Source organism: Micrococcus sp. PSi08, assembly GCF_054960655.1.
In genome coordinates this window covers 1-56,643 of record NZ_JBHNYP010000009.1, presented here as the reverse complement: position 1 = coordinate 56,643, position 56,643 = coordinate 1, and the positions used below count along the sequence as shown (strand labels likewise).

Below are 56,643 nucleotides of genomic sequence, written 5' to 3'. Positions count from 1 at the left end.
TCGGTCTCGGCCGGGGCGCCCTTCAGGGGGACGTAGCCGGCCATTCGCTGCTTGGGCATGCTTCTCCTCGTCCGAGGGGCGCGGTCCGCAGCGGACCGCGCCCGCACCGGTTCAGCCGCGGCGGGTGCGCAGCTGCTCGATGACCTGCGGGACCACCTGGAAGATGTCCCCGACCACGCCGAAGTCGGCGTGCTCGAAGATCTCGGCGTCCTCGTTCTTGTCGATCGCCACGATGGTCTTGGCGGTCTTCATGCCGGCCAGGTGCTGGATGGCGCCGGAGATGCCGAGGGCGATGTACAGGTTCGGGGACACGATCACGCCGGTCTGGCCCACCTGGCGCTCGGCCGCGGTGTAGCCGGAGTCGACGGCGGCACGCGAGGCGCCCACGGCGGCGCCGAGCTCGTCGGCGAGCTGCTCGACGATCGCGAAGCCCTCCTCGGAGCCCACGCCGCGTCCGCCGGCGACGACGGTCTTGGCGCCGCGCAACGGCGGACGGGCGGAGTTCTGCGTGCGGGCGTTCACCTCGAGCACCCGGGCGCCGGCGGTCACCGGGCCCAGCTCGGCGGCGGCCAGCTCCACGACCTCGGGCGCCTCGACGGCCGGGGCCCGGTCCGCGACGGCGCCGGGGCGCATGGTGATGATCCGGGGGCCGCCCTCGCCGGTGGACTCGCTGAGGTAGTCGCCGCCGAACACGGAGTGGCGGGCGATGACCTCGTCGTCGGCCCAGCGCAGCCCCACGGCATCCGCGCAGACGGGGCCGCGGGCGCGGACGGACAGGCGGCCGGCCACCGCGCGGGACTCAGGACTGCCGGAGAGCAGCACGGCCACGGGCGCGGAGCGGGCGGCCGCGGCGGCGAGGGCCTGCACGGCGGCGTCGCCGAGGGTGGTGGCGGCGTCGTCGGCCACGAGGACGTGGACGCGCGTGGCGCCGTACTCCCCCAGCCGGGCGACGGCGGCGTCCCTGCCCTCCGCATCGGTCACGAGGACGGCCTCGGGCACGCCCACGGTGGCGGCCGCGCCGAGCAGCTCGGCCACGACCGGGCGGAGCGCGCCGTCCGCGCCGATCTCGGCGTGCACCAGCACGGTCTGACCGCTGTTCGCGGCGTCGGTCTGCGTCGTCATCTCGGTCTCCTCCACGTTCGCGCTCACACGAGCCCCCGACCCGCGAGGAACTCCACCAGCCGCTCGGCGGCGGTGCCGTCGTCGGTGATCTTCTCGCCCGCGGCGCGCTCGGGACGCGTGTCCGCCGAGACCATCACGGAGCGGTAGGCGGCCTCGGCCGGGCCCGCGGCGATGCCGAGGTCGGCCAGGGACAGCACGGTGAGCGGCTTCTTCTTGGCCGCCATGATGTTCTTGAAGTTCGGGAACCGCGGCTCGGCGGTCTTCTCCGTCAGGCTCGCCACGGCGGGCAGGGCGACGGCGGCGCGCACGTCCGCGTCCGAGGTCGCCACGGTGCCGATCAGCTCGCCGTCGGCCAGCTCGGGGGCCTCGGCGTGCGGCAGGTAGGGCCGCTCCAGGAGCTCGGCGACCATGGCGGGCACCACGCCGGTGCCGCCGTCCGTGGACACCGTGCCGGCGAGCACGAGGTCGGCGCCCTCCTTCTCGACGGCCGCGGCGATCACGCGAGCCGTCTGCACGGCGTCCGAGCCGACGAGTGCGTCGTCGGTGATCTGCACGGCGGAGTCCGCGCCCATGGCCAGCATCTTGCGCAGGGTCTTCGAGGAGTCCTCGGGGCCCACCGTCAGGGCCACGACCTCGATGTCCGCGCCGGCGTCCCGCCAGCCCAGGGCGACCTCCATGACGCGCTCGCTGATCTCGTCCGGCACGGGCTCGGCCGCGCCGTCGCGCACCACCCAGCCGGTCTCCAGGCTCAGCTCACGCTCCTGCCACGTGTCCGGCACCTGCTTGGCCAGCACCAGGATCTTCACGGCCTCTCCTCCTTGGGTCGCGGTCTCGCCCCGGGGCCTCCGCCCCGAGCACAGTGACTTACGCTACAGACTACGGGTCCGCGCACGTCCGGGCCGCATGACCCGCGCGCGGGAGCGGCCGGGGCCGCCGTCGTCGGCCCGTGCGTCCGGACCATGATCGCCCGAACCGAGGAGGCACCGTGAGCCCCGCCGCCCCGCCCACCGCCCCGCCGGTCGCCGAGGACCGGCCCCGGGTCCCGGCGGTGCCCGCCTCCTCCCTCGTGCTGGTCCGGCCCGGGGCCGGCGGCGAGACCTCGGTGTTCACCGTCCGCCGCGCCGGGACCATGGCCTTCAGCGCCCACGCCACGGCCTTCCCCGGCGGCCGCGTGGACCCCGCGGACGACCTGTCGGACCGATTGTGGGAGGGCACGGACCTGGCCGACTGGGGCCGGCGCCTGGGGCTGCCGCACGAGCCCGTGGGCGCCCAGGGCACCCTCGCGGAGCTCGACCCTGCCGAGGGCGCCGGCCGCGTGCTCGCCGCCGCCGTCCGCGAGACGTTCGAGGAGACCGGGGTGCTCCTGGCCCGCGACGCGGCCACCGGCACCCCCGTGGACCCGGCCCGGGTGGCCGCGTTCCCCGACGAGCTGCGTGACGCCGTCGAGCGCCACGAGGTGGACTTCGGGGAGCTGCTCGACCGCGAGGGGCTGCGCCCCGACGTCGGCGCGCTCGTGCCGTGGTCCCGGTGGATCACCCCGCACGGGGGCCCGCGCCGCTACGACACGTTCTTCTTCGCCGTCCACCTGCCCCAGGGCCAGTCCCCCGAGCGGATGTCCTCCGAGGCGGCCAGCCACGGCTGGGCGTCCCCCGCCGAGCTGCTGCGCCGCTTCCGGGCCGGCGAGGTCAACCTGATGGCCCCCACGTGGTGGCAGCTGCGCACCCTGGTCGACGCCGGTGAGGACGTCCACGCGGGCCGCTCCCGGTTCGAGCCCCTCGAGGGGGTCATGCTCGTGGCCGGGCAGGGGCCCGTGTTCCCCCACGCGGACGAGTATCTGCGTGACCTGACGGCGTTCCGCGCGGCCGCGCAGGTGGAGGAGTCCAAGGACAACATCCTCTGAGCGCTCCCGGCTCCGGACCGTGCGGCGGGCGACGGGCCGGAGAGCACCGCGGACCACGACCCGCGACCCCATGGCCTGCCGGGCCCCGTGCCCCTAGTCTGGTCTGCACCGGATCACCCGGCTCCGCGCGTCCGGCCCCCACCCCCGGCCACCGCGCGTCCCGCTCGCACCCTAGGAGCACTGCATGGCGCTCAGCGTCCTCGACCTGTTCTCGATCGGCATCGGCCCGTCCTCGTCCCACACCGTGGGGCCCATGCGCGCTGCCCGCCGCTTCACGGACAGCATGGGCCAGCACGGCGTCCTCGAGCGCACGGCCCGCGTGCACGCCGAGCTGTTCGGCTCGCTGGCGGCCACCGGCGTGGGCCACGGCTCGGACACCGCGGTGCTGCTCGGCCTGGCCGGCCAGGACCCCGAGACCATCGACCCGGACGCCTGCACCGGGCTCGTGGAGGAGATCGTCACGGGCGGTCGGCTGCCCCTGGACGGGCGCCACGAGATCGCCTTCGACCGGCAGGCGGACCTGACGCTGCACATGCGCGAGTCCCTGCCCGGGCATCCGAACGGCATGCGCCTGACCGCCTACGACGACGCCGGCGAACAGCTTCACACCCGCGACTACTACTCCGTGGGCGGCGGCTTCGTGGTCACCTCGGACGAGCTCGAGGCCGAGTTGGACGCCACCAAGGACGTCAACCGCACCGACGACGGCGACACCGGCGAACCGTACCCCTTCTCCACGGGCGCCGAGCTCGCCGCCCGCTGTCACGAGGCGGGCCTGAGCATCGCGGAGCTCATGCTCGCCAACGAGGCCACCCGCCACGACCTCGACGAGCTGCGCACCCAGCTGCTGGCCATCTGGGCCGTCATGGAGGAATGCGTCCACAACGGCGTGTCCCGCACCGAGCCGATCCTGCCCGGCGGACTGAAGGTCCGCCGTCGGGCCCCCGCGCTGCGGGAGCACCTGCTCCAGACCACCGACCGCACCGACCCTATGTGGGCCATGGAGTGGGTCAACCTCTTCGCGCTCGCGGTGAACGAGGAGAACGCCTCGGGCGGGCGCATCGTCACCGCGCCCACGAACGGCGCCGCGGGCATCATCCCGGCCGTCATGCTCTACTACATGCGCTTCGTGCTCCCCGAGGGCGCCACGCAGCAGGAGCGGGACGACAAGGTGGTCGAGTTCCTGCTCACCGCGGCGGCGATCGGCATCCTGTACAAGCGCAACGCCTCCATCTCCGGCGCCGAGGTCGGCTGCCAGGGCGAGGTCGGCTCGGCCTGCTCCATGGCGGCGGGCGCCCTGTGCGCCGTGCTCGGCGGCACCGTGGACCAGGTGGAGAACGCGGCCGAGATCGGGATCGAGCACAACCTCGGGCTGACGTGCGACCCCGTGGGCGGCCTCGTCCAGGTGCCGTGCATCGAACGCAACGCGATCGCGTCGGTGAAGGCCATCAACGCGGCCCGGCTGGCGCTGCTGGGGGACGGCTCGCACCGGGTGACCCTGGACCAGGCCATCACGACCATGCGCGACACCGGCGCGGACATGAAGTCCAAGTACAAGGAGACCTCGCGCGGCGGCCTGGCCGTGAACGTCATCGAGTGCTGATCGCCCGGGTCCGCGGCCCAGCGCCGCTCCGGTCGGGACGGACGGGGCACCCGTCCGCTACCGTGGGGCCCGACCCGCACCCTGCCCCCGAGCGCGAGAGGACCGACGTGGCCATTCATCCTGTGGACGCGACCCTGGAGGCCGCGAAGATCGATCCCGACCAGCGTGCCGAGAGGCTCAAGGGCGTGAAGCTCGACGGCGCCGGCTGGAAGTACGCGCTCACACGCGCGCTCAAGGAGTTCGGCAACGACGGCGGCACCGACCTGGCCGCGAAGCTCACCTACTACCTGGTGCTCTCGCTGGCTCCTTCCCTGCTGGCCGTGTTCTCCATCCTGTCCCTCGTGCTCGCCTCCAACCGCGGGGCCATCGACGATCTGCTGGGGGAGCTGACCGGCCTGGTCCCGAGCGACTACCAGCCGCTCGTCACGAACCTGGTGACCACCATGAGCGACTCGGCCGGCTCAGGCGGCGGGATCATCGCCCTCATCATCGGCATCGCGACCGCCCTGTGGTCCGCCTCCGCGTACGTGAAGGCGTTCAACCGCTCGGCCAACACGGTGTACGGCTACGAGGAGGGCCGCGGCCTGGTGAAGCTGACGCTGACCAACCTGCTCACCACGCTCATCCTGATCGTGGGCATCGTGGTCGTGCTGCTCTCGCTGGCGCTGAACCGCTCGCTCGTGGACGGCTTCCTCCAGCCGATCGCCGGGCCGCTCGGCATGACCGGCGTGGTGAACTTCCTCTCGGACACGTTCCTGCCGGTGTGGGCGTGGGCGAAGTGGCCTGTCGTCGTCGTGATCCTGCTGGTGCTGATCGCGACCCTGTACTACACCACCCCGAACGTCCAGAAGCCGCGCTTCCACCTCTTCGGCCCCGGCAACATCGTGGCGCTGGTGGGCATGGTGCTGGCCGCGGTGGCCCTGTCCGTGTACTTCACGCAGTTCGCCGGCTACTCGGCGTACGGTGCGATCGGCACGGTCATGGCGCTGCTGTTCGCCCTGTGGATCTTCAACATCGTGCTGCTGCTCGGCCTGGAGGTCGACGCCGAGGTGGAGCGTGCCCGCCAGCTCGAGGCCGGCCTGCCCGCCGAGGCTCGGGTGCAGCTGCCCCCGAAGGACGTGGCCGGGGTGGAGAAGCGCGCCGAGAAGCAGACGGCCGTGGAGGAGCGCGGCTACGAACTGCGGGCGGTCCACGAGGGCCGCTGACCGCGCCCGGCGCGGCGCCGAGCGCACGTTCCGCACCGACAACGACGGCCGCTCACCTGGCGAGGTGGGCGGCCGTCGTCGTGCGCGGGGCCCTCAGCGCCGGGCCGCGCGGTAGCCGCCCGCCTGCGCCGCGGAGGCGGAGGCGTAGCAGTGGCGCGCGTTGGTCTTGCCGTAGTGCTGCTGACCGGGCATGTGGTAGATGCCCGAGTTGTCGTTGGCCTTGACCGGGTGGGAGTCCGGGCACACGGAGTCGGCTCCGCTCACCGGCCCCGCGTCGCCGGCCGCGGGGGCCGCCTCCGGGGCGGGGGCCGGGGCCGCCTCCGGGATGGGCTCGGCCGCGGTGCCGCACTCCCCGGAGAACCTGCCGACGCCGTTCGCCCGGGCCTCCTCCCACGCCGCCTCGACCTCGGGCAGGAAACGGTCGTTGCCGTCGAAGACCGCCGGCTCGCCGTAGCCCAGGCGGGCCATCTCGGCGTTGAGCAGGACGCCGTCGGCGTACACGCCGGCGAGGAGGCGGCCGTAGCGGTCGTAGAGCCGGCGATCGTACCGCAGCACCACCGTGTCGCCGGGGCTGATCATCGACGTCAGCGCCGCCGTCGCCTCCGGTCCCATGCACTCCACCGGCTTCGAGGGGTGACGGGTCTCGGGGGTGTCGATGTTGAGCAGGCGCACCCGCGTGGACACCTCGCCGAGGGTCACGCGGATCGTGTCGCCGTCCGAGATCGACTCGACCGTGACCACGTCTCCCTCGACGTCGGCCGGGGCGGCGGGCGCCGCCGGTCCAGCACTGCGGGAGCCCTCAGCGGCACGCGACTCGGCAGCCCCGCTCGAGGACGACGCCGCGGCGCGCGAGCTCTGCGCGGCGGAGGAGGCGGCCAGCGACGACGCAGCGGCACGGCTCGTCGCAGCCGCGTCGACGGAGGGGGTGGGCGTCGTCGGCATCGTGCTGACCGACGCGGAGGTGTCGGCATCGCTCGCCGGGGTGACGCCGTCGTCGGTGGCGGTGCAGCCGGTGAGCAGGAGCAGGGACAGTGCGGCCGCGGGGAGCGCCGCGCGCAGACGGGCAAGGGGCACGAGGATCCTGGAAGGGAAGGGACGGGGACATGACGAAGGCCCCGCCGTGAGGCGGGGCCTTCGGATCACCACATCATCGCATGTGGGAGGCACAGGTGTTGCCGCACGTCACGACAGCATCGGTCCCCGTTCCGTCAATGACGACGGGGGTCAGCGACGGCCGTCGATGGGGTCGCCGCCGCCGTCGAGTGCGTCGAGGACGAGGTCGCGGGCCTCGCCCGTCGCGGACCGGCGGGAGAGCAGCAGCGCGGCCAGCCAGCACAGCAGGACGATCGCCGCGCCGCCCCACGCCAGGAGGGCGAGGCTGCCCGAGAGCAGCCCCGTGCCGTCCGCGCGGCCGACGCCGATCCACACCAGACCCCACGCGAGCGCGAGGGCCGGAGCCGGGCGGCCGCCGTTGTACACGGCCGTGAACGCGCCCATCAGCACCGCCACCACGAGCATCACCTTCGCCCAGAGGGAGGACTGCCCCGGATCGCCGACGACGCCGGTCGAGGCCAGCCACGCGGCCAGGTTCGCCACGGCGGCGATCGAGACCCAGCCCAGATGCAGGCCCTGCACCCCGTCCAGGAGGATCCGCTCACCCCAGCTGTGCGCGCGGACGGATTCGAGGAGCACCAGGATCCACGCCAGGCATGCCAGCAGCAACGCGATCACCACGACGCTCAGCCCCAGCAGCCCGGCCTGCACCGTCCAGATCCACGCGGCGTTGAGCAGCACCGAGACCAGGATCCACGGTCGCAGGCGGTCGTGACGGGCCGACTGGGCCGAGGGGAGGAACTGCCACACGGCGTACGCCAGCAGGCCCGCGTAGATCACGGACCAGATGCCGAACGCGGGGGTCGCCGGGGACACCCAGGTGGCGTCCGGGCCGAGCCAGCCGCCCGCGGCCTCGGCCACCGGGGTCAGGCCGCCGACGACGCCGGAGCCCAGGAACGCGGCCACGACCGCGAGGATCACGACCACGAGCATGGCCACCCGACCGCCCGTCGAGGACAGCCCCGTCCCCGAGCTGGGGACGCGCGCCGCGGCGTCGGGGCCGAAGGGGCTGCGGGACGGGCCGAGGTCGGTGGCGGTGCTCATGGGTGCTCCCGTGGGGTGATCGTCGGGGGTGTGCCCCGGGCGGGGCGGGTCTCAGGGTCAGCGTAGCCGCCGGGCCCATCGCGGGCATGGGCCACCGCGGCCTAGGGTGGGGGCATGCGCACTTCCTCCCCGATAGGACTCCTGCTGGACGTGGACGCCCCCGTGGCCTCCACCGAGACCCGGACCGTGCCGGAGGGGATCATCGACGTGCTCGTCCGCCTCGCGAGGCGCGGGGTGCCGGTCGGCTTCAACACGGGCCGCTCCACGGACTTCCTCCTGCACAACCTGATCGCCCCGCTGCGCTACGCGGGCCTCCCGGACGACGCTCCCTTCCACGCGATCTGCGAGAAGGGCGCCGTGTGGTTCCCGTTCTCCGCGGTGCCCTCCGGGGACCTGCCCGACGTCACCGTGGACGGCACCGCCCCGGACTGGCTCCGCACCGACCCGGACATGGCCATCGACGCGGACACCCGTGACGCGATCTGGGCCCTCAACGATGAGCGCGCCGGGGACCTGCAGTTCACCGACCGCACCAAGCTGGCCATGGTCTCCCTCGAGAAGACGGTCGGCGCGGACCAGACGGAGTACGAGCGGGTGCGCGACGACGTCGCCGCGCGCGTCGAGGATCTGCTCGCCGAGCGCGGACTCGCCGAGGAGGTGCGCGTGGCCCCCTCGGTGATCTCGGTGGACGTCGAGCACCGCTCCTCCGGCAAGGACCTGGGCGTCGAGCGCTGCTTCGACCTGCTGGCGGAGGCGGGCACCCCGGTGCCCGAACGCTGGCTCACCGCGGGCGACTCGCGCAGCGACTACGCCATGGCCGACCGGCTGCACGAGCGCGGACTCGCCGTGGAGCACATGGACGTGCGGCCCGCCGACGGCGTCCCCGAGAAGCCCTACGGCGTGGTGACGGCGGCGATCCTCGCCGAACGCGGCATCGGCGACGCCGAGGACGTCCACGAGCGGGCGGGCGAGTCCCTGCTGCGCTGGGTGGAGCGCGACCTGCTGCGCTGATCAGGCCGGACGCCCCCTCTGCGGGCGGCCGACCCTCCCCGGGCCTGGACCTCGACCCCTAGCGTGGAAGGCAATGCCGCGCCCCTGCCGAACCGGCCCGGGCGCCTCCCGACCAGAGAGGTTCCACCGTGGCCACCGTCGCCCAGAACATCGTCGAGACCCTCCACGCCTCGGGCGTGCGCCGCATGTACGGCGTGCCCGGGGACTCCCTCAACGGGCTGACCGAGGCCCTGCGCTCCCACGGCGGCATCCAGTGGGTGCACACCCGGCACGAGGAGACCGCGGCCTTCGCCGCCTCCGCCGAGTCCCAGCTCACGGATGAGCTCGCGGTCTGCGTGGGCTCGTGCGGTCCGGGCAACCTCCACCTGATCAACGGCCTGTTCGACGCACAGCGCTCCCGCACCCCGGTGCTCGCGATCGCCGCGCACATCCCGTCGGAGGAGATCGGTTCGGGCTACTTCCAGGAGACCCATCCGCAGGACCTGTTCCGCGAGTGCTCCGTCTACGTGGAGCACGTCTCCTCGGCGGACCAGATGCCCCGCATGCTGCGCACCGCGATGCGGGCCGCCGTCGAGCAGCGGGGCGTGGCCGTGCTCGTGATCCCGGGCGACGTGGCCCTCACCGAGCTCTCCGCGAAGCCCGAGGTGATCCGTCACACGCCGTCCCGCGTCATCCCGGCCGACTCCGTGCTGCGCGAGGCCGCCGAGGCCCTGGACTCGTCCAAGCGGATCACCATCCTGGCCGGCGCGGGTGCGGCCGGCGCCCACGACGAGGTCGTGGCCCTGGCGGAGCGCCTGCAGGCCCCGATCGTCCACGCGCTGCGCGGCAAGGACCGGATCGAGTACGACAACCCGTATGACGTCGGTTTGACCGGCCTGCTCGGCTTCGCCTCCGGCTACCACGCGCTCAAGGAGGCCGAGACTCTGCTGATCCTCGGCTCCTCCCTGCCGTACCGGCAGTTCTACCCCGAGGACGCCACGGTCATCCAGGTGGACGTGCGCGGCGAGCAGATCGGCCGACGGGTGGCCGTGGACGTGCCGCTCGTGGGCGGCGTGAAGGAGACGGCCCAGGCCCTGCTGCCGCTGCTGCGCGGGAACTCGTCGTCGGCGTTCCTGGACAAGGCGCTCAAGCACTACGCCAAGACCCGCAAGGACCTCGACCAGCTGGCCTCCCCGGGACGCGGACGCGTGCATCCGCAGTACGTGGCCCGCCTCCTCGACGAGCTGGCCGACGACGACGTGGTGTTCCTGCCCGACGTCGGCTCCCCGGTGGTCTGGGCCTCCCGGTACCTGACGATGAACGGGCGCCGCCGGATCATCGGCTCCCTGTCCCACGGCTCCATGGCCAACGCGGTCACGCAGGCGGTCGGCGCCCAGGCGGTCGACCCTGCCCGCCAGGTGGTGGCGATGGCCGGCGACGGCGGGTTGGCCATGATGCTCGGCGAGCTGCTGTCGTTCGTGCAGAACGACCTGCCCGTGAAGACGCTCGTGTTCGACAACGACTCGCTGAACTTCGTGGAGCTCGAGATGATGGCCGCCGGGTTCGTCCCCTTCGGGACGGACCTGCAGAACCCGGACTTCGCGGCGATCGCGGAGGCAGCCGGCATCGAGGGCTTCCGCGCGGACCACACGACGGACCTGCCTGCGGTGATGCGCGAGTTCCTCGCCCACGACGGGCCTGCGCTGCTGGTGGTCAAGACCGAGCGTCAGGAGCTGACGATCCCGCCGAGCATCGAGTTCGAGCAGGCCAAGGGCTTCGCGCTCTACGCCATGCGCACCGTCCTCGACGGCAAGGGCACCAAGCTGCTCGACCTCGCGAAGGCGAACCTGCGCCAGCTGTTCTGACCTGCCGCGCACGACGACGCCCCGGACGCTGGCGGCGTCCGGGCCGTCGTCGTGGTGGGGCAGGGAGAGCCCAGCCCCGCCGGTAGGTCAGGCGCGGTGGGCGCCGCCCTCGGCGACGATCGGGTGCTCGGCCGTGCCGGCGACGCCCTGGGTGATCAGGCCGTCGGCGCGGTGCTCCCAGAAGTCCGCGTTGCGGATGCCGAGCGGGCGCGGGTCGAACTGCGGGTCGAGACCCTGGCGCTTCTGTGCGCGGTAGTCCTTGAGGGCCTTGAGGGCCGGGCCCTGCAGCACCAGGATGCCGAGGATGTTCAGCCAGGCCATGGAGCCCACGCCGATGTCGCCGAGGCCCCAGGCCGCACCCGTGGTGGCGACGGCGCCGTAGGCCACCGACACGAGGATCAGGGCCTGCAGGAAGCGCAGCGCGACGCGGCGGACCATGCCGTTGCGCAGGTTGCGCGTGAGGAACACGATGTTGACCTCGGCCATGTAGTAGTACGCCACGATCGTGGTGAAGGCGAAGAACGCCAGCGCCACGGCCACGAACGTGGGGCCGAAGCCGGAGAACATGGCGTCGAAGCCGGTCTGGACGAAGGCCGGGCCCTCGGAGGCCGTCGGCGAGACGATGCCCTCGAACAGCAGGCCGGAGCCGGACCCGTCCGAGTACACCCGGTAGGCGCCCGTGGAGATGATGATGAACGCGGTGGCCGAGCAGACGAAGAGCGTGTCGATGTACACGGCGAACGCCTGCACGAAGCCCTGCTTTGCCGGGTGCGAGACCTCGGCGGCCGCGGCGGCGTGCGGGCCCGTGCCCTGGCCGGCCTCGTTGGAGTAGACGCCGCGCTTCACGCCCCACTGGATGGCGAGGCCGAGGATCGCGCCGAACACGGCGTGCACGCCGAACGCGCTGGCGAAGATGGAGCCGAAGACCTCGGGGATCTGGTCGAAGTTCAGGAACAGCACGATCAGCGCGAGGATGATGTACAGCACGGCCATCACGGGCACCACGTAGACGGCGAACGTCGCGATGCGCTTCACGCCGCCCAGGACGATGAAGGCCAGCAGGATGACCATGGCCAGGGCCACGACCCAGGCGGGCACGGCCCACGCCTCGCCCACGGCCGCGGCCACGCCGTTGGCCTGCACGCCCGGCAGGAAGTAGCTGGTGGCGAAGACGGTGACGACGGCGAACAGGATGGCGTACACCTTGAACGCGGGGGCGGCGGCCGTGTGCTTGTAGGCCTTCTCGAAGTAGTACGCCGGGCCGCCGCGGTACTCGCCGGTGTCCGGGTCGCGCTCCTTGTAGATCTGGCCGAGCGTGGACTCGATGAAGGACGTGGCGGCGCCGAGCAGGGCCATGACCCACATCCAGAACACGGCACCGGGGCCGCCGAACGCGATGGCTGTGGCGACGCCGCCGATGTTGCCCATGCCGACGCGGCCGGCGAGCGACATCATGAGGGACTGGAGGGACGAGGTGCCGTCCGCGGAGTCCTGGCCCTCGCGGAGCTGCTTCACCATGTCCGGGATGTTCACGAACTGCAGGAACATGGTCCGGATGGTGAAGTAGAGGCCGACGATCAGGCAGAGCCAGATCAGGGCCGGGGACCAGATGACGTCGTTCACGGTGGTGATGAGATCTGCGAAGGACATGGGGTCTCCAGATCGGGGTGGGGATGGCCGGTGCGGTGCGAGTTCCGAGCGGCGGCCGCCGGCGGTCCCGGGCGACTGGGGAGAAGGATACGCGCAAATGTGACCCGCGTCTCGCATCCAGCGGGGCGGGCCGCTGACGTCGGGCGCGCGTCCCGCGACGACAGCGGCCCCGGACATGCGAAAAGCCCCGGAACCACTGGGGTCCCGGGGCTTATCTGCGGAGGATGGGGGATTTGAACCCCCGAGGGCTGTTAACCCAACACGCGTTCCAGGCGTGCGCCATAGGCCGCTAGGCGAATCCTCCTTGGTGCGCCCTCATGCGGCGGACCGCGCGAGGGCAGGCTCCATAATAACCAGATCGTCCTGGGCCGCGCCAATCCCCCGCGGGAGGCGCGGGCCCGGCCCGGGGCTCGCCGCGGCCCGAATCGCCGCGCCCGCCGCCACCCTGGTAGAGTCGTCGGCGGCCCCTCACGTGGTGTCATCTCGCTGAACTCCCCCAGGACCGGAAGGTAGCAAGGGTAGGTGGGCTCTGGCAGGTGCGTGAGGGGTCTTCACTTTCCCCAGGAGATCCCATGCCCGCCGGACGCTACGCCCCCTCCCCCACGGGAAGCCTGCACCTGGGCAACCTGCGCACCGCGCTCGTCGCGTGGCTCGCCGCGCGCGCCACGGACCGCGCCTTCCTGCTGCGGATCGAGGACCTGGACCGCGTCCGCTCCGGGGCCGAGGCCGGCCAGCGGGCGGACCTGGCCGCCGTCGGGTTGGACTGGGACGCCGAGCCGGTGCGCCAGTCCGAGCGCACCGCCCTGTACGACGCCGCCGTGGCCGCCCTGCGCGCCGTGCACGGCGCGGACGCGGTCTACGAGTGCTTCTGCTCGCGCAAGGACATCGCCGAGGCGACGTCGGCCCCGCACCCGAGGCCCGACGACGGCGCCCCCGCCTCCGGCGGCGCCGTGCCGCTGCGTCCGCCCGGCTTCTATCCGGGCACCTGCCGCGGCCTGACCGAGGCCGAGCGGGCCGAGCGACGGCGGGTGCGTCCCGCCGCCCTGCGGATCGACGCGGCGAAGGTCGCGGGCCTGCCGGACGGTGAGATCCCGCGCGCGACCGCCGTGGACGTGCTGCACGGCGACGTCACGGGCCTGGTCGACGACCTGGTGCTGCGCCGGAACGACGGGGCGTACGCGTACAACCTGGCCGTCGTCGTGGACGACCTGGCGCAGGACGTGGACCAGGTGGTCCGCGGCGACGACCTGCTCGACTCGGCCCCGCGCCAGCGCTGGCTGGCCGAGGCGCTGTGCGCCGCACGCGGGGAGCCGACGCCCGCGGTGGAGTACCTGCACGTGCCGCTCGTGCTGAACACGGAGGGGCGGCGGCTGGCCAAGCGGGACGGCGCCGTGACCCTCGAGGACCTCTCCGCGCAGGACCCGGCGTGGACCCCCGAGCGGGTGCGGGACCGGCTGCTGGAGTCCCTCGGCCTGCCCGCGGGACCGCTGGCGGCCGCCGTGCCCGCGTTCGACCCGGCCGCCCTGCCGCGCGATCCGTGGGTGTTCACCGGGCTCTGAACGGGCCGGCGCCCTGGCCCGCCGCAGGCCCGGCCCCGGTCAGAGGACCTGGGCGGCCTGGTCGAAGTCGAGGCGGCCCTGGCGGGGCTGCTGCGCCTTCTCGTCGTCCGCGGCGGCGTGGCCCACGTTGATCACCAGGAGGGACTTCCAGGCACGGTCCGCATGGAACTCGGCGTCCACGGCGGCGGCGTCGAACCCGGCCATGGGGCCGACCTCGAGCCCGTGGGCGCGCAGGGCCACGAGCAGGTAGCCCACCTGGATGAGCGCGTTCGTGCGGCCCATCCCCTCGCGCATGCCCGGCTTGCCCTCGGCATCCTCCTCGAAGCCCTCCCGGAACGGGGCGAGGTGGCCCATGTGGCGGTGCCAGTCGAGGTCGTAGGAGGCGATCAGCGTGAGCGGGGCGCGCTCCGTCTTCTCCCGGTTGAACTCGATCATCAGCGGAGCCAGGCGGGCGCGGGCCTCGGGACTGTCCACGACGTCGAGCCGCAGCGGCTGGTTGTTCATGGCGGTCGGCGCCCAGCGGAGGTCCGCGTAGGCCCGCTCGATCAGCGCGAGGTCGACGGGCTCGTCCGAGAAGAGCTGCGTCGTGTGGCGGTCCGCGAAGAGGCGGTCGATCTCGGCCTGACTCAGCGGTCCCGCGTCCGGGGCCGGCTGCGTGGGGTGGATCGTGTCCTCGGCGTCGGTGTGCATGTGCGTGGTGGTCATGGGCCAGGGAACGGGCCGGTGGGTGGGCGCATTCCCCGGCTCCCTTAGCCCGTCCGCCCGCCGGATAGGCTTTCGAGGGTGAGCACCGCCCTGTACCGCCGCTACCGCCCGGACCGTTTCGAGGACGTGATCGGGCAGGACCATGTCACGGTCCCGCTGCGCACCGCACTGGCGAAGGACCGCGTGAACCACGCCTACCTCTTCTCCGGCCCGCGCGGCTGCGGCAAGACCACGTCCGCCCGCATCCTCGCGCGCTGCCTGAACTGCGCCCAAGGCCCCACGCCCACGCCGTGCGGCGAGTGCGACTCGTGCCGGGACCTGGCCACCGGCGGGCCGGGCTCGCTGGACGTGCTGGAGATCGACGCGGCCTCGCACGGCGGTGTGGAGGACGCCCGCGGCCTGCGCGAGCGGGCCACGTTCGCCCCGGTCCGGGACCGCTACAAGATCCTCATCATCGACGAGGCGCACATGGTCACCGCGGCGGGCTTCAACGCGCTGCTCAAGATCGTGGAGGAGCCGCCGGAGCACCTGAAGTTCATCTTCGCCACCACGGAGCCGGAGAAGGTCATCGGGACCATCCGCTCCCGCACCCACCACTACCCGTTCCGGCTCGTGCCGCCGGAGCCGCTCATCGTCTACCTCGAGCAGCTGTGCGCGGAGGAGGGCGTGTCCGTGGAGAAGGGCGTGCTGCCGCTCGTGGTGCGCGCCGGCACGGGCTCGGTGCGTGACACGCTCTCCGTGCTGGACCAGCTGATCGCGGGTGCCCAGGAGGGCCAGGTCTCCTACGAGCTCGCGGTGAGCCTGCTCGGCTTCACCCCGGAAGCCCTGCTGGACGACGTGATCGACGCCGTCGCCGCGGACGACACCCCCACCGTGTTCCGCGTGGTGGACCGCGTGGTGCAGTCCGGCCAGGACCCGCGCCGCTTCGTCGAGGACCTGCTGGACCGCTTCCGCGACCTCGTGATCGCCCGTGCCCTGCCGGAGGAGGCCGGGGCGATCCTGCACGGCATGCCGGAGGACCAGGTGCGGCGTCTGTCGGCGCAGGCCGCGCAGCTCTCCCGCGCGGAGCTCTCCCGCCTCGCGGACATCACCAACCTCGCGCTGACGGACATGGTGGGGGCCACCAGTCCCCGCCTGCACCTCGAGCTGCTCATGGCGCGCCTGCTGCTGCCCGCCTCGGACGAGACGCACCGCGGCCTGGCCGCCCGCCTCGAGGCCCTCGAACGGCGCCTGGAGCTCGGTGGCGCCGCGCCCGTCGAGGACGGCGCCCCGGAGGGCACGACGACGCCGGCCCGGTCCGGCACGCCCGCCAAGGACGGCGGCGGATCGGCCGGGGACGCGGACGGCTCCGGCCCTCTGACCGGTGCCGCGCTCGCCCGGGCCGCCATGCGGCGGCCGGAGGAGCCCGCGCCGACGGCGCCCACCGCCCCGCCGGAGCGCTGGACGCCGCCTGCCCCGCAGTCCGTGGCAGAGGCGCCGGAGGGGGACGCGGCCGCCGGGGCAACGGGGTCCGAACGTCCGCAGCAGCCGCCGCAGCCCAAGCGGCCTGAACCGGCTGAGGTCGGGGCCCGTTCCGGGGACACGCGCCGCCCGGAGGCCGGGAGCCGCGCCGAGCCTGAGGGCCGCCCCGAGGGCCGGCCCCAGGCTCAGGACCGCACCGGTGCCGCGCCGTCGAGCCCCACGCCCGCCCCGGCAGCGAGCCAGGTGGAGATGATCCGCCGGGCCTGGCCGGACATCCTCGCGGCCCTCGAGGACGCCTCACGCCTGGTGTGGATGCTGGTGAAGGACAACGCGAGCGTCGCGGGCTACGACGGCTCGTTGCTGACGATCGGCTTCCAGCAGGACGGACCCCGCCAGTCGCTGCTCGGCCGGGGCGGCGACCGCGTGCTCGGCGAGGCCGTCCACCAGGTGCTCGGCATCCGCCCGCGGCTCGACCTGATCCTCGGTGGGGACGCGCCGACCGGGGAGGCCCGCGCACAGTCCGGCGCCCGCCCGGCCGGCCCGGCGCGGACGGACCGGCCTGAACGTCCGGCCCCGCAGCAGAGCCGGCCCGACCGACCGGCGGCGGCGCAGCCGAACCGACCCGCTCCGGCACCGGGGCAGGCCCCGCGCGAGCCGGAGTCCTCCCGCCCCGCCCCGCCGCGCTCCGCCGCACCCTCCACCGCGGAGGACGACCCGGCGCCGCCGGCGGCTCCGCCCCGGGCCACACAGCAGCGTCAGACGCCGGAGCCGTCCCCCGCCTGGACGCCCGCGGCTCCCGCCACCTCCTGGGGGCCGACGCCGACGTCGTCGACGACGCCCGCCCCCGCCCCGCCGGCGGACGGCTGGGGCGGCCCGGATGAGGAGCCGCCCGCCTGGGACGACGCTCCCCCGTTCGAGGAGGACCCGTGGGACTCGCTGCCCGCGTTCGACCCGGACGCGGAGCAGGACGACTCGGACGGCCCCGAGGGCTGGACCCCGCCGGCCCGGGACGCCGAGGAGCGGCCCGTCGGCGCCGCCGGCTGGGACGGCCCCGTGCCGTCGGTCGAGGACTGGGGCGCGCCGCCGCAGGCCGCACCGGCCCCCGGCGGCGCCGCGCCGGACGCCGGCCAGGACTCCCCGGTCCAGCCCGACGCCCCGACCCCCGGCGAGAGCGAGCCGAGCGCCGAGGAGGTCCGTCGGGCCTACGACCCGGGGCCGCTGGTCCGCGAGGAGGAGCACTCGATCCCCGTGTTCGCCCGTCCGGAGGCGGAGCTGCGCGCCGAGTTCGCGAAGCGCTTCGGCGCGACCCGTCCCGCCGGCTTCGACGACGGCGCGGGCGCGGCCGCGGACGGTGACTCCGCCCGGCCTGCCACGCCGTCGCCCGCCCCGGACGACGACGCAGCGGCCACGGAGCGACGCGATCTCCACCCGGCCGCCTCGGGCGCCGGCCCGTCCTCGGACGAGGAGCGGCGCCCCACGGGCTCGCCCACGGCCGACGCGACCCCTGACCCGGGCGTGCCCGCCGACGACGCGGACGCCGCGCCGCGCGCGGCTGCCGGCCCGACCGGTTCGGACTTCCCGGGTTCGGGCCATCCGGCGAGCATGTACCCGCGGCTCATGGAGCGGCTGCGGGCCGGTGGGCCCCTCGAGCCTCCGGTGAACGCGGGCTCGAGCGGCGGCGGCGGGACGGGCGGCGGCCCCGGCGCTCCCGGTGGCCCCGACCCGGACGCCACGCCGGGCTCCCCCGCCGGGGGCCGGCCGAGCGCGGCCTCGCTCGGGGCGCGCCCCGCCGACGTCGAGCCCGCCGGGGGAGCCTCGGCGCTGCCGTCGTTGGACGCGCGGGCCGCGGCCATCCGCGCCGCCCGCGAGGCCGCCCAGGGCCGCGGCCCGACCCGGCCCGCCGACACCGGCCCCGCCGCCCCGGCGACGTCCGGTGTGGGGTGGGAGGACGAGGTCGCCAGCGACGACGACGTCCCGCTCGAGGACTCGGGCCTCGTGGGCCGGGCCGTCGTCGAACGGGTGCTCGGCGGCCGTCTGCTCGAGGAACGCCCCAACGACGCCTGAGGCGAACGCGCCCGTACGCCGTCCGGGGCCGCGGGCATGATGGACGCGGCGCCGGACCACGGCGCCGCGTCGGGGCGCACGCCCCACGAGACGCACCATCGGACGAGGGGGACGGATGTACCAGGGCGCGGTGCAGGACCTGATCGACGAGCTCGGCCGCCTGCCGGGCATCGGGCCGAAGTCCGCCCAGCGCATCGCCTTCCACATGCTGGAGGCGGACCGGGAGGACATGCTGCGGCTCGCGGACGCCATCCGCACGGTCAAGGACAGGGTGCGGCTGTGCTCGGTCTGCTTCAACGTCTCCGAGGACGAGGTGTGCTCGCTCTGCCGGGATGAACGCCGGGACCGCTCCCAGATCTGCGTCGTCGAGGAGTCGCAGGACGTCATGGCCATGGAGCGCACCCGCGCCTTCCAGGGCCGCTACCACGTGCTCGGCGGGGCCATCAACCCGATCGCCGGCATCGGCCCCGAGCAGCTGCACGTCCGCGAGCTGCTCACCCGGCTGCAGGACGAGGCCGTGCAGGAGGTCATCCTCGCCACGGATCCCAACCTCGAGGGCGAGGCCACGGCCACCTACCTCGGCCGGCTCCTCGGCGCCACGGGCATCCGCGTCACGCGTCTGGCCTCCGGTCTGCCCGTCGGCGGGGATCTCGAGTACGCGGACGAGGTCACCCTCGGCCGCGCCTTCGAGGGCCGCCGCCTGATCAGCGGCTGACACGGGCCGGCGTCGAGCGGGTCCTGCCCGACGCCGGCCCGGCTCAGGCCACGCGCGTGCCGGCGGGCAGCCGCCCGGCCGGGGTGTCCAGGCGACGGTGGCCCCACCAGACCAGCCCGGCCACCAGCACACCCTGCATCGCCAGGCCGAGCGGCCACACCGGCCAGGTGCCCTGCCGGTCCGGCACACCGCTCTGGTCGAGACCGCGCAGCTCGCCATCGAGGCACTCGACGTCCCGGACGGGGTCACGCTGGGTCCAGCGCAGCCCCACGGACAGCAGGTTGAGCGGCCCGGGATCCACCCGGGTACCGTCCGCGAGGAGCCCTGCCTCCCAGGGGGAAGCATCCGCGAGGACGGCGTAGGGGTTCGCCGCGAGCAGCCATCCGCTGCGCCGCGGGTCGGGGATCGTCCGGGTGGTCACCGGGCCGACGCACCGGTCGGCGATCCCGTCGTACAGCTCCGGGTGCGCCGCCTCCCACTCGGCCCAGGCCTGCTCCGCCTCCTCCGGGGTCATCTTCTCGAGCTCCGCCTCGGTGAACGGCTCCGCCGTCATGGGGCCGAACTCGGCGTCGTTGGCCCGCACCTCGGTCTGCAGGAACTGCAGGGACAGCCCGAAGGCCACCAGGGTGCCGATCGTCAGCGCCGCCACGATCAGGTACGTCACCACGACGGCGAACAGCGTGCGCCCGGCGATGGCCGAGACGGCCACGCCGATCCCCGCGATCATGCCGAACTCCACGAGGATCATCACGAGCCCCACCAGCACGGCCCACGGGGACACGCGCCCCACCACGGCCGCGACCGCGAGCCACGGCAGCGCGGCCGCGAGGAACGCGGCGGAGGCGATCCACGCGGCCAGCCACTTGCCCGCCATCAGGTGCCCGGTCCGCAGCAGGGTGACCTGGGTGATGGCCAGGGTGCCGCCGGCACGGTCGCCCGAGATCGCGTTGGCCGCCAGGGCGGGCGAGACCAGCAGCGAGAGGGTGAGGACGAAGAGCAGGACGCCGTCGAAGAGCGTCCGCCCCAGGGCGCGCATCTGCTGCTCCGCCAGCTCCGGCTCCAGGCCGGACGCCTCCATCTCCGCCACGCCCAGGCTTCGCAGTCCGAGGGCGCCGAGGGTCACCGCCCCCACCACCGCGAAGAAGACGCCCAACAGCACGTACCAGCCGCGCGAGCGCAGCCGCTGACGCAGTTCCATCCCCACCACGGTGGCCACGGCCTGGGCCGCGCCGAGGCGTCCCCCCGGCTGCGGCTGCGGCGGGCGGCGGTCATGGATCGAGGTCGCGACGGCGGTGCTCACGGCCGGTCTCCTTCGGTGCGGGGGTCCTCCAGATGGAGGCCCAGGTAGGCGTTCTCGAGGCGGGAGCCCTCCGGGGCGAAGTGGCTCACGAGCACACCCTCGCGCACGAGGTCCGCGAGCAGCGCGGCCGCGGCGGCCTCACCCCGCAGCTGCACCACGACGCCGTCCCGGCGCTGGCCCGCGCCGGCGCCGGTGGCCGCGGTGACGGCGAGGCCGCGGGCCTCGAGGGCGCGGACGAGGGTGTCCCGGGCCGTCGGGTCGGGTCCGGCGATCCGGTAGGGGCGGGCGAGGTCGTCGGCGGCGCGGAACTCCTGGGTGGCCACCGTGGCGCCCTCACGGAGGAACACGGCGCGGTCGGACATCTCCTCGAGCTCGGCGAGCACGTGGGAGGAGACGAGCACGGCGGTGCCGGCTGCGGCCATGGCGCGCAAGTCGTCCCGCAGCCGGATGCGGGCGGCCGGGTCGAGGCCGTTGGCGGGTTCGTCCAGGAGCAGGACGGAGGGCCGGTGCACGGTGGCCCGAGCCAGGGACAGGCGCTGCTGCTGGCCGCGGGAGAGCACGCGGGCGGGCCGGTGGGCGAACTCCGTGAGCTCGACCCACGCGAGCTGCTCGTCCGCGCGCGCCGACGCCTCCGCCTTCCCCATGCCGTAGAGACGGCCCAGGCTGGCGAGGATGTCGTGGCAGGTCAGCTCCTCCCACACGCCCAGGGTGTCGGGCATCCAGCCGAGCCGCCGCCGGGCCTCGACGGGCTCGCGCACCGCGTCCACCCCGGCCACGGACACGGCGCCGGCGTCCGGGCGCAGCAGGGTGGCCAGGATCAGCAGGAGCGTGGTCTTGCCCGAGCCGTTCGGGCCGACGAGGGCCGTCACGGAGCCGGCGGGCACGGTGAGGGAGACGTCCCGCACCGCATGGACGGCGCCGAACGAGCGGGCGAGGCCGTGGGCCACGATCCCGTCGTGGGCGGCCACCCCCAGGACGGGTGAGGCGGGCGGGGGTGCTGGAGCGGTCATGGCCCCATCCTTGCCGCGCCGAGCACGGACGCGGATCCACCCGGGGGATGATCCCGGCGCCGATCCCAGCCCGACCGGGGTCGCAGGCGGGGCCGCGGGCGCCGTCGTCCTGGCCTGCCGCGGGCGCCGGGTCCAGCATCCGGAACAGGGGTTCACCTGGCGGACCTGCGCGGGTGCGCGCCCCTAGACTTGGCCCGAACCGACCCTCGACCCTGTCCGGAGCGACCCATGAGTCTCATCGTCCAGAAGTTCGGCGGCTCCTCCGTGGCCGACGCCGCCGGCATCCAGCGTGTGGCCCGCCGCGTCGCGGACACGGTACGGGCCGGGAACCGCGTGTGCGTCGTGGTCTCGGCCATGGGCGACACCACGGACGAGCTGCTCGACCTCGCCGCCGAACTCACGCAGGACGCGCCCGCACGCGAGATGGACATCCTGCTCTCGGCGGGCGAGCGCATCTCCATGTCCCTGCTCGCGATGGCGATCCATGCCGAGGGCTTCGAGGCCCGCTCCTACACCGGCTCCCAGGCCGGCATGCTGACGGACACCTCGTACGGCCGGGCCCGGATCGTCAAGGTCAACCCCCACCGCGTGCAGGAGGCCCTCGACGCCGGCCGCGTGGCCATCGTGGCCGGGTTCCAGGGCGTGAGCCCCGAGTCCAAGGACATCACCACCATGGGCCGCGGCGGCTCGGACACCACCGCCGTCGCCCTCGCCGCCGCGCTCGGCGCGGACGTGTGCGAGATCTACACGGACGTGGACGGCGTCTACTCGGCCGACCCGCGCGTCGTGCCGACCGCCCGCAAGCTCACCGAGCTCTCCTCCGAGGAGACCCTCGAGATGGCGGCCTCCGGATCCAAGGTGCTGCACCTGCGCTCCGTGGAGTACGCGCGCCGCTTCGGCGTGCCGCTGCACGTGCGCTCCTCCTTCTCCGACCACGAGGGCACCTGGATCATGCCCGACCCGAACGACACCATCACCCTTCAGGAAGGCGCTCCCATGGAACAGCCCATCGTCTCCGGCGTCGCCCACGACCGCTCCGAGGGCAAGGTCACGATCGTCGGCGTCCCCGACGTGCCCGGCAAGGCCGCCGAGATCTTCCGCGTGATCGCCGTGTCCAACGTGAACATCGACATGATCGTGCAGAACATCTCCCGCGAGGGCTCGGGACGCACGGACATCTCCTTCACCCTGCCGATCGTGGAGGGCAAGGACGCCATGGCCGCCCTGCGCGCCGCCCAGGACCGGATCGGCTTCCAGGACATCGTCTCGGACCCGGAGATCGGCAAGCTCTCGCTGATCGGCGCGGGCATGCGCTCCAACCCGGGCGTCTCCGCCACCTTCTTCAAGGCCCTCGCCGACGCCGGCGTGAACGTGGACCTCATCTCCACCTCGGAGATCCGCATCTCCGTGGTCACCGCCGAGAGCAAGCTCGACGACGCCGTCCGCGCCGTGCACGCCGCCTTCGGCCTCGACGCCGAGGAGGAGGCCACGGTCTACGGCGGCACCGGCCGCTGACGCCGCACCCTCCCCCACCCACCGCCCGGGCGACTTTCGAACGTGAAATGGGGCGAATGGGCGCTGTCGAACGTGAGGTAGGGCCTATCCCACGTTCGAAAGCGAGGGGGCCGGGGTGCTTCCACCCTCCCCCACCCACCACGACGCCGGCCCCGCACCTTCAGCGTGAAGGTGCGGGGCCGGCGTCGTGCGGGGTCCCTCCCGTTCCGTCAGCGAGGACGGAGGGGGTCGGCGGTCACGGGACCTGGACGGTCACGTCGGTCGTGATGCCCGCGTCCCAGGTGACGAGGCCCTTCCAGGTGCCCGAGGTCAGGCCGGACCAGGAGAGGGTCGCCTCGGTGGCCTTGCCCGAGGTCACGGGGACCGGGTTCGGGGAGACGGTCAGGTTGCCCGCGTCCTCGCGCAGCTTGAGCGTCTCGAGGGTGCCGGTGTCCTTGCCGCCGTTGGCCGCGTACAGGTGGCCGACCACGGTGTAGGCGCCCGGGGTGGGGTTCGCGATCGTCAGCGTCTCGGACTCGTCCGCAGTCGCCCGGGAGAGCTGCTTGCCCTCGGGGGTGATCACGTACAGGTCCCAGTCGGCGCCGGCAGCCCCCGCGTTGATCGAGGCCACCAGGGACTTGGTGCCCTCCTCCACGGTCACCGTGGACACGGCCAGTGCGCTGGACACGAGCGAGTTGCTCGCGGTGGCGGCGGCCACGGTGGAGTCCACCTTGCCCAGGCCCAGGACCTGCGGGGTCAGCTCACCGGTCACGCCGGGGGTGATCTCCACGTCGGCGGAGCCGGTGGCGCCGGAGCCCTCGACGGCGGAGGTGACGGTCGCGGACTTCGCCTTCACGGTGACCGGGGAGGTCACCTCCGGGACGGCCTTGCCCTTGGCGGTGGTCCAGGACATGGAGCCGTGGGTCCAGGTGTTCACGGCGGCGTCGGTGCGGGTGACGGTCAGCTCGACGTCGGCGGACTGGCCGGCCTTCAGGTCCAGCACGGCCGGGGAGGCGGTCACCTCGAAGCCGGGCACGTTCGCAGAGAACCGCCAGCGGCCGTTCTCCAGGGCGGTCACGGTGCGGGTCACGGTGGCCGAGCCGACGACGTCGGGGATCGCCAGGGACGGGACGTTCACGTCACGGCCGGCGATGTCGCCGCGCAGCAGCGCGTCCCACTGCTCCTTGCCGGACTCGTAGACCAGGCCCGGGCGGGCGGCGGCGGCCGGATCGGCGGAGCCGGCGCCCGTGGCGAAGTTGTCCGTGTTCACGGTGCCGTCGGCGTTGTACACGTCGCCGGCGGTGGTCATGAGGGCGGACTTCACGGCCATCGGGGACCAGCCCGGGTACTTGCCGATCAGCAGCGTGGCCATGCCGGCCAGGTTCGGCGAGGCCATGGACGTGCCGGACATCAGGCCGAACGTGTTGCCGTGGTAGTCGGGGTCCAGCGGGGAGACGCCGGCGATCACGTTCACACCGGGGGCGGCGAGGTCGGGCTTCAGGAGCTCCTGGTTCACGGCGTTGGCCGGGCCGCGGGAGGAGAAGCCGGCGATCTGGGGCAGCGGGTCCTCCGGCAGGCCGGTGGTGTCGCCCGGGACGATCGTGGCGGTGAGGTCGGAGGACTTCACCTTCTCGATCACGCCGTTGTCGTTCATGTGCACGGTCGGCACCGCGTGGATGTCCGCGTCCAGCGAGCCGGACGGGGTGTTCACGAGGATCATGCCGACGCCGCCGGCCTCCTCCACCACCTGCGACTTCTCGGTGCGGGCGTTCCCGCCGCGCTCGCAGAGCACGATCTTGCCGGCGGCCTCCTCGGTGAGCCCGCCGGGCAGGCAGAGACGCGCGGCCTCGGCGTCGCCGGCGGCGACCTCGGACGCGTGGATGACCTCGGCCGGGCCCACGCCGGTGCGGGCCGAGGAGGCGCCCCGGAGCTGCGTGCCGTCGGAGAACTGCACGGTGGCGGTGAGCTCGTTGGAGAACGTCTCCGCGGCCACGGTGGTCAGCCACGGGGAGCCGTGGTTCACGGTGTTCGGGCCGGGGCCGGAGTTGCCGCCGGAGGCGGCCACGAAGATGCCGGCCTCGGCGGCGGACTTGAAGGCCATGGCCACCGGGTCCACGATCGAGGTGTTGGAGCCGGAGATCGAGTAGTTCAGCACGTCCACGTTGTTCTCGATGGCCTGCTCGATGGCGGCCACGGAGGCGGAGGTGTAGCAGCCGCCGGTGTTCGGGTCGGTGTCCTCCCAGCAGATCTTGTAGGAGATCAGGTGGGCGGCCGGGGCCACGCCCGCGCCCTCGCCGAAGGAGTCGTCGTCGATGGTCTGCTCCACCCCGGTGTTGCCGAGGATGGTGGTGGCCACGTGGGTGCCGTGGGAGAACACGCCCAGCGGGGAGATGCGCTCCTCCGGGGCCCGCTCGTCCACCGGGACGAAGCGCTCGAAGTCGTCGGAGAAGGCGTAGGCGCCGATCAGCTTGGAGTCGCACGACGACGCCGGGAAGTCCGGGCCGGTCTCGCACTCGGCCGTGGCGGTGGTGCCGTCCGCCTTGAGCACGGCGATCTGGCCGTCCGCGGTGCGGTACGGCACGCCGACCTTGGCCTTGCCCTTGAGCGGCTGGACGGGCTGACCGTCGATGAACGGGTTGTCCGGGTGGATGCCGGAGTCGATGACGCCGACCACCACGCCCTTGCCCGCGTTCTCGGCCTTGCCGTACACGGACTTCCAGGTGCCCTTCTTGCCGGGCAGGCCGAGGAATTCGGTGGAGCTGTAGTCCGGGGCCACCTGCTCGTCCGGTGCGACGCCGAGCACGGCCGGGTCCTTCGCGATCGCCTGGGCCTCCTCGGCGGTCAGCTCGGCGACGAACGCGTTCACGGCGCGCTGGAAGGAGATCTCGGCCTTGGCGCCGTGGGTCTTCGCGACCTTCGCCTGCTGGCGCTGGAGCTTGGCCTCGTAGTTCTTCACGCGCGGGTGCGAGGGGTCGAACTTCGCCTTCGGGGCGGCGCCCGGAACGGCGCCGGCCTCGGGGGCGGTCACCGACGGCTGGTCCTTCAGGACCACGAAGTAGCGGCCGTCCTCGAACTGCTGCTGCACCTGCACCTCGCCCTGCGGGCTGGAGACGGTGCTGCCGTCGGGCAGGTCGACGGCGGTGGCCGACACCGCGAGCGCGGGAGCGGCCACGAGGCTCGCGCCGGCGACGGCCGCGGCCAGGGCCCGACGGCGCCGGGCAGGGGTGGGGTTCTGAGGCATTGCCTCCGCCTTTCTCATCAAGGTCCGCCCAGCTCTCACCCGTGGCACGCCGGCGGGGATGACGCCGGGGGACGGGGAGATCGGCGCCCATGTGATGGGCACCACAGCGAGACATGTGCAATCTACCGTCCGGTAGGGCGTTTGACCAGATCTTTGCCAGGCAACGTCCAGGACCGTCGAATTGGGGCCGCCGGAGTGCGCTCCCCGCGTCGGCATCACGTGGGCCCGCTCGCTCATGAGGGGCGCCACGGGGGAGGATGGTGGGGTCATGCCCGAGCCACACACCGCCCCCGCGCCCTCCGAGACCCTGCCGCCCGCCGTCGTCGCCCTGCCCGCCGACGCGTGGCGGGCCCACGCGCGGGCGCACCGCGCGCGCATCGCCCGACGCACGGACCCGCTGGTGGCCCTGCGGATGCGCGGCGAGAAGCACCCGGTGCAGGACTTCCTCTTCGGCTACTACACGCACTCCCCCGCCGCGCTGCAGCGCTGGCACCCCGGGCCGGGGGTCCTCCTCGCGGACGACGACGGTGCCGCGGCCCGCGCCGAGGCGGCCGAGCTGGGCACGACCCCACGGGGCGAGTGGAAGCACTACCGGCGCGTCGAGGCCGGCGAGGTGGCGGGCGCCGTCGTCGACGGCCGCGCGGTGGGCGGCTGGCTGGTGGACGTGGCGGCGGTGCTGGCCGACCGCGCGTCGGGGGTGGCGTTCACGCGGGAGCTGCTCGCGCGCACGGCGGAGCGGGCGCCGCGCCTGGGCTGCTTCGGGCTGCACGAGTGGGCGATGGCGTACCGCTCGGACGTGCACGGGGTGCGGCACTCCCAGCTGCCGCTGCGGCTCGGGGCCGAGGGGACGGACGCGGTGGTGGAGGGCTCGCGGATCCGGTGCACGCACTTCGACGCGTTCCGGTTCTTCGCGCCCGAGGCCCGCGACCGCAACGAGGGCGACGACGGCGTCCTGCCCACGCGCGCCGGGATGCGGGAGATGGAGCAGCCCGGCTGCCTGCACGCGGGGATGGACCTGTACAAGTGGGCGTACAAGCTGGTGCCGGTGGTCGACTCGGACCTGCTCGCGGACTGCTTCGACCTCGCGTGGGACATCCGCCGGCTGGACATGGAGGCCTCGCCGTACGACCTGACCAGGGTGGACGACCTCTCCGACGGGCGCGGCGGCTACGCGGCCGTGCGGATCGAGGAGCCGGCCGGGCGTGCCGAGTACGCGCGGCGACAGCGCGAGTTCGCCGAGCGGGGGCAGGCGCTGCGGGCGCGGCTGTTGGCAATGTTGGACGCGGCCGTGGGGGCGGCCCCCGGGACCCGGCCGGACACCGAGTGGACTTCCAGCGCGCGTCCATGATTACGATGGCTTCCACACAGGCTGTGAGGCGCATCACTCGCGTCATCCGGTGACCGCCCCGGCCCTCTCCGCACCGAACGACTCGAGGACCTGACGTGACCAGAACCGTTCCAGCTCGCCGCCGCACCACGCTCGCCGCCGCCGTCGCGGCCGTCTCACTCGCCATCACGGCCGCCGCCCCCGCGCTCTCCGCACCCGGCAACGGCAACGGCAACGGCAAGGGGTCCGTATCGCAGGGCCAGGCCCGCTCCAACGACCTCTCCGCCACGCGCGGCAACAAGGTCAACGACGCCGCCGCGCTTGCGCCGCACCTCGTGGGCCAGACGCTGGACTGGGAGGCCTGCGACTTCGGCAGCGAGAGCCTCAACGCCCGGTTCAACGCGATCCCCGGCACCGCGTGCGCCGACGTCACGGTGCCCCGCGACTGGAAGAACCCCGAGGACGGCCACACCATCACCCTGCGCGCGGCCAAGACCGAGACCTCGAAGGGCAACCCGGAGCGCCAGGGCATCGCGCTGGTCAACCCCGGCGGCCCGGGCGGCTCGGGCCTGCCCTGGGGTCCCGCCATGGCCGAGCGCGCCCCGGAGCTCGCCGAGCAGTACGACTTCATCGGCTTCGACCCCCGCGGCGTGGGCCAGTCCACCGCCCTGGAGTGCACCTACACGCCAAACCCCGAGCACGACGTGTGGCAGGACACGAAGGCCCAGGTCGACGCGTGCCTCGAGAACGAGCTCACCCCGTACATCACCACCGAGCAGACCGTGTACGACATGGACTTCATCCGCGCCGTCCTGGGCGAGGAGAAGACCTCCTACATCGGCTACTCGTACGGCACCTGGCTGGGCAGCTGGTACCAGCGCGTCTTCCCCCAGCACACGCACCGGTTCCTGCTGGACTCCGCCGTGGACATCTCCCGCGACGGCCTCCAGACCACCTGGGACCTGCAGCCGCGCTCCCGCGACCGCCAGTTCCAGGACGCGATGCTCCCCTACGTGGCCCGGCACGATGAGCTCTACTTCCTGGGCGACGACCCGATGCAGATCCGGGAGCGCTGGGAGGACGGCGGCGGCACCCGCACGCAGCTCGGCATGATCGTCGCCGGCTCGTTCCTGCTGCTGGCCATGTACGACACCTCCCAGTACATGAGCGCCGGGGCGGTCATCGCCGCCTACATCCGCATCATGGAGTCCGAGGCCGCGGCCACGGACCCCGCGGGGCAGCGCACCCAGATCGAGCGCATCCTGGCCGAGGCCCGTGCGTCGCTGCCGACCGAGGAGCGCGACTCCTTCGACCGCTTCGCCGACCGCGGCCTGGAGACCGTGGGCGAGCGCGAGCAGCTCGTCGCCGCCACCCAGGCCGGAGACGCCGTCACCTTCGAGGGCGCGTTCTCGGCGATCCGGTGCCAGGACGGCCAGTGGAACACCTCGCAGGGCTACTGGACCTCGTGGGTGGACGACCTCGGCCGCAAGGCCCCGTGGATCGGTGTGCTGATGGGCCCGTCGGAGTGCATGTACTGGCCCGCCCAGACCTCCATGCCCTCCCAGCCCGGCGGCAAGGGCGCCCCGAGCACCGTGATCGTGCAGTCCGAGCTGGACGCGGCGACCCCGTACGAAGGCGGCCACCGCGCCGCCGGCGTGCTGCGCAACACGTCCCTCATCTCCGTGGACAACGAGGGCACTCACGGCCTGTTCCCGTACGGCACCGAGTGCGTGGACGCGCCCATCCGTGACTACTTCCTGACCGGCGCCCAGCCGGCCGAGAAGTCACTGTGCGACGCCGTCCCGCTGCCGCTCGAGACCCAGCCGGTCCAGGTGGCTGGGACCCCGACCCACAAGGGCGACATCAAGATCTCGATGCGCACCGACGCCGTGCGCGAGGCCAACCGCATCACCCACGACGCGATCGAGCGTCAGCTGATCGACTCCCGCGCGGTGACCCCGGACGTCGAGGCCTTCCTGGAGGACTGACGGCCCGGGCACCCGGAACCCGGTCCGCCCCCGACGGCCCGGCGGCTCCCCCGCGGAGACGCCGGGCCGTCGTCGCGCCCGGGGCGGCCCTACAACGCTGGTTGAGTTGTCGCGGGTGCTCCCGCCCCACACCCCCGACAACTCAACCCGCGATGGGCATCCGGAGGGGTGGCGTCGACGCCGAGGCCGATAGCCTCGCGCCATGATCCTGCACATCACCCTCCCGGAGGACTGGGCCGCCGCGCGTCGCACCGGCCGCTACACGGCGTCGACGCGCGGCGCCTCGATCGACGACGTCGGCTTCCTCCACGCCTCCGACGACGCCGCCCAGGTGGGAGTGGTCGGCGCGGCGATCTACCCGGACCGGCCGGACGCGTTCGTCTGCAGCCTGGACGAGGACGAACTGGCGGGGGCCGGCCTGTGGGTGCGGCGCGAGCCGGGAGACCCCTCCGATCCCCACTCGGCCGAGTTCCCGCACGTCTATCCGGGCGAGGCCGTCTCCGGGCACATCCCGTGGTCGATGCTCGCCCCCGTGACCGACCCACGGGCGGAAGCCCGCGTGCACCGCGAAGACTCGGCCGAGGCCGCTGCGCTGCTCGACGCCGGGTGGAGCGTGCGCTCCCGCTCCTGGGGCGCGCGCCTCCACCTCGACGACGACGCCGACCTGGCGCCCTACCGTGGCCACGTCGCGGCGGCCGAAGCGCGGGGAATCGAGGTCCGGAGACTGACCGCCGTCGACCTGCCTGCCCTGCGCGCCCTCGACGAGGAAGCGGCTCCCCGATTCCCGCACACCGACGGCTCCCGTCACGAGCCGCTGCCGGACGACCTCGAGGCCCGACTGTCCACCCCAGAGGGGCTCACCGTGGGGGCCTTCGAGGGAGGCGTGCTCATCGGATTCACCCTGACGTTCCGCTCCCCTGACCGGTGGGAAGTCGACCGCACCGCGGTCGCGGCCGAGCACGAGAACCGCGGCGTGGCGAAGGCCGTCAAGGCGGCGACCGTCCTGGCGACCCATGCCCGCGGTGGGCGCGAGTGGGGCACCGGCGGCGCCGAGGCCAACGCGGCGTCCCTGCGGACGAACACGGCCCTCGGGTTCCGTCTCGAACCTGCCTGGCTCGGGCTGACCCCGCCCATGACGTGGGAGGAGTTTGTGCGGGCCCCGGCGTCAAGTTCCCTTGACGACAAGGTCACTTGACTGTCAAGCTTGCTTCACAACGTCCGGTCGGACGCCCCCCAGGGCCTCCGAGGCGGGCCGGGCCACCGGCCCAGGGCATCGACCACAGGAGGGCCCCATGACCGCGAACCACTCCCGCCATACCGCCGCCGCAGCGGACGGGCAGGGCGCCGCGGCGGAGCACGCCGGCACCGCCACCACCGATCCGCGCCGGGACACCCGCCCCCGCTGGGGCCGCTCCTCCCGTCTGGGCGGCGGATCCGGGCGACTGATCCTCGTCAGCCTCGTGGCCGGCGTCGTCATCGCCCTGCTGATCGGGGCCGCGGCCTACGGTCTGGCCTCGAGCCAGGGCGACGCCGATCCCCGCTTCCCGGCGGTCATGGGCGCGGTCATGGCGGCGTCGGCGCTCCCGGCCGGCGCAGCCCTTGCCTGGCTGTTCCTCGTGGACCGCACCACCCTGCGCGGCGCCGTCCGGGACACCGAGGAGACCATCGAGGGCCGGTGGCTCGAGAGGGCGCAGTCCGGCGCGTTCGGCGACCTGCTCGTGGTGCTGGGGCTGGGCACGTTCGTCGTCGCCCTGGCGGGGTGGCAGCTCAGCCTCCCCCTCGTGGGCGCCGGGCTGCTCCTCTTCGCGGGCGCCTCGGTGGCCGTCCGCTACGCGCTCCAGAAGCGCCGGGGCTGAGCCGTGGAGAACACCATCCCCGACGAGCGTGCCCGCCTCGGCTGGTCGCAGCAGCGGCTCGCCGACGAGCTCGGCGTCTCCCGGCAGACCGTCATCTCTCTCGAGAAGGGCCGCTACGACCCCTCGCTCCCCCTCGCCTTCCGCCTCGCGGCCGTGTTCGGGCGGCGGATCGAGGACCTGTTCACCCCAGACGGCAACGCGGGTTGAGCTGTCGCGGGTCCGGGCGCCCAGCACCCGTGACAAGTCAACCCGCGTTGAGCCCGGGTCGGCGCGGGGCATGAGAGGCTGGGGCCATGGATCGAGAGCTGCGCACCCCTCCGGAGCTGGAGGGCGTGGACTGGCACGACGACGCCCCGCGTCGCCCCCGTCCGATCGTCACCCTGGTGGCGTGGATCGCCATCCTGGGCCTGGTCCTCAGCGTGGGCGCCGGGATCTTCTCGGCCTTCTGACGCGTCACCGCCGGCCGCCGCCCGACCCGCCCCGGCCTCAGCGCACGTCGCCGTCCACGTAGCGCCAGATCCCGTCCTCACGGCGGAACCGGCTGACCTCATGGAGTCGGAACCGCCCCTCGGCCCCCGCGCCGACGGCCACGAACTCCACGGTCCCGGCGTCCTGGAACGGCCCGCCGTCCCGCACCTCCAGCACCGCCAGGCGGGTGAACCGCGGCGCCTGTTCCCCCGCGGCCGGCAGCAGCTCGGCCGCGGTGGGCCGATGCTCGGGAGCCCAGGTCGCGGCGAGGTAGTCGGCCATCGCCCGGGCCTCTGCCGGCCCGGCCTCGCCCAGCCGCGCGAACGCCGTGTACCGGGAGCGCATGAGCGCCTCGGCGGTGGGCGCGATCAGGGCGCCGTCCCGGGCGAAACGCGCGTGCAGGCGACCGCAGCACGCCGCGAGCCCGGCTCCGGACCCGCAGGGGCAGGGCTCGGGACGGGTCACCGGCGCGGGCGTCCGGTCGTACGACGCCGGGCGGAGCGGGCCGTGATGCGGCGCACTCCCGTCAGCACGACGCCGGCCGCCGCGGCGAGCAGCGCGGGGCCGAGCGGGCTGATCGGCCGACGTCGACCGAGCGGGGACACACGGGTCTGCTGAGGTCTCATGCCGCCAGGCTACGCCGGGCCGGCTGCCGCGTGCCGCCCCCATCACACCCACGATTCCGCGTCCGGGCGGCCGAGTAGACTGGGCGGGCAAGCACGCGGAGCGCCCCGGGCCGGGCGTGAGACGGCATCACACCGTCCTGCTCCGCGGCATCGTCCCGCACCCAGGAGCGTGTTCATGCCCATCATCGTCGTCGACGTCATGCCCAAGCCCGAGATCCTCGATCCGCAGGGCAAGGCGATCAACGGGGCCCTGCCCCGCCTCGGCTTCACCGAGTTCAGCCAGGTCCGCCAGGGCAAGCGCTTCGAGCTCACCGTGGAGGGCGAGGTCACCGACGAGATCCTCGCCCAGGCCCGCACGGCCGCCGAAGAGATGCTGTCCAACCCCGTCATCGAGGACGTCGTGAACGTGGCCGTCCTGGACGAGGCCGAGGGCGCCCGATGACCGAGCTCCCCCTCATCGGCGACTACTCGACGCCGGCGACGCCGCTCAGCGGCGCGCGCATCGGCGTCATCACCTTCCCCGGCACCCTGGACGACGTGGACGCGCTGCGCGCCGTCCGCCTCGCCGGCGCCGAGCCCGTCTCCCTGTGGCACGCCGACGCGGACCCGCAGCGGACGCTCACCGGCGTGGACGCCGTCGTGATCCCGGGCGGCTTCTCCTACGGCGACTACCTGCGCGCCGGCGCGATCGCGCGCTTCGCCCCCATGATGGACGCGGTGGCGACGGCGGCCGGCGGCCCCGAGGGCGACGCGGACGGCCTGCCGGTGCTCGGCATCTGCAACGGCTTCCAGATCCTCACCGAGTCGCACCTGCTGCCGGGCGCGATGATCAAGAACGACCATCTGCACTTCATCTGCCGCGACCAGGAGCTGGTCGTGGAGAGCACGGACACCGTGTGGACCCGCGACTTCGAGCAGGGCCAGACCATCACCGTGCCCCTGAAGAACCAGGACGGCCAGTACGTGGCGGACGAGAAGACCCTCGACGCCCTGGAGGCCGAGGGCCGCGTGGTGTTCCGCTATCGGGGCTGGAACCCGAACGGCTCGCGCCGGGACATCGCGGGCATCGCGAACCCGGCCGGCAACGTCGTCGGCCTGATGCCGCACCCGGAGCACGCCGTGGAGACGGGCTTCGGCCCGGACACCGCCGCCGGCCTCCGCTCCGGCGTGGACGGCCTCGGCTTCTTCACCTCCGTCCTGACCACCCTCGCCAGCCGTGGAGGCCATGCATGAGCCAGCAGTTCAACATCGAGACGGTCGCGGACGCGCAGGCGACGCCGGACGTCGAGCAGCCCTGGGCCGAGCTGGGCCTGAAGGAGAACGAGTACGCCGAGATCAAGAAGATCCTCGGCCGCCGCCCCACCGCGGCCGAGCTGGCCATGTACTCGGTCATGTGGTCCGAGCACTGCTCGTACAAGTCCTCGAAGGTGCACCTGCGCCAGTTCGGCGAGAAGCTCACCGATGAGATGAAGCAGCACATGATGGTGGGCATCGGCGAGAACGCCGGTGTGACCGACCTCGGTGACGGCTGGGCCGTGACGTTCAAGGTCGAGTCCCACAACTCGCCCTCCTACGTGGAGCCCTATCAGGGCGCGGCCACGGGCATCGGCGGCATCGTGCGCGACATCATCTCCATGGGCGCCCGCCCGGTGGCCGTGATGGACCCGCTGCGCTTCGGCGCGATCGACCACCCGGACACCGCCCGCGTGTTCCACGGCGTGGTGGCCGGAATCGGCGGCTACGGCAACTCCCTGGGCCTGCCGAACATCGGCGGCGAGACCCGCTTCGACCCGATCTACCAGGGCAACCCGCTCGTCAACGCCCTCGCCGTGGGCGTGCTCAAGCACGAGGACCTGCGCCTGGCCAACGCCTCCGGCGTGGGCAACAAGGTGGTCCTGTTCGGTGCCCGCACCGGCGGTGACGGCATCGGCGGCGCGTCCGTGCTGGCCTCCGAGTCCTTCGACGGCGACGGCAAGCCCGCCAAGCGCCCCTCGGTGCAGGTCGGCGACCCGTTCTCCGAGAAGGTGCTCATCGAGTGCTGCCTCGAGCTGTTCCGCGACTCCCTCGTCGAGGGCATCCAGGACCTCGGCGCCGCCGGCATCTCCTGTGCCACCTCCGAGCTCGCCTCCAACGGCGAGGGCGGCATGCGCGTGGAGCTGACGGACGTGCTGCTGCGCGACTCCACGCTGACCCCGGGTGAGATCCTCATGTCCGAGTCGCAGGAGCGCATGATGGCCGTGGTGACGCCGGAGAACGTCGCCGCGTTCGAGGCCGTCATGGCCACGTGGGACGTTGAGTACTCGTGGCTGGGCGAGGTCACCGGCGACGGCCGCCTGATCATCACCTGGGGCGGCGAGGTCATCGTCGACGTGGACCCGCGCACCGTGGCCCACGACGGCCCGGTCTACGAGCGCCCGTACGCGCGTCCGGCCTGGCAGGACGAGCTCCAGGCGGACACGTTCCGCTCCTCCGAGGCCGGTCAGCACCTGCCCGCCACGGGTGAGGAGCTGCGCGCCGCCGTCGTGGAGCTGATGAGCTCGCCGAACCTGGCGGACACCTCCTGGATCACCCGCCAGTACGACCGCTACGTCCGCGGCAACACCGCCCTGGCGGCCCCGGACGACGCGGGCGTGGTGCGCGTGGACGAGGAGACCGGCATGGGCGTGGCCCTGGCCACGGACTGCAACGACCGGTTCACCTACCTGGACCCCTACACGGGCGCGCAGGCCTCCCTGGCCGAGGCGTACCGCAACGTCACCACCGCCGGGGCCGTGCCCCTGGCCGTCTCCGACTGCCTGAACTTCGGCTCCCCCGAGGACCCGGACGTGATGTGGCAGTTCGCGGAGGCCGTGCGCGGCCTGGCGGACGGCTGCCAGACCCTCGGCATCCCGGTGACCGGCGGCAACGTGTCCCTGTACAACCAGACGGGCAACACCCCGATCCACCCCACCCCCACCGTGGCGGTGCTCGGCCAGCTGGACGACGTCCTGCGCCGCACCCCCTCCGGCTTCGCCCCGGACGCGGACGGCCAGGCGATCTACCTGCTGGGCGAGACCGGGGACGAGCTGGACGGCTCCGAGTTCGCGCGCCTGCGCGGACACCTCGGCGGCCTGCCCCCGAAGGTCGACCTGAAGAAGGAGCGCCTGCTCGGCGAGCTGCTGGTCAACATGTCCCGGGACGGCATGATCGACGCCGCCCACGACGTCTCCGGCGGCGGCCTCGCGGCCACCCTGTCCGAGATGGTGCTGCGCTTCGGCGTGGGCGCCCGCGTGGTGCTGGACGAGGTGCTGCGCCGCGACGGCGTGGACCTGTTCACCGCGCTGTTCTCCGAGACGCAGGCGCGCGCCGTCGTGGCCGTGCCCCGCACCGAGGAGGTCCGGTTCACGGACATGACCACGGCCCGCGGCTACGCGGCCGTGCGCATCGGCGTGGTGGACGCCGACTCCGCGGCCCTCGAGGTCCAGGACGCCTTCACCCTGCCGATCGCGGAGCTGCGCGAGGCCTGGGAGGCCACCCTGCCGAAGCACTTCGGCTGACCCCGTGTGGGCCCACGGGCCCCGGCACGACGACGGCCGCTCACCCCCCGGGGGTGGGCGGTCGTCGTCGTGGGGCGGGACGGTGGGACGCGCGCCACCGGCCCTCGGGCAGCCGTGCGCCTCAACCGTTGACGCGGCGGGCTCCGGTGACAAGAGTGATCCCAGGACAGCGCGCCAGCGCGCCGCCCGGCCCGTCCAAGCGGGTCGGCGCGGTCCCGACACACGAAGGAGACCACCCATGCGCCTCATCACCCTGGGCCTCGGCGCCGCACTCGGCTACCTGCTCGGCTCCGCCGAGGGCCGCAAGAACCTCGAGAAGATGACCCAGAACGCCCAGAAGCTCTGGAACGACCCCAAGACCCAGGAGAAGGTCGGCCAGGTCCAGGAGACCGCCCAGCAGAAGTTCGCTGAGGTGAAGAACTCCGATCCGGTGCAGAAGGCCACGGCGAAGGTGGAGGATGCCATGCAGGGCAACGACAAGAACAACGACGTCCGCGACGACCGCGTGACCGAGTCCAACAACGACAACGTCACCTCGGCGGTCCGCCACGGTGCCGAGCCGGACACCGTCTCGGACCCGTCCACCCCGCTGGGTGACGAGGGCCCGCAGACGCGCTGACCCGCTCAGACACGGCGGCCCGCCTCCCCGAGGGGAGGCGGGCCGCCGTCGTCGTGAGCCGGGTCAGCCGTCCTGCGTCAGGACCTCATCGGCCGGCGGGGCCTGCACCGGATCCACCTCGCCCATCTCGGAGAGGGTCACCACGGCCTTCGTGCCGGCGGACTCGGTCTCCACGGTGAGCAGGCGGCCGTCCTCCTTGGACACCGTGAACGCGGTCAGCTCCACGCCCTCCTGCGGGCCCGAGACGGGCTTGTCCAGCACGTAGCGGATCGCGTCCTGACCGCTGCGGCGGATGCCGTCCGCGTCCGCCTCGACGTCGTCCAGGCCGCCCGACTCCGGCAGGGAGCCCAGGAGCGAGCTCACCATCGCGCCCATGCCGGTGGCGCTGGGATCGCCCTCGTACGGGGTGGCGGTCCAGCGCTCCACATAGGCGGGATGGTCCTCGCCGCTCGCGCCGACGCGCTCCACCGTGAACCGGGAGTACGCGGTGCCGTCCACGATCCGGGACTCGTCCCGGGTGATCAGACCGTCGTCCTTGTACACGGACACGTACCGCATGGACGAGCCGTCCACGGGGCCGGAGATGTCCACCGAGTCCGGGACCGCGCGCCCGTTGCTCGGGGCCTCGGACCGCAGCTCGGTGACCATGCGGACGGAGTCGGCCTCCTCGAGCTGGGTGCGGGCGCGGTCCCAGGCGCCGGGGGCGTCGTCGCCCGAGGCGCAGCCGGTCAGCAGCAGGGCGGCCGCCCCGACGGCGGCGAGGGACAGGCCGCGGCGGGTGCGGCGGGTCTGGGTCTGGCGCTGCCTCACTCGGCCACCTCCTCCGGCGCCTCGGCCGGCTCGATCTGGTTCCAGTCGCTCAGGGCGTACTGCTGGGTGGCCCGGCCGTCGTCGACGGTGAGCGCGACCAGCTCGCCGTCGTCGTCCACCGTGAAGGAGTGCACCCGGGTGGCGTCGCCCTCGGCCATCGCCGCGTCGGCGACCTCCTCGGGCACGGCATAGCGGTAGGCCGTGCCGCCGTCCCAGTCGACCTCCTCGGCGCGCACCTCGGCGCCGTCGAGGGCGTCCGCCGCGGGGAAGCCCACCTGGTCGAGGAGGGACTTCAGGGGCGGCTCCTGCCCCTCGCCGGCCGGGACACGGCGCCACTGCGGGTCGGAGTACATCATCTGGACGTCGTCCGGGACGTCGGACCCGTCCACGTCGACCCGGACGAACACGTCCTCGCCGACCTGGCGGGACTCCATGGTGATGTGCGAGTCCCGGCCGACCTGCATGACGCCCTTCGACTCGGCGTCGCCGCCGTCGAGCCGGCCGGCGATGTCCCAGCGGACCGACTGCGGGCCCTGACGGCCGGTGGTGTAGGCGGTCTCGAGTCGGACGGTCTCGGCCTCGTCCAACTGGGTGCGGGCCTGATGCCAGGCCTCCCCCGCCGACTGCGGCTCGGATGCGCACCCGGCCAGGGCCAGGGCGCCCACGACGCCGAGCCCGGCCGCGCGGACGGCATGTCTGCGCTGCATGTTCTCCTCCTGGGGCTGCCGACCGGGGCGGGATGCCGCGGCCACTGGCGTCACCCTACCGGCGGCGCAGGGCGAAGGATGCGCCATGGTGGTTCTGCGGCAGGTGGTCGCCGCGCCCGAAGAGCTTGTGGCGCAGCGTGCCGTCCGTATACGCGGTCTTGTAGCGACCGAGCTTCTGCAGCTCCGGGACCACGAACTCCACGATGTCCTCGAAGGTGCCCGGGGTGATGTGGTAGGCGAGGTTGAAGCCGTCCACGTCGGTCTCGTCGGCCCACTCGACGAGCTGGCGGGCCGCGGACTCGCCGCCGCCCACGATCACGGGGCCGAAGCCGCCGATGCCCACCCACTCGGCGAGCTTGCGCACGGTCCACTCCTCGTCCGTTCCGGAGGCCTTCTGGAAGGTCTCCACGGCGGACTGGATGGCGTTCGACTTCACGTCCCCGATCGGCTCGTCCAGGTCGTACTGGGACAGGTCGATGCCCATCCAGCCGGACATGAGCACGAGGCCGCCCAGCGGGTCCACATACTGCGCCAGGTCGTCGTACTTGGCCCGCGCGTCCTCGTCGGTGGCCCCGGTGACGATCGTCTGCATCGCGAAGATCTTCACGTCGTACGGGTCACGGCCGGCGTCCACCAGGGCCTGGCGGATCCTCTTCACGGTGGCGGCCGCCAGCTCCTTCGTGGGGGAGTTGATGAACACGGCCTCGGCGTGCTTGCCGGCGAAGGCGCGGCCGCGCGTCGAGGCGCCGGCCTGGTAGATCACGGGGGTGCGCTGCACGGACGGCTCGGTGACGGCGTGGCCGGGGACCTTGAACCACGTGCCCTCGTGGGCGATGTCGTGGACCTTGGCCGGGTCCGCGAACACGCCGGACTCCTTGTCGTAGACGACGGCGTCGTCCTCCCACGAGCCCTCGAGGAGCTTGTAGACGACGTCGAGGTACTCGTCGGCGTGCTCGTAGCGCTCGTCGTGCTCCATCTGGTCGTCCTGGCCCATGTTCTGGGCGGCGGAGGGCAGGTAGCCGGTGACCACGTTCCAGCCCACGCGGCCGCCCGTGAGGTGGTCGAGCGTGGCGAGGCGGCGGGCGAACGGGTAGGGGTGCTCGTAGGCGGTGCCGGCGGTGACGCCGAAGCCGAGGTGCTCGGTGACCGCGGCCATCGCGGAGACGAGCAGGAACGGGTCGTTCACGGGGGTCTGCGCGCCGGTCCTGATGGCGGCCTCGGAGGTGCCGCCGTACACGGAGTACGGGCCGAGGACGTCGGCGATGAACAGGCCGTCGAACAGGCCCTTCTCCAGCGTCTGCGCCAGGTGCGTCCAGTAGCCGAGGGTGTTGTAGTCGCGGGCGTGGTCGTCGGGGTGACGCCAGAGACCCGGGGACTGGTGGGCGACGCAGTTCATGTCGAATGCGTTGAAGAGGATCTCGCGGTGCTCGTCCGGGCGGGTGGGTGCTCCGGCCCCGGCGTTCTCGGCGGTGCTCATGGGTCTCCTTTCCAGGGCCGCCCGGTCGCAGGGGCACGGCCGGGCGGGCGACGGTTCCGCACCATGCAACGCCGACGCGGCCGGCGGTGGAAGCCGGTCCGGCCCAGGGGTTCATGACGGCCCCGCCGGGCCCGGCCATGCGTCCGGCGCCCGGTTCGTGACATGCCCTGACGTGACGGAGGACACGTCCGCGGGTGGCGGCCCCGTTGCGGCCCGGCGGCACCCCAGCGCTGAGCCAGAGAAATCTGCTGCCTCCACCCTGCGGCGACGACCGAAACGTCTGGCTCGGCGCTGGCCCCGGCGCCCCCGGTGTGACGCCCGTGCGGCCCTCCGGCGCCGGCGGCGGGGCAGACTCGCAGCCGACCGGGCCCGCGGTGGTCTGCTGGCATCCGTGTCCGTCCGGCGCCGACACCGACGACGCAGCGACGATGGGAGCCCTCCATGAGCGTGCACGCGCCTTCCCGTGCCACCGCCTCCACCCCGGTCCGGGACGAGGACCGCCACAGCCTCGACGTCGTCTTCCGCGGCGTCGGGCGCACGTTCCCCACCGCGGACGGACCACGCGTCGTCCTGCGCGACGTGGACCTGACCGTGGCGCCCGGTGAGGTGCTCGCCGTGATCGGCGCCTCCGGCTGCGGCAAGTCCACGCTGCTGCGCGCCGTGGCCGGCCTGGACCCGGACTTCGACGGGGAGCTGCTGATCGACGGCTCGCCCGTGCGCCCCTACGACGAGCGCACCGCCGTCGGCTTCCAGGAGCCGCGCCTGCTGCCCTGGCGCACCCTGCGCCGCAACGTGGAGCTCGGCCTGCCCCGGGGGCTGGACCGCGCCGCGGGCCGGGACCGCGTGCAGGAGCTGCTCGAGCTCGTGGGCCTCGCGCCCTTCGCGGAGCACCGCCCCCGGGAGGTCTCCGGCGGCATGGCCCAGCGGGCCTCGCTCGCCCGCGCCCTGGCGCGCCGCCCCGGCGTGCTGCTGCTCGATGAGCCCTTCGGCGCCCTCGACGCCCTGACCCGTCTGAAGATGCAGGACCTGCTGCTGGACGTGCACGCCGCCACCGGCACCACCGCCCTGCTCATCACCCATGACGTGGAGGAGGCCCTGCAGCTCGCCGACCGCGTGCTGCTGCTCTCCCGTGACGTCCCGGTACCCGACGGCGTGGCCCGCCCCGGAGCGACCGTGGGGCGGATCGTGGACGTGCCGGGGGCCCGCCCCCGCGACCGCGCGGACACCCGCCTGGCCCGGCTGCGCTCCGAGCTCCTCGAGGGCCTCGGCGTCGAGAGCCACGCCCGATGAGCGGCGCCGGCTCCGCCCGCCTGACCCGTCGCACGGCGCTCAGCCTGCTGGCCGCGTCCCTGCCCCTGGGCCTGAGCGGATGCGTCCTGCAGGGTGAGGCGGGGGCCGGGCCGGTGAACGGCCCGGACACGCTGAGCATCGACTACGCCACCTACAACCCGCTCTCCCTCGTGATCCGCCACCAGGGATGGCTGGAGGAGACGCTCGCGCCCCGCGGCGTCCGGGTGAACTGGGTGTTCTCCGCCGGCTCCAACAAGGCCAACGAGCTCCTGCGCTCGAACTCCGTGGACATCGGCTCGACGGCCGGTTCCGCCGCGCTGCTGAACCGGGCCAACGGGGCCCCCACGCGCATCGTGGGCATCGCCTCGCGACCGGAGTGGTCCGCGCTCATGGTCCCGCCCGGCTCGGACATCACGGACGTCACCCAGCTCGCGGGCCGCACGGTGGCCGCCACGCGCGGGACGGATCCCTACTTCTTCGCCGTGCAGGCGCTCGAGGCCGCCGGGGTGGACCCGGCCGACGTCGAGATCCAGAACCTGCAGCACGCCGACGGCCGCGCCGCCCTCGCCGGCGGATCGGTGGCCGCGTGGTCCGGGCTCGACCCCATCATGGCGAAGGCCGAGGCCGAGGGCGCCCGCTTCCTGTACCGCGATCTCGCCCTGAACACGTTCTCCGTCCTCAACGCCACGGAGTCCTTCCTCGAGGAGGACCCGGAGACCGCCCAGACCGTCCTGGACACGTACGAACGCGCCCGCGCCTGGGCGCTCGAGCACCCGGACGAGACCATCGGGATCCTGGCCGAGGCCGCGAAGATCTCTCCCGACGTCGCCCGCACCGTGATCCTCGAACGCACCAATGCGGACGTCAGCCTCGTGCCGGGCCAGGAGCTGCTCGACGCCCTGACGGGGGTCGGACGGATCCTGGTCGACACCGGGTCCGTCGACTACCAGCACCAGGTGGACGCCGCGCTGGCGAGCATCCTGGACACCCGTTTCGCCGAGGAGGCCATCCGATGAGCACCGCCCTGACCACCCCCGCCGCGACGACGGGCCCCGAGGCGCGCGAGCGGTCGGGTCACGACGACGGCGACACAGGGGCGCGCCGACGGCAGCGGCCCCGGGTGCTGGACCGGCCCGGCGCCCGGGCGGTGGTGGGGCTGGCCGCGCCCGCTGTCCTCCTGGTGCTGTGGTGGGCGGTGACGGCCGCCGGGCTGCTCTCCGCGGTGCAGCTGCCCTCCCCCGGCGCGGTGCTGAGCGCCGGCGTCAACCTGCTGGAGCGGGGCGACCTGTGGCTGCACGTGGGGATCTCCACCCAGCGCGTGCTGCTGGGCTTCCTGCTCGGCGCCGCACTCGGGCTGGCCGTGGGGTCCGCGCTCGGGCTGTCCCGGTGGGCGGACGCGCTGTTCGCCCCGCTGATCGGGGCGCTGCGCGCGGTGCCCTCGCTGGCCTGGGTGCCGCTGCTGATCCTGTGGATGCAGATCGGCGAGGAGTCCAAGGTCACCCTCATCGCGATCGGCGCGTTCTTCCCGGTGTTCACCACCGTCTACGCCGCCCTGCGCCATGTGGACCCGCACCTGGTGGAGGCCGGTCGGGCCTTCGGCTACCACGGGCTGTCCCTGCTGCGGACGGTGCAGCTGCCCGCCGTGGTGCCGGCCGTGTTCTCCGGCCTGCGGCTGGCCCTGGCCCAGGCCTGGCTGTTCCTGGTGGCCGCGGAGCTGATCGCCTCCTCGATGGGCCTGGGCTTCCTGCTCACCGACTCGCAGAACAACGGACGCACGGACCGCCTGATCCTGGCGATCATCCTGCTCGCCGTGCTCGGCAAGCTCACCGACTGGCTGCTCGGCCTGCTGGAGCGCCGGGCCCTGCGCCGCTGGGCCTGAGCCCGGCACGTCCGGCCGCCCGGTCGTCGGGTCAGTCCCCCTCGGGGACCTCGCCGGCCGACGTGTAGGCGGTCGGCGGGGTGCCGTTCACGAGCCAGTCGCCGGCCATGCGCACCTTGAACGCCGCCGGGTCGTGGGTGGCGAGGGTGCGGGCGTTGCGCCAGTGCCGGTCGAGCCGCAGCGTGGCCGACGTCGCCGACGCGCCGAGCGTGTCGAAGATGCGGGTGCACACCTCGAGGACGGCCTCCGGCACCACGGCCTGGGCCCGGTACGCGGCCGCCATCGCCTCGGCGGACGCCGCCACGACGTCGGCCTCCGCCGGGCCGGCCCCGTCGGCGCCGTCCTCCCCCTCGTCGAGCAGACGCCCGACCTCGCGCACCATCAGCTCGGCCGCGGCCTGCCGCCCGGCCAGCTGCCCCATGATCTCGAGGAGCTGCGGGTCGTCCTTGGGCAGCGCGGCCGTGCCGGTGTTGAAGGTGCGGCGCCGCTGCCGCAGCAGCTGCGTGCCCTCCGTGAGCGCCGCCCGGCCGATCCCGGCCTGCAGCGCCAGCAGGGTCGCCTCCATGAGCACGGGCACCGGTCCGTCCTGCCGCGGCACCTCGAGCAGCTCCTCGGCCGCGGCGTCGTCGAGCACCACGGACCCGGTGGCGGTCAGGCGCTGGCCGAACCCGTCCCAGTCGTCCTTGATGCCCACGCGCGGCTGACGCACGCGCACGACGGCGACGGCCCGGTCCGGCTCGCGGACCGCGCCCCCGGCCCGCTTGGAGTTCCGGCGGGAGACGAGGTCCGCCCCCTCGATGCCCACGGTCGCGGCGGTCCACGTGGCGAACGCCGAGCCGGTCGCGTAGTACTTCTGCCCCCGCACGACCCAGGTGCCGCCCTCGTCCCGGCTGGCCAGGGTGGCGGCACGGCCCGGCGCCGCCCCGCCGGCGCGTTCGGCCAGGGCGGAGCCAGCCCAGTCCCCGTCGACGATGTGCCGCAGCCACCGCTCCCGACGGGCGGGCGCCTGGTCCATGGCCGTGGCGATGAACACGAGGTGGGAGCGCCAGACATGCGCGGTGTTCACATCCCGGGCGGCCAGGTCCATGAGCAGGCGCAGCACGGTCTCGCTGCCGCCGCCCTCGCCGCCCGCGTCCTCAGGGACGCCGACCTTGCCGAACCCGGCGGCCTGCAGCTCCCCGAGGGCGGCGAACGGCAGGTGCCGGCCCGCCTCGCGGGCCCGCTCGCCGTGGGCGACGGAGTCGAAGGCGTCGGCGTACCGGGCGGCGAGGGTGGCGTAGGTGGTCATGGCCCTACTCTGACACGCGCGGGCAGCCAGGCGGCCGGGGCGTCACGGCCGTGGGACGGGATCCACACCGGCCGCCGTCGCCGTGGCCCGCGCCGGGCGCCCGCGGGGGTCCGGCGGGCCGAGCATGACCGCCGGTGACGACGGCGGGCGGGGCGCCGTCGTCGTCGTCCCTAGCCTGGTCGGACCCGCCGACCAGGAGGAACCACCGCCCATGACGCCCACCGAGGACCCCGCCCGCCCCGACCCGGCCGAGGAGGGCGCCTCCGGGGCTGTCCGCGGCCCGAACGACGGCGTGCCCGCCGCGGCCCTCGCGACGCTGCCCGGCCCCCTCCCGCAGGCGCTCGTCGACGCCGCAGACCCGGACGTCCACCCCGGCCGCCCGGCGGACCGGCTGCACGGCGGGCGCGGCGACGGCCGCCCGGTGGCCGAGTCGGACCGGCTCGCGTTCTGGGAGGCGGCCGGCCGACGTCTGAGCTGGGAGCGGCCCTTCACCCGGACGCGCTCCCTCACCGCCCCGGACCCGGCCGCCGAGCGCGGCCCGGAGATCCGCTGGTACGAGGACGGCACCCTGAACGTGGCCGTGAACTGCGTGGACCGGCACGTGGCGGCGGGGCGCGGGGAGAAGGTCGCCCTGTACTTCGAGGGCGAGCCCGGCGACCGCCGCGCCGTCACCTACGCGCAGCTGCAGCGCGAGGTCGCCCAGGCCGCGAACGCCCTCGAGGAGCTGGGCATCGGGGCGGGCGACCGCGTCGTCGTGTACCTGCCCGTGCTCGTGGAGACGATCGTCATCACGCTGGCGTGCGCGCGGATCGGGGCCGTGCACTCGCTCGTGTTCGGCGGGTTCTCGGCGGAGGCGCTGCGGTTCCGCGTCGAGGACACGGGCGCGAAGCTGCTCGTCACCACCGACGGCCAGTTCCGCCGCGGCGCCGCCGTCCCCGTGAAGGCCAACGCGGACGAGGCCGTGTCCGGGGACAACGTGATCGAGCACGTCCTCGTCCTGGACCGCACGGGCCACCGGGACATCCCGTGGACCGAGGGCCGGGACCTGTGGTGGCACGACGTCGTGGACCGCCAGCCGGACACCCACACCCCGCGCGCCTTCGATGCGGAGCACCCGCTGTTCATCATGTACACCTCCGGCACCACGGGACAGCCCAAGGGGCTCGTGCACACCTCCGGCGGGTACCTCGCCGCGGCCTCGTGGACGCACGACTTCCTGTTCTCCCACCCGGACCCGGCACGGCGCGACGACGACGTCCACTGGTGCACCGCGGACCTGGCCTGGGTCACCGCGCACACCTACGAGATCTACGGTCCGCTCTCGAACGGGGTCACGCAGGTGATCTACGAGGGCGTGCCGAACGCCCCGCACCCGGGCCGGCACTTCGAGGTGATCGAGCGCTACCGGGTGACGAGCTACTACACGGCGCCCACCCTGATCCGCTCGCTCAAGGGCTGGCATCCGGAGGGGATCCCGGCGCACGCGGACGGCGGCCCGGACCTGTCCTCGATCCGCCTGATCGGCACCGTGGGCGAGTCCGTGAACCCGGAGGCCTGGACGTGGGCCCGGACCCAGATCGGCCGGGACACCCCGGACCTGCCGATGGTGGACACGTGGTGGCAGTCCGAGACGGGCGCCACCGTGCTCTCCCCCCGCCCCACGGACACGGCCTTCAAGCCGGGCTGCGGCTCCCGGCCCCTGCCGGGGGTGGACGTGGCCGTGGTCGACGACGACGGCGCCCCCACGCCCGAGGGCCTGCAGGGCCGGATCGTGGTCACCCGCACCTCGCCGTCGATGGCGCGGACCGTGTGGCGGAACCCGGCCCGCTACTTCCACTCGTACTGGGAGGACTACGCGGACCAGGGCGAGGCGGGCTGGTTCCTCGCCGGCGACGGCGCCAAGCGGGACGAGGACGGCGACGTCTGGATCCTCGGGCGCGTGGACGACGTCATCAACATCTCCGGGCACCGGCTGAGCACCATCGAGATCGAGTCCGCCCTCGTGGCGCACCCGGAGGTGATCGAGGCGGGGGTGTGCCCCGTGCCGCACGAGACCACCGGGCACGCCGCCGTCGCCTTCGTCGTGGCGCACGAGGGCTGGCTGGCCGGAGACGACGGCCCCGGCGCCTCCGCCGCCGACCGCGCCGAGGAGCTGCGGCGGCATGTGGGGCGGGTGATCGGGCCGGTGGCCAAGCCCGCCGAGGTGGTCTTCGTCCCCGACGTGCCCAAGACCCGCTCGGGCAAGATCATGCGGCGGCTGCTGACGCAGCTGCACCAGGGCACCGCGCTCGGGGACACCACGAGCCTGCAGAACGAGCCGTGCGTCGGGCAGATCGCCGAGGTGCTCCGGGCCGGCCGCCGCGCTCAGGACGCCGGCACCGGCGCCGTCCGCAGCGCCAGCTCGGCCAGCACCTGAGCGGCCCGCGGCACCACGGCGTCGTCGAACACGGCCTGCGGGGAGTGGTTGACCGGCGCCCCGTCCGGGTCCACGCCCTCCGGGACCGCCCCGAGCAGGACGTAGGCGCCGGGCACCCGCTGGAGGACCTCGGAGAAGTCCTCGCTGCCGGGCTCGGGCTCGGACAGCTCCCGGTACGCCTCGACCCCGTACAGGTCCTCCACGGTCCGGCGGACGAAGGCCACCGCGTCCGGGTCGTTGGCCGTCACCGGGAACGCGCAGTCCGTCCGGACCTGTGCGCTCATGCCGTGCGCCGCGGCGATCCCGTGCACCATGCGCTCCACGGCCGAGAGCAGCCGGGCTCGGGCGGGCGCGGAGAAGGTACGCAGGGTGAGGGCGAGGGTGGCGCTGTCCGGGATGATGTTGGCCGCCGTGCCCGCGCTCAGGTGCCCGACGGTCGCGACCACCGGGTCGAAGGCGTCGAACTGCCGGGTGACCACGGACTGCAGCGCCAGCACCATCTCGGCGGCCACGGGCACCGGATCCTGGGCCAGGTGCGGCACGGAGCCGTGCCCGCCTCGACCGTGCACCGTCACCACCAGGTCGTCGCAGCCGGCCTGGATCGCCCCCGGGCGGCTGAGCAGGACGCCGCGCAGGTAGGTGCCCGAGGAGACATGGATCGCGTAGGCGACGTCCACCGGTCGCCCGGCCGCCTCCAGCAGCCCCTCCTGGATCATGTGCTGGGCGCCGCCGCCGGTCTCCTCCCCGGGCTGGAACATGGCCACCACGTCGGCGGTGAGCTCCCCGCGACGGCGCACCAGCCAAGCCAGGGCGCCGTAGAGGCCGGCGGTGTGCAGGTCGTGGCCGCAGGCGTGCATGGTGCCCGGCACGGAGGGGGCGTACTCCAGCCCGGTCTCCTCCGTGACGGGCAGGGCGTCCATGTCCCCCCGCAGCAGCACGACCGGCCGCCGGGCCCCCTCCGGCAGCGGGGCCCCGCCGCGCAGCACCACGACGACGGAACTCAGCGCCCGGCCCACGCTCGTCTCCAGCGCGGGGCGGCCGGTGGCGGCATCCTCCCCCGCCTCGGCGCGCAGGGCCTCGAGCCGCTCGAGGACGGCGGCCTGGGTGCGGGGCAGGTGCAGGTCCAGCTCCGGATGTCCGTGGAGGAGGCGGCGGAAGGCGATCGCCTCCCGGGCGATGTCCTCCGGCAGGCCCGGGGCGAGGGCGTTCGCGGGCGGGGTGGGGGCGGTGCGGTCCATGAGGACATCATGCCGTGGCGCCCCGCCGGCCCACCCGGATCGCGCAGCGGGTCAGCCGGCCAGCTCCTGCAGCTCGGCCAGGTCGAAGACGTCCTCCGAGGCGGGGGCCTCGGGCGCCTCGACCGCGTTCCACTCGGTGAAGGTGGCATTCGCGTCCACGTCCTCGTCCTCCGAGTTCACGTCCTCGAGACGGTAGAGGGTCGTGCTCTCCGGGTCGATCAGCATCGTCCGGCCGAACTCGTGGTGCTCCTCGGGCAGCGCGTACTTGAGGTACTTCCTGCCCTCGAGCTCCACCTCCTCGGCCTTCAGGTCCTTGCCGTCGAAGGCGTCCGCGGCGGGCATGTCCTCTTCGAGGTCGGACATGATCTCCTCCAGTGAGATGTCCATCTGCGCGGCCTGCTCGGCGTTCGTCTTGATCCAGCGGTCGCCCACGAGGGTGGAGAACATGCCCATCTCCGGGGGCAGGTCGTCACCGTCGGCCTTGAGCTTGAAGAACACGTCGGCGTCCCGGCGCAGGACCTCGATGGCCATGGTGGCCGCCCCCATGTCCACGTTCATGGTGCCCCGGAGGTGGGAGTCGTCGGTGGCGCCGGCGAGGTCCACGTTCGCGGACTGGATGGCGTCCGTGCCCAGGGAGGCGGAGGGCGACGCCGAGGCCGACGCGTCGTCCTTGTCCTCCTCCTTGTCGGCGGCGGTGCCCTCCATCTTCAGGCGCAGGCTCTCGGCATCCACGACCTTCTGGCGGACCTCGGGCCAGCTCTCCTCCAGCGTCGGGTCGGAGGCGCAGCCGGTGAGCAGCAGACCGGAGGCGGCGAGCATGCCGACGGCGAGGCGTGCGGGCGTCTTCATGGGGACTCCTTCACAGAGGTGCGGACGTGCCGGCGGCCGGGGACCGCCGGACGATGTCGCGTCGACCCTCTCACGTCACCCCTGGCCCGTCATGCCCTGAGGGACGCCGGAACTTCTACTGTGCCGACCCTGTGCGGGTCAGCCGCCGGTGGTGCCGTCCTCGAAGATCTGCCCCGCCGGGGTCTGCTTCTCCGCCTGGAACACGTCCTCGGCGCGGCCGTAGGCCCAGTACGCGCTCACCGACAGCTGCCGCCGGTCCACGCCGCGCACGTCCGTGAGGTACGCCCGGACGCGCTTGACCTGCTCCCGCTCGCCGTGCACGAACGCGTGCACCCGCCCCTCCCGCCACGCCGCGTCCTCGACGGCGGCGGCGAACCGCGTCGTCTCCGGGGTGAAGGGGCCGCCGCGGTGCAGCCAGCGCACCTCGACGCCGGCCGGCGCGGTCAGGGGCACCTCGTCCCGGGCGTCGGTCACCTCGATCAGCGCGAGACCGGCCGCCGCGGCGTCCGTGGCGGCGAGGTCCTCGAGGGCGGCGGCGATCGCCGGCAGCGCGGACTCATCGCCGGCGAGCAGGTGCCAGTCAGCGGTGGGGTCGGGTCGGTAGGCGCCGCCGGGGCCCAGGAACGCGACCTGCTGCCCCACCGGCTCGGACGCCGCCCACGCCCCGGCCAGGCCGCCGTCGCGTCCGGGGGCGGCGCCGTCGTCGGACGCGCCGTGGACCACGAAGTCGACGTCCATGGTGCGGGCGGCCGCGTCCATGCGGCGCACCGTGTAGGTGCGGCGGACCGGCAGCTGCTCCGGGGCGAGGCGCTCGCGGAGGGCGTCCAGGTCGTACGGGGGCTCGAGGCCGAGCGCGGGGTCGGCGAAGAGCAGCTTCACGTACTGGTCCGTGGCGCCCTTCTCCGCCCAGCGGGCGTGGACGGCGTCGAACTGCTCGCCGCCGAGGGTCAGGCGCACGAGGTGCGGGGTGAGCCGGCGGGCGGCCACCACGGTGAGGACGGTCTGGGGCCGGGCCATGCGGGCCTCCTGGGATCGGGGCGGGGTCTGCGCGGGCGCGCGTCCCCCACTTTCCCACGACGAGGCGGATTAGCGCACGTCAGCGTGTTGTTTTCCGCGGCCTCGGGGTCAGCGGAACCGGGCCCCCCGGTGGTCCTCGGGCAGCAGCGCTCCCGCGCCGGCCGGGGCCGGGGTGGCGCGGCGCGCCCCTAGGCTGTGGGCGTGCGTCTCGTCCTGCTCGTCCTGCTCTCGCTGCTGAGCCAGCAGCTCGGCGCGTCCGTGGCGGGCCTGCTGTTCGACGACGTCGGCGCGTCCGCCATGGTCGCCCTGCGCGTGGTGTTCTCCGCGGCCGTGCTGCTGCTCGTCACCCGGCCGAGCCGCGCCGCCCTCGCCGGCCTGGGCCCCCGGGGGTGGGCCGCCGTCGTCGGGCTGGGCGCGGCCATGACCGGCATGAACCTGGCCATCTACGAGGCGTTCGCGCGGATCCCGCAGGGCGTGGCCGTGACGTTCGAGGTGCTCGGGCCGCTGGCGCTGTCCGTGGCGGCGCGGCCGTCGTGGCGATCGGCGGCGTGGGCGGCCCTCGCGCTCGCCGGGATCGGGGTGCTCGGCCGGGAGGGGTTCAGCGCGGACGGCGGGATCGGCGGGGCGGGGCTGGACCCGGTGGGGGTGGCGCTCGCGCTGGCCGCGGCGGCGTGCTGGGCGGGGTACATCCTGCTCTCGCGGCGCGCGGGGACCCACCTGCCGGGGGTGCAGGGGCTGGCCCTGGCGACGGCGGCCGGGTCCCTCGTGGCGCTGCCGGTCGGCGTCGCGACGGCGGGGGCGGCCCTGCTCTCCCCCGTGGTGCTGGGCGTGGGGCTGGCCGTGGCGTTGCTGTCCACAGCGGTGCCGTACGGGATCGACCTGCAGGTGCTGCGCCGCATGCCGACCGCGCTGTTCTCCCTGCTGACGTGCCTCTCGCCGATCGCAGCGGCGCTGACCGCGTGGGCCGTGCGCGGGCAGGAGCTCACCCCGCTGGACCTGGCGGGGATGCTGCTGGTGATCGCGGCGTGCGCGGCCGCCGTCTGGACGAGCCGGTCACCGGGTGTGGCGGGCGGGGGCCGCGGCTAGCCTGGGTCGATGCCCCACCCGCCCCGTCCCACTCCCGACGACGTCCCCGCCGCCGAGCGCGCCGCCCTGCGCCGTGGCCGGCTGCGTCCGTGGCTGCCGTTCCTGCTCGCGGCCGCACTGTGCCTGGCGCTGCTGGGGTGGGCCCTCGTCGCCCTGCCGGGCCTGCCGGAGCGGGTGCCCACGCACTGGGGCGTCGACGGGCGGCCGGATGCGTGGGAGGACGCCTCGTTCGGCACGGTGGCGACGGGGCCGCTGATCGGCCTCGGCGTGACGGGGTTCCTGGCCCTGGTCTCCGCGATGGTCACCGTCCTCGTCCCCACGGATCCGGGGCTGTCCCCGTGGCGGCGCGTGCGCCAGGCGGGGGTGCACCGCGGGGTCCAGGAGTGCCTCGGGTGGTCGTGCGTGCTCATCGTGCTGGTGCTGGCCCCGACAACGGCCGAGGTGCTCGCCGCCGGGGCGTGGACGATGCCGTGGTGGATCCTGCCCCTCACGCTGACCGTGCTCATGGTGGGCGTCTTCCCGGCGATGCGGGCCAGCACGCGGCGGTGGACGCGTTGGTCGGACCGCGTCGCGGCGGAGCTCGGGTACCGGCCCACGGCCGCGGAACGCGCCGAGGACGAGGTGTGGACGCCCCTGGGGCTCAAGCGCGACCCCGACGACCCGGCCGTCTTCCCCACCAAGCGCCCCGGCTACGGCGTGGGCGTGACGGTCAACCTCGCCACCCCGGCGGGCCGGTGGCTGGTGCGCGGATTCGTGGTCGTGGTCATCGTCGGCCTGCCGCTGGCGCTCTGGCTCGGCGCGTTCGCGGCGCGGTGAGGCGGACCGTGCCCGACGACGTCGCCGTCCGCCTGCTCCTGATCGCCGACACCCACATCCCGCGGCGTGCCCGTGCCCTGCCCGCGCAGGTGTGGGCCGAGGTGGCGCGGGCCGACGTCGTGCTCCACGCCGGCGACTGGGTGACCGAGGACGTGCTCGACGACCTCGACGCGCGGGCCGCCCGGTTGGTGGGCGTGTGGGGCAACAACGACGGGCCGAAGCTGCGGGCGCGGCTGCCCGAGGTGGCGCGCGTGGAGCTCGGCGGGGTGCGGATCGCGATGGTCCACGAGACGGGCCCGGCGGCCGGCCGCGAGCGCCGCATGGCCGCGGCGTTCCCGGACGCGGACGTGCTGGTCTTCGGGCACAGCCACATCCCGTGGGACACCGTGGCCGGTCCGGAGACCGCGAACCCGGGCCTGCGGCTGCTGAACCCCGGCTCCTGCACGGACCGGCGACGGCAGCCGGTGTGCACGCTCATGCGCGCGGCGGTGCGGGACGGGCGGCTCGAGGACGTGGAGCTGGTGCCGGTCGACCGCACGCCGTGACCGACGGGCCGCCCGCTCCCCGCAACGCGGGTTGAGTTATCACCGGTCCAGGCGGCCTGCACCCGTGATAACTCAACCCGCGTCGCAAAGGGGCCACCGTGTCCGGCGGGCCGGCTGCTCCTGCACAGCCACCACGACGACGGCGGCCCTCCCCAGGGCGCGTCGGTCCGGTCCGTCGCAGGGCCCGGGGGCGGCAGGCTCACCCCATGACCGCGCGCACGCCCCTGCCGTCCACCCTCGCCGCGGGCGCCTTCACGACGGCCGAGCTGCACGCCGCCGGCCTGCCGTGGCGCCGCACCCTCGCGGCAGACCTCGCCCGGATCTGCCGCGGCGTGCACACCGCGGGCATCCCCGACCCGTGCGCCCCGGACGGCGCGGCCGCGCTGGTCCGCCTCACGGGCGGGGTGGTCTCCCACGTCTCTGCCGCCCTCTGGCACGGACTGCCGCTGCCGCCCCGCCTCGCGCGGCCCGCCGGACTGCACCTGACCTTCGACCGCTCCGCGCGCACGCACCGGACCGACCTGGACGGCGTCGTCAGCCACCGGGTGCGGCTGCCCTCCGACCACGTGCTCGAGCTTCCCGACGGCCAGCGCGTCACGACGGCGGCGCGCACCTGGTTCGACCTCGCCGGGATGCTCCGCCCCCACGAGGTGGACTGGCTCATCGCGGACGGCGACCACCTGGTGCGTCCGCCGTGGACGCCGACGGGCCGGGCGGACCCCGTGGCCACCGTGTCCGAGCTGTCGGAGGTGCTCGCCCGCTGCCGTGGCCGGCCGGGTGTCCGTCTCGCACGTGCCGCGCTGGCGGAGGTGCGCGTCGGGGCCGACTCCCCGCCCGAGACCTTCCTCCGGCTCGCGCTGATCCGGGCCGGGCTGCCGGAGCCGGAGCTGCAGGTCGCCGTCGACCCGGCCGACCCGGCCTCGCCCGTCGTGGACCTCGGGTACCGGGGGGCGCGCCTGGCCCTCCAGTACGACGGCGCCGGCCACCGCACGGCTCAGCAGCAGGCGAGGGACGCCCGTCGGGACGCGTACTGCCTCGAACGGGAATGGACGACCCTGCGCTGCACCTGGGAGGACCAGCGCGCTGGGTTCGGGCGGATCGTGGGGCTGGTCCGGCGTCGGCTCGCCCGCACGCGCTGATCCGCCCCCGCCCGTCCAACGCGGGTTGAGTTGTCATGGGTCCCGTCCAACGCGGGTTGAGTTGTCACGGGTCCAGGCCCGCGTAACCGGTGATAACTCAACCCGCGTTGCATGCCACCGGCCGGCGCCGCGTGACGCTCTGCGACGTGCCCACCCTGCCCCCGGCGCACCTCGCCCGGGACAATGGGAGGGACTGTCCCGAAGCCTCCATCGAAAGGACCCCCGTGGCTGACCACGAGTTCGGCTTCCGCACCCAGGCGCTGCACGCGGGCGCCGTCCCGGACGCCGTCCACGGCTCCCGCGCGGTGCCGATCCACCAGACCAGCTCCTTCGTGTTCGAGTCCGCCGAAGACGCCGCCAACCTCTTCGCGCTGCAGAAGTACGGCAACATCTACTCGCGGATCGGCAACCCCACGGTCGCCGCGTTCGAGGAGCGGGTCGCCACGCTCGAGGGCGGGATCGGGGCCGTCGCGACGGCGTCCGGCATGGCCGCCGAGTTCGTCACCTTCGCGGCCCTCGCCGGGGCCGGCGACCACATCGTGGCGTCCTCCAAGCTGTACGGCGGCACGATCACCCAGCTGGACGTCTCCCTGCGCCGGTTCGGCGTCGAGACCACGTTCGTGGACTCCGCCGAGGCCGCGGACTTCGAGGCCGCCCTCCAGCCCAACACCAAGACCGTCTACACGGAGATCGTCGCCAACCCCTCCGGTGACGTCGTGGACCTGCCGGGCCTGGCCGACGTCGCCCACCGGCACGGCGTGCCGCTCGTCGTGGACGCGACCCTCACCCCGCCCTACCTGATCCGGCCGATCGAACACGGCGCGGACATCGTCATCCATTCGGCCACGAAGTTCCTCGGCGGGCAGGGCACCACGCTCGGCGGCGTCGTGGTGGAGTCCGGCCGCTTCCCGTGGGACAACGGCAAGTTCCCGTCCATGACCGAGCCCGTGCCCTCGTACGGCGGCGTCTCCTGGTGGGGCAACTTCGGCGAGTACGGTTTCCTCACCAAGCTCCGCTCGGAGCAGCTGCGCGACTTCGGCCCGTCGCTGGCCCCGCAGTCGGCGTTCCAGCTGCTGCTCGGCGTCGAGACGCTGGCCCCGCGCATGGACGCCCACCTGGCGAATGCGCAGGCCGTGGCGCAGTGGCTGGACGAGGACCCGCGCGTCTCCTGGGTCCGCTACGCCGGCCTGCCCGACCACCCGCACCACGCCCGCGCGCAGCAGCTGCTGCCCCGGGGCGTCGGCTCGGTGTTCAGCTTCGGCGTGGCCCCGGCAGCCACGGACACCGACGACGGCGCCTCCGGCCCGGAGGCCGGGCGCGCGACGGCGTCGCGCTTCATCTCCGCGCTGCAGCTGGCCTCCCACCTGGCCAACATCGGCGACGCGAAGACGCTGGTGCTGCACCCCGCCACGACGACCCATCAGCAGCTCACCGCCGAGCAGCTCGTGGCCGCGGGCATCCCGGCGGACCTCATCCGCATCTCGGTGGGCATCGAGGACCTCGAGGACATCCTCTGGGACCTGGACCAGGCCCTGACCGAGGCCACCGGCCGCGCCCGCGACGGCGCCGTCGTCCCCGCAGAGCAGGAGGCCTGAGCCATGAGCACCACCCACCCCGAGCGCACCTGGACCGGCCCCGGCGCCCCCGAGCGCCTGGCGATCCTGCGGCGCACCCGGTCGATCGCGATCGTCGGCGCCTCGGACAAGCCGGCCCGTGCGTCGTACTTCGTGGCCACGTACCTGCTGAGCTCGACCACGTACGACGTCTACTTCGTGAATCCCGTGCTCGCCGCGGCCGGCAAGGAGATCCTCGGCCACCGCGTGTACGCCTCGCTGGACGACCTGCCCGTCATCCCGGACCTCGTGGAGGTGTTCCGCAAGTCCTCCGACGCCCCCGAGGTGGTCGCGGACGCCGCCCGCGTGGGCGCCCGGACCGTGTGGCTGCAGCTGGGCATCTGGAACGAGGACGCCGCGCGTCAGGCCGAGGCCGCGGGCCTGGAGGTCGTGATGGACCGCTGCGTGAAGATCGAGCACGCCCGCTTCCACGGCGGGCTCAACCTCGCCGGCTTCGTCACCGGCGTGATCAGCTCGCGGCGCCAGGAACTGGACCGCTAGGCGGGCGACGCCCCGTGTCGGGCGTCGTCCGGCCGTCGTTGCGCACCCGCCCGTCGATGGCGTGGGATGGTCCCATGACCTCCGAGCTCCCCTCCTCGTCCCTCTCCCCCGCCTGGACCGGCCGCACCGACGGTGACACCCCCGAGCACCTGCGCTGGCACCAGGTCGTCCGCCCCGCCGACGGCCGCGGCGAGCCCACGACGCCGCAGCGCGACCCCGGCGCCGGCGCTCCGACGTCGGGCGCGCGGTCCACGGCGCTCATCGGCTTCGCCTCGGACGAGGGCGTGCGCCGGAACCACGGCCGCGTGGGAGCCGAGGACGGCCCGGAGGCGCTGCGCGGTGCGCTCGCCTCGCTCGCGTACCTCGAGGGCACGGGCGCGCTCGTGGACGCGGGCGACGTGTCCGTGGACCGCGGCGACGACGACGCCCCGGGCGAACTCGAGGCGGGCCAGGCCGAGCTGGGCACAGTGGTCAGCGGGCTGCTGAACGCCCACGACCTGGCCGTGGTGCTCGGCGGCGGACACGAGACCGCCTACGCCTCGATCACGGGCCTGACCGGCTCCACGCGCGTGGCTGCTGGCACCCGCGTGGGCATCCTCAACCTGGACGCGCACTTCGACCTGCGCGAGGCGCCGCGGCCCAGCTCCGGCACCCCGTTCCTGCAGGCGCTGCGGGACGCCGAGGGGGCGGAGCATCAGCTCTCCTACGCGGTGGTGGGCATCAGCGAGGCCAACAACACCCGGGCCCTGTTCGACACCGCGCGCGAACGCGGGGTCACGTGGGTGACCGACGAGCAGGCCCAGACCGCCGACGTCACCGGCGTGCGCCGCTGGGTGCGCTCCTTCATCAACGCCGTGGACGTGCTCTACCTGACGATCGACCTGGATGTGCTGCCGGCCGCCGTCGCCCCAGGGGTGAGCGCACCGGCCGGCTTCGGCGTGCCGTACGAGGTGATCCACGCGTGCGCGCTGGAGGCCACCCAGTCCGGGAAGCTGGCCCTGGCCGACGTCGTGGAGCTCAACCCCGCCCTGGACGTGGACGGCCGCACGGCGAAGGCCGCGGCCCGGCTGATCCACACGATCGTCAGCCGTCACCGGACGGACGCGTCGCTGCTGGCCTGAGCGGGCCGGGGTCCATTCGGGCGCGGGGGCCGCACCGCGAGGGCCGCGGTGCGGCTGATCCACACGATCGTCGGCCGCCACCGCCGCTGAGGTAGCGAGGTGCGTTGAGGGTCACTCAGCCTCTGTGATGATCAGAAAGCAGACTCTGCATCTTCCAGAGCTTCTTTAAGAACCTCCACGCCTGATTTTGGCTGAGCCGGGCACACCTCCGGCCTCGGGCAGAGCACAGAGATGAGCATCCAGATCGCCAAACGAATCTGCCCAGTCGGATTGATCCCCTCCACGGCTCCCGCTGCAATCTTCTTTGTCGCTGCGATTGCCAAGGCGACGACCGGTCGAGGAAGACCTGCCGTGGCGAGGGCTGTCCTGATGCGAGCGGCTGCTTCATCG

Annotated in this window: 50 protein-coding genes, 1 tRNA gene and 1 other RNA gene (1 of these 52 only partly in view); 31 read left to right on the top strand and 21 right to left on the bottom strand. The window is 73.9% G+C overall.

Going from position 1 to position 56,643, the window contains the following annotated elements; translation table 11 throughout:
• The 3 genes in view from ACFI33_RS04505 to ACFI33_RS04495 are tightly spaced (at most 52 nt apart) and all read right to left on the bottom strand, a layout consistent with a single transcriptional unit that may run on beyond the window.
• Positions 1–59: the 5' portion of a cytochrome b/b6 domain-containing protein gene (locus tag ACFI33_RS04505; RefSeq protein ID WP_462623776.1), read on the bottom strand. The gene continues 1,645 nt to the left of window position 1, outside the view; only the first 59 of its 1,704 coding nucleotides appear in the window; it begins with the start codon at positions 57–59; its stop codon lies beyond the left edge, outside the window.
• Positions 60–111: 52 nt separating this feature from the next.
• A complete protein-coding gene (locus ACFI33_RS04500; protein WP_098093697.1) occupies positions 112–1,149 on the bottom strand; it encodes an electron transfer flavoprotein subunit alpha/FixB family protein in 1,038 nt (345 codons plus the stop codon).
• On the bottom strand, positions 1,146–1,928 hold the full coding sequence (locus ACFI33_RS04495; RefSeq protein ID WP_061867548.1) for an electron transfer flavoprotein subunit beta/FixA family protein: 783 nt from the start codon (positions 1,926–1,928) through the stop codon (positions 1,146–1,148). The genes ACFI33_RS04500 and ACFI33_RS04495 overlap by 4 nt, the downstream gene beginning before the upstream one ends.
• A gap of 179 nt (positions 1,929–2,107) precedes the next feature.
• Here ACFI33_RS04495 and ACFI33_RS04490 point away from each other — a divergent pair, with 179 nt between their 5' ends.
• From ACFI33_RS04490 to ACFI33_RS04480, 3 genes are all read left to right on the top strand, one after another.
• Positions 2,108–3,022: an NUDIX hydrolase gene (locus ACFI33_RS04490; protein ID WP_462623775.1), complete on the top strand. Its 915-nt coding sequence runs from the start codon at positions 2,108–2,110 to the stop codon at positions 3,020–3,022.
• Between the two features lie 184 nt (positions 3,023–3,206).
• On the top strand, positions 3,207–4,625 hold the full coding sequence (locus ACFI33_RS04485) for an L-serine ammonia-lyase (protein WP_036384036.1): 1,419 nt from the start codon (positions 3,207–3,209) through the stop codon (positions 4,623–4,625).
• Positions 4,626–4,732: 107 nt separating this feature from the next.
• On the top strand, positions 4,733–5,830 hold the full coding sequence (locus tag ACFI33_RS04480) for a YihY/virulence factor BrkB family protein (protein WP_227717929.1): 1,098 nt from the start codon (positions 4,733–4,735) through the stop codon (positions 5,828–5,830).
• Positions 5,831–5,923: 93 nt separating this feature from the next.
• Here ACFI33_RS04480 and ACFI33_RS04475 read toward each other — a convergent pair whose 3' ends face one another.
• Positions 5,924–6,904, bottom strand: a complete 981-nt coding sequence (locus tag ACFI33_RS04475; RefSeq protein WP_127445806.1) for a thermonuclease family protein — start codon at positions 6,902–6,904, stop codon at positions 5,924–5,926.
• Between the two features lie 150 nt (positions 6,905–7,054).
• Positions 7,055–7,987, bottom strand: a complete 933-nt coding sequence (locus tag ACFI33_RS04470) for a TspO/MBR family protein (RefSeq protein WP_127435285.1) — start codon at positions 7,985–7,987, stop codon at positions 7,055–7,057.
• 114 nt (positions 7,988–8,101) lie between these two features.
• On the opposite strand from ACFI33_RS04470, the gene ACFI33_RS04465 reads away from it, so the two are divergent.
• Positions 8,102–8,998, top strand: coding sequence for an HAD family hydrolase (locus ACFI33_RS04465; RefSeq protein WP_127435286.1), 897 nt, complete (start codon positions 8,102–8,104; stop codon positions 8,996–8,998).
• 128 nt (positions 8,999–9,126) lie between these two features.
• Entirely contained in the window at positions 9,127–10,842 is a 1,716-nt protein-coding gene (gene poxB / locus ACFI33_RS04460; protein ID WP_127435287.1) for a ubiquinone-dependent pyruvate dehydrogenase, read from the top strand.
• 87 nt (positions 10,843–10,929) lie between these two features.
• Here the strand turns inward: poxB and ACFI33_RS04455 are convergent, their stop codons facing one another.
• Complete coding sequence (locus ACFI33_RS04455; RefSeq protein WP_127435288.1) at positions 10,930–12,492, bottom strand: alanine/glycine:cation symporter family protein; 1,563 nt, start codon at positions 12,490–12,492, stop codon at positions 10,930–10,932.
• Positions 12,493–12,710: 218 nt separating this feature from the next.
• A tRNA-Ser gene (locus tag ACFI33_RS04450) sits at positions 12,711–12,796 on the bottom strand.
• A gap of 155 nt (positions 12,797–12,951) precedes the next feature.
• Here ACFI33_RS04450 and ffs point away from each other — a divergent pair.
• An RNA gene (ffs, locus tag ACFI33_RS04445) (signal recognition particle sRNA small type) lies at positions 12,952–13,048 on the top strand.
• Between the two features lie 16 nt (positions 13,049–13,064).
• Positions 13,065–14,051: a tRNA glutamyl-Q(34) synthetase GluQRS gene (gene gluQRS / locus ACFI33_RS04440; protein ID WP_336575014.1), complete on the top strand. Its 987-nt coding sequence runs from the start codon at positions 13,065–13,067 to the stop codon at positions 14,049–14,051.
• A 39-nt stretch (positions 14,052–14,090) separates the two neighbouring features.
• Here gluQRS and ACFI33_RS04435 read toward each other — a convergent pair whose 3' ends face one another.
• A complete protein-coding gene (locus ACFI33_RS04435; protein WP_049146682.1) occupies positions 14,091–14,756 on the bottom strand; it encodes a malonic semialdehyde reductase in 666 nt (221 codons plus the stop codon).
• Positions 14,757–14,834: 78 nt separating this feature from the next.
• On the opposite strand from ACFI33_RS04435, the gene ACFI33_RS04430 reads away from it, so the two are divergent.
• The gene (locus ACFI33_RS04430) at positions 14,835–18,281 is read left to right on the top strand and encodes a DNA polymerase III subunit gamma and tau (RefSeq protein WP_336575015.1); all 3,447 of its coding nucleotides are present in this window, start codon (positions 14,835–14,837) and stop codon (positions 18,279–18,281) included.
• Positions 18,282–18,396: 115 nt separating this feature from the next.
• Complete coding sequence (gene recR, locus ACFI33_RS04425) at positions 18,397–18,996, top strand: recombination mediator RecR (RefSeq protein ID WP_002856659.1); 600 nt, start codon at positions 18,397–18,399, stop codon at positions 18,994–18,996.
• Positions 18,997–19,039: 43 nt separating this feature from the next.
• Here the strand turns inward: recR and ACFI33_RS04420 are convergent, their stop codons facing one another.
• Both ACFI33_RS04420 and ACFI33_RS04415 read right to left on the bottom strand, forming a co-directional pair.
• Entirely contained in the window at positions 19,040–20,296 is a 1,257-nt protein-coding gene (locus tag ACFI33_RS04420) for an ABC transporter permease (RefSeq protein WP_127435523.1), read from the bottom strand.
• Positions 20,293–21,306 (bottom strand): ABC transporter ATP-binding protein, encoded by a 1,014-nt coding sequence (locus ACFI33_RS04415; protein ID WP_087114451.1) that lies wholly within the window; start codon positions 21,304–21,306, stop codon positions 20,293–20,295. The genes ACFI33_RS04420 and ACFI33_RS04415 overlap by 4 nt, the downstream gene beginning before the upstream one ends.
• 228 nt (positions 21,307–21,534) lie before the next feature.
• Here ACFI33_RS04415 and ACFI33_RS04410 point away from each other — a divergent pair, with 228 nt between their 5' ends.
• Entirely contained in the window at positions 21,535–22,821 is a 1,287-nt protein-coding gene (locus ACFI33_RS04410) for an aspartate kinase (RefSeq protein WP_087114450.1), read from the top strand.
• Between the two features lie 235 nt (positions 22,822–23,056).
• Here the strand turns inward: ACFI33_RS04410 and ACFI33_RS04405 are convergent, their stop codons facing one another.
• Positions 23,057–26,041, bottom strand: a complete 2,985-nt coding sequence (locus ACFI33_RS04405; protein WP_127435321.1) for a S8 family serine peptidase — start codon at positions 26,039–26,041, stop codon at positions 23,057–23,059.
• Positions 26,042–26,309: 268 nt separating this feature from the next.
• Between ACFI33_RS04405 and ACFI33_RS04400 the strand changes: the two genes are divergently transcribed.
• The 6 genes from ACFI33_RS04400 (at position 26,310) to ACFI33_RS04375 (ending at position 31,661) form a co-directional block, all read left to right on the top strand.
• Entirely contained in the window at positions 26,310–27,389 is a 1,080-nt protein-coding gene (locus tag ACFI33_RS04400; protein ID WP_462623774.1) for a 3-methyladenine DNA glycosylase, read from the top strand.
• Between the two features lie 95 nt (positions 27,390–27,484).
• On the top strand, positions 27,485–29,356 hold the full coding sequence (locus ACFI33_RS04395; RefSeq protein ID WP_462623773.1) for an alpha/beta hydrolase: 1,872 nt from the start codon (positions 27,485–27,487) through the stop codon (positions 29,354–29,356).
• A gap of 202 nt (positions 29,357–29,558) precedes the next feature.
• Positions 29,559–30,551, top strand: a complete 993-nt coding sequence (locus ACFI33_RS04390) for a GNAT family N-acetyltransferase (protein WP_101963305.1) — start codon at positions 29,559–29,561, stop codon at positions 30,549–30,551.
• 97 nt (positions 30,552–30,648) lie between these two features.
• On the top strand, positions 30,649–31,212 hold the full coding sequence (locus tag ACFI33_RS04385; RefSeq protein ID WP_101963304.1) for a hypothetical protein: 564 nt from the start codon (positions 30,649–30,651) through the stop codon (positions 31,210–31,212).
• A 3-nt stretch (positions 31,213–31,215) separates the two neighbouring features.
• Positions 31,216–31,419, top strand: a complete 204-nt coding sequence (locus ACFI33_RS04380) for a helix-turn-helix transcriptional regulator (RefSeq protein ID WP_002856639.1) — start codon at positions 31,216–31,218, stop codon at positions 31,417–31,419.
• A gap of 86 nt (positions 31,420–31,505) precedes the next feature.
• The gene (locus ACFI33_RS04375) at positions 31,506–31,661 is read left to right on the top strand and encodes a hypothetical protein (RefSeq protein WP_010079551.1); all 156 of its coding nucleotides are present in this window, start codon (positions 31,506–31,508) and stop codon (positions 31,659–31,661) included.
• A 37-nt stretch (positions 31,662–31,698) separates the two neighbouring features.
• Here the strand turns inward: ACFI33_RS04375 and ACFI33_RS04370 are convergent, their stop codons facing one another.
• The gene (locus ACFI33_RS04370; RefSeq protein WP_087114443.1) at positions 31,699–32,145 is read right to left on the bottom strand and encodes a YchJ family protein; all 447 of its coding nucleotides are present in this window, start codon (positions 32,143–32,145) and stop codon (positions 31,699–31,701) included.
• Positions 32,142–32,306, bottom strand: coding sequence for a hypothetical protein (locus tag ACFI33_RS04365; RefSeq protein ID WP_153239430.1), 165 nt, complete (start codon positions 32,304–32,306; stop codon positions 32,142–32,144). The genes ACFI33_RS04370 and ACFI33_RS04365 overlap by 4 nt, the downstream gene beginning before the upstream one ends.
• 175 nt (positions 32,307–32,481) lie before the next feature.
• On the opposite strand from ACFI33_RS04365, the gene purS reads away from it, so the two are divergent.
• From purS to ACFI33_RS04345, 4 genes are all read left to right on the top strand, one after another.
• On the top strand, positions 32,482–32,748 hold the full coding sequence (gene purS, locus ACFI33_RS04360) for a phosphoribosylformylglycinamidine synthase subunit PurS (protein ID WP_002856633.1): 267 nt from the start codon (positions 32,482–32,484) through the stop codon (positions 32,746–32,748).
• Positions 32,745–33,539 carry a phosphoribosylformylglycinamidine synthase subunit PurQ gene (purQ, locus tag ACFI33_RS04355; RefSeq protein WP_087114442.1) on the top strand — a complete coding sequence of 265 codons (795 nt, stop codon included), beginning with the start codon at positions 32,745–32,747 and terminating at the stop codon, positions 33,537–33,539. The genes purS and purQ overlap by 4 nt, the downstream gene beginning before the upstream one ends.
• Entirely contained in the window at positions 33,536–35,842 is a 2,307-nt protein-coding gene (gene purL / locus ACFI33_RS04350; RefSeq protein ID WP_101963302.1) for a phosphoribosylformylglycinamidine synthase subunit PurL, read from the top strand. Before purQ ends, purL begins: the two co-directional genes overlap by 4 nt.
• A 238-nt stretch (positions 35,843–36,080) precedes the next feature.
• Positions 36,081–36,461 (top strand): YtxH domain-containing protein, encoded by a 381-nt coding sequence (locus tag ACFI33_RS04345; protein WP_087114440.1) that lies wholly within the window; start codon positions 36,081–36,083, stop codon positions 36,459–36,461.
• Positions 36,462–36,524: 63 nt separating this feature from the next.
• Here the strand turns inward: ACFI33_RS04345 and ACFI33_RS04340 are convergent, their stop codons facing one another.
• The 3 genes from ACFI33_RS04340 to ACFI33_RS04330 are packed head-to-tail and all read right to left on the bottom strand — an operon-like array spanning position 36,525 to position 39,455.
• Positions 36,525–37,271, bottom strand: a complete 747-nt coding sequence (locus ACFI33_RS04340; RefSeq protein WP_101963301.1) for a hypothetical protein — start codon at positions 37,269–37,271, stop codon at positions 36,525–36,527.
• Complete coding sequence (locus tag ACFI33_RS04335; protein ID WP_233263236.1) at positions 37,268–37,978, bottom strand: Tat (twin-arginine translocation) pathway signal sequence; 711 nt, start codon at positions 37,976–37,978, stop codon at positions 37,268–37,270. The genes ACFI33_RS04340 and ACFI33_RS04335 overlap by 4 nt, the downstream gene beginning before the upstream one ends.
• Before the next feature lie 55 nt (positions 37,979–38,033).
• The gene (locus ACFI33_RS04330) at positions 38,034–39,455 is read right to left on the bottom strand and encodes an LLM class flavin-dependent oxidoreductase (RefSeq protein ID WP_101963300.1); all 1,422 of its coding nucleotides are present in this window, start codon (positions 39,453–39,455) and stop codon (positions 38,034–38,036) included.
• A 441-nt stretch (positions 39,456–39,896) separates the two neighbouring features.
• On the opposite strand from ACFI33_RS04330, the gene ACFI33_RS04325 reads away from it, so the two are divergent.
• From ACFI33_RS04325 to ACFI33_RS04315, 3 genes are read left to right on the top strand one after another with little or no spacing between them, the layout of a single operon-like run.
• Positions 39,897–40,745 carry an ABC transporter ATP-binding protein gene (locus ACFI33_RS04325; RefSeq protein ID WP_002857678.1) on the top strand — a complete coding sequence of 283 codons (849 nt, stop codon included), beginning with the start codon at positions 39,897–39,899 and terminating at the stop codon, positions 40,743–40,745.
• Positions 40,742–41,761 (top strand): aliphatic sulfonate ABC transporter substrate-binding protein, encoded by a 1,020-nt coding sequence (locus ACFI33_RS04320; RefSeq protein WP_127445827.1) that lies wholly within the window; start codon positions 40,742–40,744, stop codon positions 41,759–41,761. The genes ACFI33_RS04325 and ACFI33_RS04320 overlap by 4 nt, the downstream gene beginning before the upstream one ends.
• Positions 41,758–42,624 carry an ABC transporter permease gene (locus tag ACFI33_RS04315; RefSeq protein WP_020621433.1) on the top strand — a complete coding sequence of 289 codons (867 nt, stop codon included), beginning with the start codon at positions 41,758–41,760 and terminating at the stop codon, positions 42,622–42,624. The genes ACFI33_RS04320 and ACFI33_RS04315 overlap by 4 nt, the downstream gene beginning before the upstream one ends.
• Before the next feature lie 31 nt (positions 42,625–42,655).
• On the opposite strand, the gene ACFI33_RS04310 is transcribed toward ACFI33_RS04315, so the two are convergent.
• The gene (locus tag ACFI33_RS04310; RefSeq protein WP_336575263.1) at positions 42,656–43,912 is read right to left on the bottom strand and encodes an acyl-CoA dehydrogenase family protein; all 1,257 of its coding nucleotides are present in this window, start codon (positions 43,910–43,912) and stop codon (positions 42,656–42,658) included.
• Positions 43,913–44,123: 211 nt separating this feature from the next.
• Between ACFI33_RS04310 and acs the strand changes: the two genes are divergently transcribed.
• Complete coding sequence (acs, locus tag ACFI33_RS04305) at positions 44,124–46,328, top strand: acetate--CoA ligase (protein ID WP_462623772.1); 2,205 nt, start codon at positions 44,124–44,126, stop codon at positions 46,326–46,328.
• Here the strand turns inward: acs and ACFI33_RS04300 are convergent.
• The 3 genes from ACFI33_RS04300 to ACFI33_RS04290 all read right to left on the bottom strand — a co-directional run bounded on the left by ACFI33_RS04300 (position 46,277) and on the right by ACFI33_RS04290 (position 49,432).
• Positions 46,277–47,566 carry a M20 metallopeptidase family protein gene (locus ACFI33_RS04300; RefSeq protein WP_127445907.1) on the bottom strand — a complete coding sequence of 430 codons (1,290 nt, stop codon included), beginning with the start codon at positions 47,564–47,566 and terminating at the stop codon, positions 46,277–46,279. The two genes, acs and ACFI33_RS04300, sit on opposite strands and share 52 nt — an antisense overlap.
• Positions 47,567–47,617: 51 nt before the next feature.
• On the bottom strand, positions 47,618–48,415 hold the full coding sequence (locus ACFI33_RS04295; protein WP_036336726.1) for a hypothetical protein: 798 nt from the start codon (positions 48,413–48,415) through the stop codon (positions 47,618–47,620).
• Between the two features lie 138 nt (positions 48,416–48,553).
• Positions 48,554–49,432 carry a siderophore-interacting protein gene (locus tag ACFI33_RS04290; protein ID WP_049147887.1) on the bottom strand — a complete coding sequence of 293 codons (879 nt, stop codon included), beginning with the start codon at positions 49,430–49,432 and terminating at the stop codon, positions 48,554–48,556.
• Positions 49,433–49,633: 201 nt separating this feature from the next.
• Here ACFI33_RS04290 and ACFI33_RS04285 point away from each other — a divergent pair, with 201 nt between their 5' ends.
• The 7 genes from ACFI33_RS04285 to hutG all read left to right on the top strand — a co-directional run bounded on the left by ACFI33_RS04285 (position 49,634) and on the right by hutG (position 56,253).
• Positions 49,634–50,518 (top strand): EamA family transporter, encoded by an 885-nt coding sequence (locus ACFI33_RS04285; RefSeq protein ID WP_049147888.1) that lies wholly within the window; start codon positions 49,634–49,636, stop codon positions 50,516–50,518.
• A 9-nt stretch (positions 50,519–50,527) separates the two neighbouring features.
• Entirely contained in the window at positions 50,528–51,334 is an 807-nt protein-coding gene (locus ACFI33_RS04280; protein WP_089529284.1) for a DUF1648 domain-containing protein, read from the top strand.
• Positions 51,335–51,342: 8 nt separating this feature from the next.
• On the top strand, positions 51,343–51,879 hold the full coding sequence (locus ACFI33_RS04275) for a metallophosphoesterase family protein (protein ID WP_127445996.1): 537 nt from the start codon (positions 51,343–51,345) through the stop codon (positions 51,877–51,879).
• 206 nt (positions 51,880–52,085) lie between these two features.
• Complete coding sequence (locus tag ACFI33_RS04270) at positions 52,086–53,018, top strand: hypothetical protein (RefSeq protein WP_049147891.1); 933 nt, start codon at positions 52,086–52,088, stop codon at positions 53,016–53,018.
• 224 nt (positions 53,019–53,242) lie between these two features.
• On the top strand, positions 53,243–54,613 hold the full coding sequence (locus ACFI33_RS04265; protein WP_041104445.1) for an O-acetylhomoserine aminocarboxypropyltransferase/cysteine synthase family protein: 1,371 nt from the start codon (positions 53,243–53,245) through the stop codon (positions 54,611–54,613).
• 3 nt (positions 54,614–54,616) lie between these two features.
• A complete protein-coding gene (locus ACFI33_RS04260; RefSeq protein ID WP_230277943.1) occupies positions 54,617–55,132 on the top strand; it encodes a CoA-binding protein in 516 nt (171 codons plus the stop codon).
• A gap of 74 nt (positions 55,133–55,206) precedes the next feature.
• Complete coding sequence (gene hutG / locus ACFI33_RS04255) at positions 55,207–56,253, top strand: formimidoylglutamase (protein WP_036315803.1); 1,047 nt, start codon at positions 55,207–55,209, stop codon at positions 56,251–56,253.
• Positions 56,254–56,384: 131 nt separating this feature from the next.
• Here hutG and ACFI33_RS04250 read toward each other — a convergent pair.
• The coding region (locus ACFI33_RS04250) for a hypothetical protein (protein WP_462623771.1) at positions 56,385–56,643 on the bottom strand (259 nt) is incomplete at its 5' end.

Excerpts from the sequence above, each read along its gene's own strand:
- ACFI33_RS04365 (WP_153239430.1), bottom strand. The coding sequence starts at position 32,306 with ATGAGACCTCAGCAGACCCGTGTGTCCCCGCTCGGTCGACGTCGGCCG.
- ACFI33_RS04390 (WP_101963305.1), top strand. The coding sequence starts at position 29,559 with ATGATCCTGCACATCACCCTCCCGGAGGACTGGGCCGCCGCGCGTCGC.
- ACFI33_RS04435 (WP_049146682.1), bottom strand. The coding sequence starts at position 14,756 with ATGACCACCACGCACATGCACACCGACGCCGAGGACACGATCCACCCC.
- ACFI33_RS04455 (WP_127435288.1), bottom strand. The coding sequence starts at position 12,492 with ATGTCCTTCGCAGATCTCATCACCACCGTGAACGACGTCATCTGGTCC.
- hutG (WP_036315803.1), top strand. The coding sequence starts at position 55,207 with ATGACCTCCGAGCTCCCCTCCTCGTCCCTCTCCCCCGCCTGGACCGGC.
- ACFI33_RS04375 (WP_010079551.1), top strand. The coding sequence starts at position 31,506 with ATGGATCGAGAGCTGCGCACCCCTCCGGAGCTGGAGGGCGTGGACTGG.
- purL (WP_101963302.1), top strand. The coding sequence starts at position 33,536 with ATGAGCCAGCAGTTCAACATCGAGACGGTCGCGGACGCGCAGGCGACG.
- ACFI33_RS04465 (WP_127435286.1), top strand. The coding sequence starts at position 8,102 with ATGCGCACTTCCTCCCCGATAGGACTCCTGCTGGACGTGGACGCCCCC.
- ACFI33_RS04335 (WP_233263236.1), bottom strand. The coding sequence starts at position 37,978 with ATGCAGCGCAGACATGCCGTCCGCGCGGCCGGGCTCGGCGTCGTGGGC.
- ACFI33_RS04330 (WP_101963300.1), bottom strand. The coding sequence starts at position 39,455 with ATGAGCACCGCCGAGAACGCCGGGGCCGGAGCACCCACCCGCCCGGAC.
- ACFI33_RS04385 (WP_101963304.1), top strand. The coding sequence starts at position 30,649 with ATGACCGCGAACCACTCCCGCCATACCGCCGCCGCAGCGGACGGGCAG.
- ACFI33_RS04320 (WP_127445827.1), top strand. The coding sequence starts at position 40,742 with ATGAGCGGCGCCGGCTCCGCCCGCCTGACCCGTCGCACGGCGCTCAGC.
- ACFI33_RS04260 (WP_230277943.1), top strand. The coding sequence starts at position 54,617 with ATGAGCACCACCCACCCCGAGCGCACCTGGACCGGCCCCGGCGCCCCC.
- ACFI33_RS04325 (WP_002857678.1), top strand. The coding sequence starts at position 39,897 with ATGAGCGTGCACGCGCCTTCCCGTGCCACCGCCTCCACCCCGGTCCGG.
- purS (WP_002856633.1), top strand. The coding sequence starts at position 32,482 with ATGCCCATCATCGTCGTCGACGTCATGCCCAAGCCCGAGATCCTCGAT.
- ACFI33_RS04270 (WP_049147891.1), top strand. The coding sequence starts at position 52,086 with ATGACCGCGCGCACGCCCCTGCCGTCCACCCTCGCCGCGGGCGCCTTC.
- ACFI33_RS04405 (WP_127435321.1), bottom strand. The coding sequence starts at position 26,041 with ATGCCTCAGAACCCCACCCCTGCCCGGCGCCGTCGGGCCCTGGCCGCG.
- ACFI33_RS04310 (WP_336575263.1), bottom strand. The coding sequence starts at position 43,912 with ATGACCACCTACGCCACCCTCGCCGCCCGGTACGCCGACGCCTTCGAC.
- ACFI33_RS04290 (WP_049147887.1), bottom strand. The coding sequence starts at position 49,432 with ATGGCCCGGCCCCAGACCGTCCTCACCGTGGTGGCCGCCCGCCGGCTC.
- acs (WP_462623772.1), top strand. The coding sequence starts at position 44,124 with ATGACGCCCACCGAGGACCCCGCCCGCCCCGACCCGGCCGAGGAGGGC.
- ACFI33_RS04415 (WP_087114451.1), bottom strand. The coding sequence starts at position 21,306 with ATGACCGCTCCAGCACCCCCGCCCGCCTCACCCGTCCTGGGGGTGGCC.
- ACFI33_RS04345 (WP_087114440.1), top strand. The coding sequence starts at position 36,081 with ATGCGCCTCATCACCCTGGGCCTCGGCGCCGCACTCGGCTACCTGCTC.
- ACFI33_RS04280 (WP_089529284.1), top strand. The coding sequence starts at position 50,528 with ATGCCCCACCCGCCCCGTCCCACTCCCGACGACGTCCCCGCCGCCGAG.
- recR (WP_002856659.1), top strand. The coding sequence starts at position 18,397 with ATGTACCAGGGCGCGGTGCAGGACCTGATCGACGAGCTCGGCCGCCTG.
- purQ (WP_087114442.1), top strand. The coding sequence starts at position 32,745 with ATGACCGAGCTCCCCCTCATCGGCGACTACTCGACGCCGGCGACGCCG.
- ACFI33_RS04470 (WP_127435285.1), bottom strand. The coding sequence starts at position 7,987 with ATGAGCACCGCCACCGACCTCGGCCCGTCCCGCAGCCCCTTCGGCCCC.
- ACFI33_RS04295 (WP_036336726.1), bottom strand. The coding sequence starts at position 48,415 with ATGAAGACGCCCGCACGCCTCGCCGTCGGCATGCTCGCCGCCTCCGGT.
- ACFI33_RS04485 (WP_036384036.1), top strand. The coding sequence starts at position 3,207 with ATGGCGCTCAGCGTCCTCGACCTGTTCTCGATCGGCATCGGCCCGTCC.
- ACFI33_RS04315 (WP_020621433.1), top strand. The coding sequence starts at position 41,758 with ATGAGCACCGCCCTGACCACCCCCGCCGCGACGACGGGCCCCGAGGCG.
- gluQRS (WP_336575014.1), top strand. The coding sequence starts at position 13,065 with ATGCCCGCCGGACGCTACGCCCCCTCCCCCACGGGAAGCCTGCACCTG.
- ACFI33_RS04300 (WP_127445907.1), bottom strand. The coding sequence starts at position 47,566 with ATGGACCGCACCGCCCCCACCCCGCCCGCGAACGCCCTCGCCCCGGGC.
- ACFI33_RS04400 (WP_462623774.1), top strand. The coding sequence starts at position 26,310 with ATGCCCGAGCCACACACCGCCCCCGCGCCCTCCGAGACCCTGCCGCCC.
- ACFI33_RS04410 (WP_087114450.1), top strand. The coding sequence starts at position 21,535 with ATGAGTCTCATCGTCCAGAAGTTCGGCGGCTCCTCCGTGGCCGACGCC.